Source organism: Xenorhabdus sp. PB30.3, assembly GCF_963895965.1.
GTDB lineage: Bacteria > Pseudomonadota > Gammaproteobacteria > Enterobacterales > Enterobacteriaceae > Xenorhabdus > Xenorhabdus stockiae.
Map to the genome: position 1 here is coordinate 1 of NZ_CAWQMW010000035.1, position 57,671 is coordinate 57,671.

The window sequence follows — 57,671 nt, forward strand, 5'->3', positions numbered from 1 at the left end:
TGTTAATCACATGAATATGTGAAATGTTTTTTTATCCAAATATTTAAAAATTGTTTAAATTCAATTGATTATAAATAAATTTTGTTGTTGGTGATAAACCTTGAGTGTGATAACCATCGTTTTTTTGTGAAATTATCTATGTGAAGATCAGAGAAGTAATAAAGAGTCAAAAAACACCAGGGAACCTCATGAATAATTTAATACAAAAAATAGGGGTTATAGGGCTGGGGGCGATGGGAATGGGGATCGCCCAGTCTTTAATAAAAGCAGGTATTTCAACCTATTGCTTTGATATAAATGATAAAGCCTGCGAGCAATTAAAACAAAAAGGAGCAATAGGTGTAGCTAATAGTCCAGCAAAGTGGGCATCAGAGTTTGATGTTCTCTTATTTGTTGTGGTTAATAGTACACAAATCGAAAATATCCTATTTGGTGGAGAATACCCATTAGTCAAGCAGCTTAAGGCTGGTACTTGTATTGTTATACATAGCACTATTTCTGCTGAGCAGGCGCAAAATTTTGCTATTCGTTTACAGGAGTATTATATCAATATGCTTGATGCCCCAATTTCAGGAGGTGCACTTAAAGCTGAACAGGGGAAATTAACTATTATGGCCTCTGGTTCTTCTGAGTTGTTTGAACACATAAAACCGATTTTTGATGTTATCTCAGAGCGTTTATATTACGTTGGTAACAAAATTGGCCAGAGTTCAATGATTAAAATGGTCCATCAATTATTGGCTGGGGTACATATTGCGGTTACAGCGGAGAGCATAGCTTTTGCCGCTAAAGCAGGTATTTCATTAGATTTGATGTATGAAATAGTAACCCATGCGGCAGGTAACTCATGGATGTTTGAAAATCGAGCTCCTCATATTTTGGCCGGAGATTATACGCCTAAATCTTCTGTGGATATTTTTGTTAAGGATTTGGGAATTGTACTTGAAGCTGCGGAGACGATGAAATTTCCGTTGCCAATGGCTGCAACTGCACATCAGATGTTTCTGGCGGCCAGTAATGAAGGGTTTGGTCAGTGGGATGATAGTGCCGTTATTAAGACATTTAAAGGTATAACTTTACCAGAGAAAAGTGATGACCATTAAGTTGGGTGTTATTGCTGATGACTTTACAGGAGCAACTGATATCGCCAGCTTTATGGTTCAAAATGGCTGGCGGGTTGTTTTATTATTTAGTATTCCTGATAACCGCACATTTATCCCACATGATGTAGATGCAATTGTTATTAGCTTAAAAATTCGTTCATGTCCTGTTGAGGAGGCTCTTGAGCAATCTCTTAAAGCTTGCGAATGGCTTCGGAAAATAGCCTGTTGTTCAAGATTTTTTTTCAAATATTGCTCTACTTTTGATTCCACAAAGGAAGGAAATATCGGTCCGGTTATAGATGTTTTGATGGATGAACTTCAAATAGATCTTTGTTTGATTTGCCCCGCGCTTCCTATTAATGGGCGGACAGTAGTCCATGGATATTTATTCGTTAATGGACAACTATTAAATGAAAGTGACATGCAATATCACCCAATCAATCCGATGAAAGATTCTAATCTGCTGCGATTGATAGAACAGCAATCAAAAGGTTTCGCAGGATTAGTTGATATTAATTGTGTACGCCAAGGCGAGTTATCTATTCGGGAGCATTTGCATAAATTGCGTTGTAAAGGTGCCCGTTACGCTGTGGTAGATACTTTGCTTATGGATGATTTACTACTCATAGCAAAAGCTATTCCTGATATGGCATTTGTTACTGGTGGTTCAGGATTAGGGGGAGCAATTGCTCGTTATTACACTGGACATAGTCCAAAAAAAACCTCGTCAATGAAAACGCTCCCATCTATCCGAAATAAAAAGGCAGTCATTCTTTCAGGAAGTTGTTCTACGATGACATATCAACAAGTCACCAAGTACCAAAAAGAAGCACCAACAATGGCACTAGATATCGATGAATGCATTAATAATTCTGATTATGTTCATCTTTTAGTTGACTGGGTTATTCAGCAGCCAATAAAAGGTTTGGCACCTATGTTGTATAGCACTCAGCCACCTGGAGTATTAAAACTGATTCAGGAGAAGCATAGGTTTTTGCAACTCAGTAAAATAATTGAACAAATTTTTGCTCAAATTGCTAATGAGTTGAGGAAGAGAGGTTTCAATACTTTTATCCTCACAGGAGGAGAAACTTCTGGCAGAGTTGTGCAAAGTTTAGGTATTCGTCAGGTAGAAGTTGGTGCGGTTATTGCCCTTGGAGTTCCTTGGGTATATGACTTGCACAGTGATTGTTGGTTAGCATTAAAATCAGGCAATTTTGGTGAGGTTGACTTTTTTTATCATTCTCAGAAGATATTTCATTAATTAAGAAAAGTGACCAACAATATCAGTGAGTCGAAAAATATAAGGTAGCATCGATGAATATTAAGTCGAAATATGGCTTATTGTGAGTACTCACGTGTATTTGAGCGTCTATCTGGGGATTAAATATAGTTACGATAGTTGGATTTTTTTACGCTAAATATGACAGGGATTAATTGTGTGCAAATTTTCTTCTAACCTGAGCATGATGTTTAACGAAGTTCCTTTTATTGAGCGCTTTGCCCGAGCATCAGGAACAGGTTTTAAAGGTGTAGAATATTTGTTTCCTTATTCTGAATCAGTTGAAAGGCTTACTGCATTATTACAAGAATACCAACTTACACAAGTATTGTTCAATATGCCTGCGGGAAATTGGGACAGTGGTGAGAGAGGTATTGCTTGTTTACCTGGACGCGAAACAGAGTTTGCCGATGGAGTGCATAAGGCTTTGGAGTATGCTTTGTCATTAGAGTGTAAACAACTTCATGTCATGTCTGGGAAATTAGACGAAAGATTTACACTAGAGCAGCAGAAGGAATGTTTTATTGCTAACATCCAGTATGCAGCGGATATTATAGCTAAATTTGATATAAAAATACTAATTGAACCAATTAATATTTTTGATATTCCAGATTATTTTCTCACTGGACAGAGACAGGCTGAGTCATTGTTGAAAGACATTAATCGTAAAAATGTTTTTATTCAGCTAGATCTCTATCATTGTCAGATTATGGAAGGTAATTTATTGCAAACTATAGAGCGTATGTGGGGGAAGTTTAATCATATTCAGATTGCTTCAGTCCCGGGTCGCAATGAACCAGATATTGGTGAAATTAATTATTTCTGGTTGTTCAAAAAACTAGATGAAATGGGTTATCAAGGGTGGGTTGGATGTGAGTATTATCCGGCAAGTAGTACAGAAGCAGGGCTTGGATGGTTAGCAAAAGCTCAATCGTGATTATATAGTAAATGTAGCAGGAGAGCTAATGAACCCTACAGAGCGCAGAGATTTTATTTATCGTCATTTACATGAACATCAGGAGGTTTTAATCAGTAATTTAGTTGAATTACTGAATGTTTCACATATGACAGTGAGGCGTGACATCCGCGTTTTGGAAGAAGAAGGAAAAGTTATTAGCGTTACGGGAGGAATTCAGTTAAATGATGCTATACGCCAAGAGTTACCTTGGAGTGAAAAGGTATTAATCAATCATAGAAGTAAGAGAGTTCTTGGTAAATACGCAGCGTCATTGGTGAAAGATGGGCAGGTAGTTTATTTGGATGCTGGAACGACAACATTTGAAATTGCTCAAATACTAGCAAAGCGTTTCAATTTGACTATTGTCACGAATGATTTTTCTATTACACAGTCTTTGATGGATAAGCCGCAGTTAAATCTCTTTCATACTGGAGGATTAGTCGATAAACGTAATTATTCTTGTGTTGGTAATAGTGCTGCGATGGTATTGCGTAATTTGAATATAGATATTGCATTTATTAGTACTAGCTCATGGGATCTTGAACATGGTGTTTCTACTCCTCACGAGGAAAAAGTTTTTGTAAAACAGACGTTATTGGAAATTTCACGTAGAAACATATTGATCTCAGATAGTAGCAAATATGGTAAGTATGGTATGTTTCGTGTTTGCTCACTTTCTAGTTTGAATGACATTATATGTGATGAAAAGTTACCATTGCTGATACAGCAGCAATTACATGAATTAAATGTAGAGTTACACATTGTCAATGTATAGACAATATAAAAAATAAATTATTAGAGTATTGTTTTAATTTGAATATATAATTGTACGTTATATTGATTAGTTCACATAACGTTAGTTTTTACACCTTGATGTTTTATTTATAATGTTGGGTTAAATTTATTCTGATATATATTTATGGTTATCCAGTTAGTTACAGGTTGATAATGGTTAATTACTATTTTAGATAAAATAATTAGTATGTTAGGGATGATTTAATATGAGTTTTTTTTGATGATTGAAATTTATACTGACAGATTGTTTAATAATAATTTTTTCCTTCGCGTATGTTTCAGGATGAGGTTTTATTGTGTCAACTTATGTTCCAGTAATTGGATTGGGAGTATCTGTCTTCACTTTGGTTTTTTTAGTCTTACGCACCCGCATTCATGTATTAATTGCGATGTTAATTTCCGCAATAATTGCAGGAATTACAGGTGGGTTAACTATAACCAGCATTGTTGCTGTGATTGGTAAAGGATTCGGTTCAACTTTAGGTAGTACAGGTATTGTAATTGGGTTGGGCATAATGATAGGTAAGATATTAGAGGTTTCTGGGGCGATGGAAAAAATTGCCTATAGTTTGATAAATGTGTTGGGGAAAAAACGTGAAGAGTGGGCACTGGCAATCACAGGTTATATTGTCAGTATACCTATATTTGTCAACTCAGCTTTTGTCATTCTCTATCCTTTAGCAAATGCTTTGGCAAAGAAAGGAAAGAGGAACATATTGACGATGGGAGTCGCGTTGGCTGGAGGATTAGTGGTAACTCATCATGTTGTTCCTCCTACACCGGGACCTCTTGGTGTTGCTGGTATTTTCGGTGTGGATATAGGTGCAATGATGCTGATAGGTATGGCATTATCTCTTCCATGTGTTATTGGGATTACTTTTTATGCTAAATGGTTGGCAACTAAATATCCTGAATCTAATTTATTAGATGAAGAAAGAAATCTACAAGATTTGAGAGAAATTCACAAAAGTTATATAGAAAATAAAATAAATAAATCATTACCAAGTTTATCTAATTCAATTTTCCCTATTATTTTTCCGCTTTTATTAATTTTCATTAAAGCTATTAATTCATTAATTTTTGGTGGTGGTTCAGTTTCTGATCGAGAATTATATTTATATCTTCAGGTTTTTGATTTTCTAGGAGAGCCAATCATTGCTCTGGCAATTAGTGTATTATTAGCAAGTTATACTCTGATACCTAAAGTTAGCAAAGATGAAGTAACCGAGCATTTGGAAAATGGTTTAAAAATGGCCGGTATGATTCTTCTTGTGACTGGGGTCGGTGGATCTCTGGGGGCTGTATTACATGAAAGTAGAACGGGGATAGTGTTGGCATCTTATATTGCTAACTTACCTATCACTCCAATTCTGATCCCATTCATTATTTCAACACTAATGCGTTTGGTTCAGGGATCTGGCACGGTAGCAATGATTACAGCAGCCTCTATTTCAGCACCTATAATTAGCCAGCTTCCTGATATTAATATGTTAGTTGCTGCCTTAGCTGCGACAATGGGGTCATTATTCTTCGGTTACTTCAATGACAGCCTGTTCTGGATGGTTAACCGGATGATGGGTATTAAAGATGCAAAACAACAGATGATTGTCTGGTCAATTCCTACCACCATTGCATGGGGGATCGGGCTGTGTGGTATATTACTTCTTAATCTTATCATGTAGGTTATCGTGATGGCGCTCAAAAGAAGCGCCCTTCTTTTTCTCAAACTATCTAAATATCCCTTTGTTAACCTATACCAAGACATCAATTTCTAATAAGCCCACTTCAACGCAACTTGTAACAAGTGCTTTGTCCAGCATACCATGCACCTTTCTCGCCAATAATACAGATTGAAACGGGGTTTTATGGTTGATTTTTACATTCCAGTTATTGGATTGGGAGTGGCGGTATTTTCGCTGATTTTTCTGGTTTTACGTACTCGTATTCATGTGCTTGTTGCTATGTTAATTGCTGCAGTTATTGCAGGAATATCGGGTGGCCTGAGTATGGGCCATGTTGTTGATGTTATTGCTAAAGGGTTTGGTACGACATTAGGTAACATTGGTATCGTGATTGGGCTGGGAAGCATGATGGGGCGGATATTGGAAGCTTCTGGTGCAACGGAGAAAATCGCCTATAGTCTGATTAAATGGCTGGGTAAAAGGCGCGAAGAGTGGGCACTCGCAATTACCGGCTATATTGTTAGTATTCCTATATTTGTTAATTCGGCTTTTATCATCCTTTATCCGCTGGTAAAAGCGTTAGCGAAGAAAGGTAAACGGAATGTATTAACGTTGGGTGTAGCACTGGCCGGTGGATTAGTGGTGACTCACCATATTGTTCCGCCAACGCCGGGGCCGCTTGGTGTGGCCGGAATATTTGGGGTAAGTGTCGGCAAGGTTATGCTGGTGGGGATGATACTGGCAATCCCGTGTGTTATTGGCATCACCTGTTATGCTAAATGGCTGGAGACTAAATACCCTGAATACCTGCTTGTGGAGGCAGAAGGAAATCTGCAAGAAATTCATCAGCAATATATGGAAGAAAAAGCCAGTAAGCCTTTACCGGACCTCTTCATTTCTCTTTTACCTATCGTTGTACCTATCGTTCTTATTTTTACCAGCGTTATCAATGGACTGTTGTTAAAGACAGCACTATTTGCAGGGAAGGATGATGATCTTTATTTTCAGGTTTTTAATTTCCTTGGATCACCGATTATTGCTCTGGCGATAAGTGTGTTACTGGCGATTTATAAACTTATGCCAAATGTCAGCAAACATGAGGTAATAGAACACTTAGAAACTGGTTTGCAGACGGTAGGGATCATTTTATTAGTATCGGGAGCCGGAGGAGCCCTAGGCGCTGTGTTAAATGAGGGTTCAACCGGGACAATCGTGGCGCAATATGTTGCCAGTCTGCCGATCACGCCTGTTCTGATCCCTTTTATCATCGCCACGTTAATTCGTATTATTCAGGGTTCAGGTACTGTCGCTATGATAACCGCAGCCTCTATTTCTGCACCGGTTATCAAACAGATACCAGATATTAATATGCTGGTCGCCGCTCAGGCTGCAATGGTGGGAACACTGTTTTTCAGCTATTTTAATGACTGTTTTTTCTGGGTCGTAAATAGGATGATGGGGATAAAGGATGTGAAAAAACAGATAATCATTTGGTCCATTCCGACCACCATTGCGTGGGGAATCGGGTTGTGTGGAATATTACTCCTTAATTTCATCATGTAAGTGTTCCAATGGTGCTCAAAAAGGGCGCTTTTTGTGACTACTCTTCGAATATTGTTTCTATTTCAGCTTTATACTCACAGTGTTACCTATATACATTAAATTGTGACTTTAATCACAATTTAATGTATGCGTTTCTTTTTAAATTCAATTAAATGTGACTTTAATCATTAAAAAGTGTCAGAGTATTTACTAGATTTAGGTATCTCCATTTTATTTGGATTTTGAATTATTTCCGTTGAGGGGCCAATATGTCTGATGTATTTCACTTAGGTATCACCAAAAATGACTTACAGGGTGCAACCCTGGCTATTGTTCCAGGCGATCCTGATCGTGTTGAGAAGATTGCAAGATTGATGGATAACCCGGTTCATCTGGCTTCCCATCGTGAATTTACAACATGGCGTGCTGAAATTGACGGTAAATCCGTTGTTGTTTGTTCGACGGGTATTGGTGGCCCATCAACGTCAATAGCGGTAGAAGAGCTGGCTCAACTAGGTGTGCGTACATTCTTGCGTATTGGTACAACCGGCGCAATTCAGGAAAATATTAACGTCGGTGATGTGCTGGTAACCACTGCGGCTGTTCGTTTAGATGGTGCCAGCCTGCATTTTGCTCCAATGGAGTTTCCGGCAGTGGCTGATTTTGAGTGTACTAATGCACTGTACGCTGCCGCGAAAGCATCAGGTACTACAACGCATGTTGGTGTGACAGCTTCTTCCGATACTTTCTATCCGGGACAGGAACGTTACGATACCTATTCTGGCCGCGTTGTTCGTCGTTTTCAGGGTTCAATGAAAGAGTGGCAGGAAATGGGCGTCATGAACTTTGAAATGGAATCAGCAACTCTATTAACAATGTGTGCAAGCCAGGGATTGCGTGCCGGAATGGTGGCTGGTGTGATCGTTAACCGTACCCAGCAGGAAATTCCCGATGTTGAATTGTTGAAGAAAACAGAAAGCAATGCCTTAAGCATTGTTGTTGATGCGGCTCGCCGTTTGTTGTAATTGTTGAAATTATGGGCCGGAATTCTCTGGCCCGATCACCTGAATTTTCCGTTTTCTTTACTTCCTTTCATTCTGAAATCTGATAATGTCATAACATTTTGTATTAAAGATGATTTGTCTCAGCCACAAACTGTCTCAATCGTGCATTAATTTCAATAAAAAAGAGTGATTATGACCACAACCACAACAGTTATATCTCATCCTTCATTACTCCCCTTAAATGGCGGTATTAACTTCCGCGATTTAGGTAACAGAACACTAAGTAACGGTTCTAAGATCAAATCAGGTCTGTTATTTCGTTCAGGCTCTCTGGATATGCTGACTGATAACGATCAGATTTTCTTGGCTGAACAGAACCTTTTCCAGATCATCGACTATCGTGATAGCAGTGAAATTATAGATAGGCCAGATCAGGTATGGAGTGGTGCGAGCTATCATCATGCTCCGGCTAACCCGCTTTCCAAAGAGGTTGATGCTAATTTCGACAAGCTAAGTCATGAGGCGCTGGAACAGTTTGACGCTAAAGATTTTATGTTGCGGTTATATCAATTGCTACCAATTAATAACCCGGCTTATAAGACATTAGCCAGTTTATTATTACAGCCGGAAAAAGGTGGAATTGTACAACATTGTGCTGTTGGTAAAGATAGAACAGGAATCGGTTCTGCTTTGGTATTGTTTGCTCTGGGGGCGGATCTGGATACCGTAATGGAAGACTATCTGGTAACTAATATTACTCTGACACCATTTCGGGAATATTTATTGAATAAATATGCACAAAGTATGAGTGATAGTTTGGTTGAAAAAATGTCTTATGTATTTTCGGTCAGGGAAGAATTTTTAATGACGGCTCTGAACAGTATCAATCAGCATTATGGCAGTGTAGATATCTGGTTGGAGAAAGACGTTGGGCTTGATATGGCTGCTCGGGAAAAATTGCAGAACTATTTTCTTGAATAAAAGTTTTCTCGAGTAAATACACTTTGTTAGCGTAAAGAAAAGCAAGGTTAGCACCAGTTTATTGATTTGCTGCTAACCTGAAGCTCAGTAAAGATTAACACAGGAAAGATGAATGTGAGCTTGCATGAAGTCGTTGAAGTAATTACTAATTTTGTAAAAAATCATGAAGCATGGGCAATCCCCATTATTTTTCTGCTCGCTTTTGGGGAATCCTTAGCATTTATATCTTTGTTATTGCCAGCCACGATCATTCTGCTAGGGTTAGGAGCGTTGATTGGTGAAAGCGGGTTAAATTTCTGGCCAATATGGATTGCAGCAGCAGTAGGCGCATTCTTTGGTGACTGGGTTTCTTATCTGTTTGGCTATCATTACAAAGAAAATGTCGGCCAGATGTGGCCTCTTTCACGTCATCCACAAACCTTAGTACGCGGGCATCAATTTTTTGAACGTTGGGGAATATGGGGGATTTTTATTGGTCGTTTTTTTGGCCCTTTAAGAGCCGCAGTTCCTTTGGTCGCAGGGATTTGCGCGATGCCACAACGTCATTTTCAACTGGCTAACTTTGCTTCTGCACTGATTTGGGCATTCGGTATTTTAGCGCCGGGTGCTTTCGGTATACGCTGGCTTGCAGAGTGGATGGGGTAATTGCGAGCCGCTTTGCAAACTGAAATAAATCCTGTAAACAATCTGGACATCTATACAGCCTCTATTTAACTTACATTAAGGTCAGTCATTGAGCACAGACGCTGGCGTAATGTGAGTGGGGTGTATAGATGGATATCCATTGGTTATATGTGTTAATTGGTGGTTTAAGTGGATTATTGTGCGGGGGGATCTTTGTTTGGTTTTCTGTTCACCAGCGTATTCAATACAAAGAAAGGGAGTTGCGTGAATTACACGGCCAGCTTGCTGTCAGCAATGAAAGGCTGGAACAGTCTCATTACTGGCGTACGGAGTGTGAACAACTCAATCAGGAGCTGCTTGCTCAGCGTGAAATCAACAGCATACAGGAAGCTGAATTACGTGAATTGAGTACCCGTCTTGAAGAGAGCAAGCTGGCAGCTGAAGAAAAACAGCGCCTTTTGATCAATAGTGAACAGCGCCTGAATGCCCAATTTGAAAATCTCGCCAATCGTATTTTTGAACAAAACCGCCGCCGTACAGATGAATATAGCCGCCAAAGTCTCAATGATCTGTTAATGCCTTTTCGTGAACAGCTGGAAGGGTTTCGTCGTCAGGTGCAGGATAGCTTTGGGCAGGAGGCTCGTGAACGCCATACGTTAGCTCATGAAATCCGTAACCTTCAGCAGCTTAATGCTCAAATGGCAAAAGAAGCGATCAATCTGACCAAAGCCCTGAAAGGAGATAATAAAATACAGGGTAACTGGGGTGAGATGATACTGACAAAGGTTCTCGAAGCATCAGGTTTACGTGAAGGGCATGAGTTTCATACACAGGTCAATATTAAAACTGACAACAGCGAACGCTTTCAACCTGACATTATTGTGCATCTACCGCAAAGAAAAGATGTCATTATTGATGCCAAAATGTCACTGCTCGCCTATGAGCGCTATTTCAATAGCGATGATGAAACAGAGCAGGTTCAGGCATTACAGGAACATATTAACTCTATAAGAGGGCATATTCGGGGGCTAGGGCGTAAAAATTACCAGCAGTTACCGGGATTACGTTCGTTGGATTATGTCCTGATGTTTATCCCGGTTGAGGCTGCTTATCTGGTTGCGCTCAATCAGGCTCCAGAAATACTCGATGAAGCGCTGAAACATAATATTATGCTGGTCAGCCCGTCAACACTATTAGTGGCTGTGCGCACGATCAATAATCTCTGGCGCTATGAATATCAAAGCCAGAATGCACGTTTGATTGCCGACAAAGCGGCCAGAATGTATGACAAAATGCGCTTATTCGTGGATGACATGCAGGGGTTAGGGCAAAGCCTCAGTAAAGCACAGGCAAGTTATCATCTTGCGATGAAAAAACTGGCGGAAGGAAAGGGGAATCTCATTAGCCAGGCAGAAGGTTTTCGCGATTTAGGAGTGGATATCAAACGCCCTATTGATTCACAGATTATTGATATACACAATGGATTTCAAGATGCGTCGCGGCGGCAAGGGAACTCATCCCCGGGAGCATAGATAACCTTATGTTTATAAAAACGGTGACTGGGGTGAGTGAGCGTAGCCAACAAAGAGGCAACTTGAAAGACGAAATGTATAAATCTGTCCAATCGTTACCGGTCAATGAACATACCCAATAGATTTTTCCGGATAGGGTTTTATCGGAAAGGCTGGTAAACTTGCTATAATTTTTTGAATGAAAAGCGGACAAAGAAAATGCCAGATCAATCTAAAGAAACCACACATTTTGGTTTCCGTACCGTAGCTAAAGACGAAAAAAAAGATATGGTGGCGGAAGTATTCCACTCCGTTGCAGCAAAATATGATTTGATGAATGATTTGATGTCATTTGGCATTCATCGTATTTGGAAGCGTTTCACTATTGATGCAAGTGGCGTCCGTCGTGGTCATAAAGTTCTCGATCTGGCTGGTGGAACAGGGGATCTGACAGCGAAATTCTCCCGTCTTGTTGGAGAGAAAGGCGAAGTTGTACTGGCAGATATTAATGATTCCATGCTGAAAGTTGGCCGGGAAAAATTGCGTGATAACGGTATTGTCGGTAATGTCAGCTATGTTCAGGCGAATGCGGAAGAATTGCCATTCCCGGATAACTATTTTGACTGCATTACTATTTCATTTGGCCTGCGTAATGTCACAGATAAAGATAAAGCCCTGCGCTCAATGTTCCGGGTTCTCAAACCGGGCGGGCGTTTACTGGTACTGGAATTCTCCAAACCCATACTGGCACCTCTGAGTAAGCTTTATGACACCTATTCGTTTCATATTCTGCCACGAATTGGTCAGGCGGTTGTTAAGGATGCAGACAGCTACCGTTATCTGACTGAATCTATTCGTATGCATCCTGATCAGGAAACATTAAAAGGTATGATGGAAACTGCCGGTTTTGATCTGGTTTCCTATTCCAATATGACCGGTGGAATCGTTGCACTGCATAAAGGGTTTAAATTCTGACATGGAAACTCCCTCATTAAGCCATAGCGTGAATTCTACGGTGCTGTTTCCGGTTTTAACTGCCTTTCTGGAAACAACGCTGAATCACCTGCTGTATCGAGAAACGGTATTGAAATCAGCCCGTATGAGATTAGCGGGCAAAGTGCTTTCCATCGAACTGAAAGAAATTGAAATACCGCTGATACTGGTTTTCAGTGAAAAACAGGTCGATGTTTTGAGTCAGTGGTCAGAGTCTGCTGATTGTTCAATGAAAACCACATTACCAGCCCTGCTTAAATTACGTGATCGCCAATGCCTCTCATCGTTAATCAACAGCGGTGAAATTATTATTGAGGGAGATATGCAGGTTATTCAGCAGTGGTCGGCTCTGCTGGATATGCTGGAATGGGATCCGGCTCATTACCTTTCACCTTATGTTGGCGATATTGTGGCAGAAGGGTTCAATCGGGTAGTGAAAAATAGTATCCGGTTTGCCTGTAATACTGTCTCAAGGCAGAAAAACTACCTGAGTGAATCACTGACTGAAGAGTGGAAAATGGCACCTGGCGCTTTGGAATTGGCTTATTTCAGCGAAGAAGTTAGTGCTGTAGCCAATGAACTGTCTGACATGGAAAAACGTCTGGCAGCGATGGAGAAAAAATATGACGCCCAGTGAAATAAAGCGCCTCTATTTGATCATTAAAGTTTTCCTGACTTATGGATTGGATGAACTGATCCCAAAGATCCGTCTGACATGGCCATTGCGTTTTGGGCGTTATTTCCTGTTCTGGCTGCCTAACCGACACAAGGATAAACCATTAGGAGAACGTTTACGCCTGGCATTACAGGAGCTTGGGCCAGTATGGATTAAGCTTGGCCAGATGCTGTCTACCCGCCGTGATCTCTTTTCTCCTGCAATTGCTGATCAACTTTCTCTCTTGCAGGATCGCGTCGTTTCCTTTGATGGTGCCATTGCGCGTAAATCCATCGAAACCGCATTCGGCGGTGCTCTGGAAACGTGGTTTGAAGATTTTGAACAGCAACCTCTGGCTTCTGCCTCAATTGCTCAGGTACATACTGCGCGTTTGAAAGAGAACGGAAAAAATATTGTCATTAAAGTGATCCGCCCCGATATTTTGCCCGTGATAAAGGCGGATGTCCGTTTAATGTATCGTTTAGCGAATCTGGTTCCTTTATTACCCGATGGCCGTCGTCTTCGCCCACTTGAAGTGGTTCGTGAATATGAAAAAACCTTGCTTGATGAATTGAACCTGTTGCGGGAAGCTGCAAATGCCATTCAACTACGGCGTAATTTTGAAAAGAGTCCGATGCTTTATGTGCCAGAGGTTTATCCTGATTATTGCCGGGAAAACGTACTGGTGATGGAGCGTATCTATGGTATTCCTGTCTCCGATGTTGCTGCATTAGAAGCACAGAATACCAATATGAAATTACTTGCTGAACGCGGTGTGCAAATCTTTTTTACCCAGGTATTCCGCGATAGCTTTTTTCATGCCGATATGCACCCGGGCAATATTTTTGTGAGCTATGAACGCCCGGAAGACCCTACTTATATCGGCATTGATTACGGTATTGTCGGCTCCCTGAATAAAGACGATAAGCGCTATCTGGCTGAAAACTTTATTGCTTTCTTTAATCGTGATTACCGTAAAGTTGCTGAGTTGCATGTGGATTCAGGCTGGGTTCCGGCAGACACTAATGTAGAAGATTTTGAGTTTGCCATCAGAACGGTATGTGAGCCTATTTTTGAAAAACCACTGGCAGATATTTCATTTGGTCATGTGTTGTTGAATCTTTTCAATACGGCCCGTCGTTTTAATATGGCAGTGCAACCACAGCTCGTTTTATTACAGAAAACACTATTGTATGTTGAAGGCTTGGGTCGGCAATTGTATCCACAGCTTGATTTATGGAAAACAGCAAAACCATTTCTGGAAGATTGGCTGCATGATCAGGTTGGTATTCCGGCTATCATGCGAGCGTTTAAAGAGAAAGCGCCCTATTGGGCGGAAAAATTGCCGGAACTTCCTGAATTGGTTTATGGCACACTGCAACAACATAAACGTTTGCAAACGAGCATTGATCAGATATCACTGCAGTTAAAACAACAACGACATAATCAGCAGAAACCCCTTTACTTACTCGGGATTGGTGCAACACTGTTTATCTGTGGCGGTTTGTTTTTTATTTCTAATTTAGTCCATCTAGCATCAGGGTTAATTGGAGCAGGAATAATATCGTGGCTACTGGGCTGGTTTAAACTGAAATAGCGGCTTCTTGACATGATTACATTCTGGGATGGTTGCGGTATTTTCGAACATAAGGTTCGTAGATTATAATAAAAGAATTAATGTTTCTCACGAGCATGAGGTAGATCAGTATGGGTGGTATAGGTATTTGGCAATTGCTTATTATTGCTGCCATTGTTGTCTTGGTGTTCGGCACTAATAAACTACGAACTTTGGGTTCAGATTTGGGTGAGTCGATAAAAGGCTTCAAAAAAGCGATGAGTGATGATGAAAAATCAGATCAGGCAGAAAAAAATAGCCATGATGCTGATTTTGAAACTAAAAACCTCACTGATAAGCCTACGGCTGATCAATCTGAAAAATCAGAGAGTAAAAACAAAGAAAAAGAGTAGGTATAAACCGTGTTTGACATTGGTTTTAGTGAACTGCTATTAGTGCTGGTGCTTGGTCTGATTGTTCTGGGGCCTGAGCGTTTACCTGTTGCGGTCAGAACAGTGGCTGGCTGGATTCGGGTATTACGCTCACTGGCGACAAATGTCCAGAATGAACTTACAAAAGAATTAAAATTACAGGAGCTTCAGGACAGCCTGAAAAAAATGGAAGAAAAGGCAGATTTACAATCTCTCTCTCCAGAATTACAGGCATCAATGGATAAACTGAGGGAAGCTGCTGAATCGCTGAAAGAGTCTTATCAGCTGACTCCCGAAGAAGCTAAAGAGCTGGAAGAAGATGAAACACACTTTCATCCTCCTGTATCTGATAAAAAATCCAATAGTGAACGCTAAAACATGTCGATGGACGATACTCAACCTCTTATCAGTCACCTGATTGAACTCCGTAAGCGGATTCTGAATAGCCTGATTACTGTGCTGGTTGTTTTTCTGGCGCTGGTTTATTTTTCTAACGATATTTATCGGCTCATTGCTGCGCCCTTAATGGATCAACTCCCTGTGGGAGCAAATATGATTGCGACAGATGTCGCATCGCCTTTTTTTACACCAATCAAATTGACCATTATGGTATCCGTTTTTGTTTCGGCTCCGATGATCTTATATCAGGTATGGGCATTTATTGCGCCGGCACTGTATAAGCATGAACGGCGTTTGATTGTGCCATTACTGTTTTCCAGTAGTGTCTTATTCTACTTGGGGATGATTTTTGCCTACTTTGTGGTATTTCCCCTCGTGTTTGGTTTTTTTACCAAAACTGTTCCCACTGGAGTCATGATTGCGACGGATATCAGTAATTATCTGAGTTTCGTTATGGCGCTTTTTATGGCATTTGGTGTTTCATTTGAAGTGCCGATAGCGATTATCCTGCTGTGCTGGAGTGGGGTAGTGACTCCTGAGTCATTAAAAAGAAAACGTCCTTATATTTTGGTCGGAGCATTTGTGGTAGGGATGTTACTGACACCACCTGACGTTTTTTCGCAAACTTTGTTGGCCGTTCCCATGTATTTGTTGTTTGAGCTGGGGGTATTTTTGTCACAGTTTTATGTGGGAAAGCGCAAATTACATGAAACTGAAAATGGCTCTGAACGTGAGACAGACGGTAACCCGAAAAAATAATCAGCCATCAGATAGTCGTGATTATTGCTACAAACTTAAGGGGTTAAGCTTAGTAGTATTAAAAACAATAGTTCGTAATGGCAAAATTAGCCCAGTGTAATCCTGCTGGGTTTTATATTAGGAGAGCAGTAATGAGCTATGCATTTCCAGGTACGTTTCCTGGCCGTCGTATGCGCCGTGTACGCCGCCATGATTTTTCCCGCCGTTTAGTCGCTGAAAATCAACTCACTGTTAATGACTTAATCTATCCGGTGTTCGTGATGGAAGGTACTAATCAGCGTCAGGAAGTGCCTTCCATGCCGGGAGTATATCGTTTGACAACCGATCTTCTGCTGAAAGAAGCCGAAGAGATTGCCCGATTGGGTATCCCTGTTTTGTCTCTGTTTCCGGTTATTGAATCCGATAAAAAATCACTGGACGCGAAAGAAGCTTATAATCCGGATGGTTTGATTCAACGCTCTATCCGTGCACTGAAAGATGCGGTTCCTGAATTGGGGTTACTGACCGATGTAGCGCTGGATCCTTTTACAACGCATGGGCAGGATGGCGTTATTGATCAGGATGGTTACGTTATCAACGATATTACCAAAGAGATTTTGGTCAAACAGGCGTTATCTCATGCAGAAGCAGGGGCTGAAATCGTTGCACCAAGCGATATGATGGATGGGCGTATCGGGGCGATTCGCGAACAACTTGAGAATGACGGGCATGTAAACACGCAGATTATGGCTTATTCTGCCAAATATGCTTCCTGCTATTACGGACCATTCCGTGATGCGATAGGCTCCAGCGCTAATCTGAAAGGTGGCAACAAGATGACCTATCAGATGGATCCGGCAAACAGTGATGAAGCATTGCAGGAAATTGCACAGGATCTACAGGAAGGGGCTGATAGCGTGATGGTAAAACCCGGGATGCCTTATCTGGATGTGATCCGCAGAGTAAAAGATACTTTCGGTGTACCGACATTTGCTTATCAGGTATCCGGTGAATATGCGATGCATATGGCTGCTATTCAGAACGGTTGGCTGAAAGAACAACCTGCAATTATGGAATCGTTACTCTGTTTTAAACGGGCAGGGGCTGATGGGATCCTGACTTACTTTGCCAAACGTGCGGCGCAATGGTTGCATGAGCAAAAGAGCTAATATTTTTTTAAACAAAAATAGCTAAGAAGTAAAACGGATGAATAATAGAAAATATTCATCCGTTGTGACAATTTATTGCTTAAGGTGTTTTTCGATAGCGTTTAAAATGCCCGCGGAATCTAACCCTAAATCAGAATGAAGTTCTTCCTGTGTTCCCTGAGGTATAAAGTAATCAGGTAACCCGAGGTTTAACACTGAAACTGAGTTCCCTGTTTGCATCAACAGTTCATTAACCCCACTGCCTGCACCACCCATGATGGCATTTTCTTCCAGCGTTACCAGTAAATCATGTCGGGAAGCCATCTCCAGAACCAGTTCTTTATCCAGTGGTTTGACAAAGCGCATATCAACAACGGTTGCATTCAGGGGTTCAGCAGCCTGTAGTGCGTTTGGCAGTAATGTACCAAAGTTCAGAATGGCAATTTTCTCTCCCTGACGGCGGATAATCCCTTTGCCAATGGGTAATATTTCCAGTGGCTGAAGCTCTGCGCCTGTGCCCGCGCCGCGAGGATAGCGAACAGCAGCTGGACCGTCTTGATACTGGTAGCCGGTATGCAACATTTGTCGACACTCATTTTCATCACTTGGTGCCATAATTACCATATTGGGAATACAGCGCAGGAATGAAAGGTCGAAAGCACCCTGATGAGTCTGCCCATCCGCACCGACAATTCCACCCCGATCGATGGCAAAAAGGACAGGTAAGTTCTGGATAGCCACATCATGGATGAGTTGATCATAAGCACGTTGCAGGAAAGTCGAGTAAATCGCGACAACAGGCTTATATCCTCCAATTGCCAGACCTGCTGCAAATGTCACAGCATGTTGTTCAGCAATGGCAACATCAAAGTATTGCTCTGGATATTCACGGGAGAAACACACCATGCCCGAGCCTTCTCTCATAGCGGGCGTGATCGCCATAAGTTTTTTGTCAGTGGCAGCTTCTTCGCATAACCATTCACCAAAAATTTTCGAGAATGTCGGGCGGGTATCTGAGCTTTTTGGCAGAGAACCTGTTGAAGGATCAAATTTAGGAACCGCGTGCCAACTGATAGGATCTTTTTCCGCAGGAGCATATCCACGGCCTTTTTTGGTCATGATATGCAGAAATTGTGGCCCTTTCAGATCACGCATGTTTTTCAGTGTCTGAGTCAGTGCCAGTACGTCATGACCATCAACAGGGCCGATATAGTTAAACCCAAGCTCTTCGAATAGCGTTCCGGGAACAACCATACCTTTGAGGTGTTCTTCAGTTTTTTTCAGCAGTTCTTTGATAGGAGGCAGACCGGAAAAGACTTTTTTGCCGCTTTCGCGCAGAGTCGTATACAACTTACCGGAAAGAAGCTGTGCCAGATGGTTGTTCAGTGCACCAACGTTCTCAGATATCGACATTTCATTGTCATTAAGAATGACGAGCATATCGGGATCGATATCTCCTGCATGGTTCATGGCCTCAAAAGCCATACCTGCGGTAATGGCGCCATCACCAATCACACAAACTGTTTTGCGGCCTTTATCTTCATGTTTTGCCGCAATTGCCATACCTAAACCGGCGCTGATTGAGGTTGATGAGTGTCCGACACAAAGCGTGTCATATTCACTCTCATTCCGCCACGGGAAAGGATGGAGGCCATTTTTCTGGCGGATAGTGTTGATACGGTCACGGCGCCCGGTCAGAATTTTATGTGGATAAGCCTGATGACCGACATCCCAGACTAAATTGTCGAAGGGTGTCTTATATACATAATGGAGTGCGACGGTTAATTCGATAGTTCCAAGGCCGGAAGCGAAGTGGCCGCTGGAGCGACTGACACTGTTTAGCAAAAATTGGCGCAGTTCATCGCATAACTTTGGCAACGTGTCTTTAGGTAGCAGGCGAAGCTCTTCAGGGTTTTCCGCCAATGCCAATGTTGGATATTTCGCTATATCAATGCTCATGCTATGCCTGTTAAAATGCTATGCACGTTATATCCTTCGTCTTTCAAGTTGCCTCTTTGTTGGCTAAGCTCATTCGCCCCGGTCACCGTTTTTATAAACATACGGTTATCTATGCTCCCGTGTCTCATTCTCTTGCCGCCGTGATGGCACTCGAAATCCCTTGGATATATAAATTGAAGATTAAGAACCCTGATATTATTAGCATGTAATTGCGGGGGTTCTCCCAAGAAGGCCATATTTTATTTTGAATTTATTTAACTGATAGCTCATCAATTAGCGGTTTTCATGGCCTGAGTTTTTAGCTGTTTCTCTCAATGATGAAGCCCGCCAGCTGTTTTAGAGTCACAGTATTATAGAATTGTTTTTCCAGTTCTGTGAGAGCGGTAATAGCATCTTCATGCAGATCTTTGGCTTTTTTCTGAGCCTGCTCTAATCCCAGTAAGGCGGGATAGGTACTTTTACCAAGCTGCTGATCGTTCCCCTGACGTTTTCCGATAATTTCTGTATTGCCAATGACATCCAGAATATCATCATGAACCTGAAACGCGAGGCCGATAGCTTGGGCATACTGATCGAGTAAAGGTAATACTTCCCGGCCACGTGCACCAGCGCCATATGCGCCAAGCCTGACTGCACAACGAATTAGCGCACCCGTCTTGTGTTGGTGAATTTTTTCCAGAGCTGCCAGATCAATTTGTTTTCCTTCAGCTTGCAAATCCAGTGACTGCCCGCCGCACATACCAGCAATACCACTGGATATTGCTAATTCAGCAACCATCTCAAGGCGATCAGATAGTGCGATATTTGGCATGTCGTGTTTTGCCAGGATCTCAAATGCTAACGACTGCAAAGCATCTCCGGCCAGAATGGCATGATTTTCACCAAATTTTATATGGCAGGTAGGCTGACCACGGCGTAAATCATCGTTGTCCATTGCGGGTAAATCGTCGTGGATCAGAGAGTAGGCGTGAATGCACTCTATAGCGAGGGCTGGCGCATCAAGGCTCTCTTTGGGCAGTCCAAGCATTTCACCTACTGAGTAAACCAGAAATGGCCGCAGCCGTTTTCCACCCAATACAGCACCGTGCTGCATAGCAGTTGCTAATGGGCTACCTAAAAAGGGGAGCGAAGAAAATGTTGCCATCAACTTCTCATTGATATGTTGCTGGCAATTGCTTAATTGCTCTTCAAAAGGAGCCTTACATTGTTCAGACATAAAGTTACTCAGCATCAGGCGAAAATTCATCAAGCGGTGATTGTGCATCATTACTTAATAGAATTTGAACTCGTTGTTCCGCTTGTTGGAGGGTTTTTTGCCCTTGTCTTGCAAGTTGAATTCCGCGTTCAAATTCATTTAATGCATCCTCTAAAGGAAGCTCCCCTGATTCCAGCCGAATGACAATTTCTTCCAGCTCTTTCAGGGATGTTTCAAAAGTCGGTGCCTGCTCGGTTGCTGATGTTCGGTTTGCCTTAGACATAATGATTTAATAGTATGATTATTTAACGAGTTACAGTGAAGTAAATCCGTTACAGAATTGCAGAGTACCCTACTACACTGAAAGAAATAAATCATTCGTTACTACTGTTTTTTTACAGACAAACTGTTTTTTTACAGGAGATATAGTGAGATAGTGTTATACTCTGCGCCCTATCCAACTGACTATTTAAGAACCATCATTGATCCTGCTTGTGATAGTTCAATACTGAATGACTACTATATCTTACTATGAAGTTTATCATTAAATTATTCCCAGAAATTACGATCAAGAGCCAGAGTGTCCGCTTACGTTTTATTAAAATCCTTGCCAGCAATATCCGTAATGTACTGAAAACATTCGGAGAGGGAACTGCTGTTGTTCGCCATTGGGATAATATAGAAGTTCGAACTAAAAATGATAACCTCGGCGCAGAAATTTGTGATGCACTTACACGTATTCCGGGTATTCACCATATCCTGCAAGTAGAAGAGAGAGAGTTTCGTGACTTGCATCATATCTTTGAACAAACCTACGAAACATATGGGCATTTATTGCACGGAAAAACGTTTTGTGTCCGTGTAAAACGCCGGGGTAAACACAGTTTTACTTCCAATGAAGCTGAACGATATATTGGTGGCGGCCTGAATCAGCATATTGAATCTGCCAAAGTGAAGCTGACCCATCCAGATGTGACAGTTAATCTGGAAATTAATCAGGATACACTGGTTCTGGTTAAAGCTCGCCACCCGGGGATTGGCGGATTTCCAATCGGAACACAGGAAGACGTTCTTTCACTGATTTCAGGCGGCTTTGATTCCGGTGTTTCCAGCTATATGCTGATGCGCCGTGGCTGCCGTGTCCACTACTGCTTCTTTAATCTTGGTGGCTCTGCCCATGAAATTGGGGTGAAACAGGTCGCTCACTATCTGTGGAACCGATTTGGCAGTTCCCACAAAGTCCGTTTTGTTGCGGTCGATTTTGAACCGGTTGTCGCAGAAATACTGGAAAAAGTGGATGACGGTCAAATGGGGGTTGTGCTTAAGAGAATGATGGTCAGAGCCGCCTCTAAAATTGCGGAGCGCTATGGTGTTCAGGCAATTGTGACAGGAGAAGCGCTGGGGCAGGTCTCCAGTCAGACGTTGACTAACCTGAGACTGATTGATAATGCTTCAGATACCCTGATCCTTCGCCCTCTGATTTCTCATGATAAAGAGCACATTATCAAGCTGGCTCGCGAGATAGGCACAGAAGATTTTGCCCGTACTATGCCTGAGTTCTGTGGCGTGATCTCTAAAAGCCCGACAGTGAAAGCAGTCAAAGCCAAAATTGAAGCAGAAGAAGATAAGTTTAATTTCGATATTCTGGATCATGTGGTAAGTGAAGCTCAGAATCTTGATATCCGTCAGATAGCTGAGCAGGCTGGTGAGCAGGTTGTAGAAGTGGAAATGGTGACTGAATTTTCTTCTGATGATGTCTTACTGGATATCCGCTCACCGGATGAACAGGATGACCGTCCTCTGAAAATGGAAGGCATCGATATCCATTCACTGCCTTTCTATAAGCTGAGTGCCCAGTTTGGCGATTTGCCAAAAGAGAAAAACTACCTGCTGTATTGTGAGCGTGGAGTAATGAGCCGTTTACAGGCGCTTTACCTGCGTGAACAGGGTTTCCAGAATGTGAAGGTTTATCGCCCTTAATCTGAAAACAGATAAGCTGCTGGCATTATATATTGTTTCCAGCAGCTTATTATTAACAGAATAATTTATTAATAGAACAATTACTGTAGATTTTGGTAATTGTTGATACCCGGTGGCAAAACTAACTGAGCAGCAACTTCTGCGGCAGTATCTTTCCCTTTCAAAAGCTCAATCAGTTTTAAAGCGAAGTCAAAAACAGTCGCAGGCCCCTGACTGGTGAGTAAATTGACCCTCTCATCAAAATAGACCCGCCGATCTATCCATTTTTCTGGCGCGATTTTATCTTTCATGCTGGGGTATCCCGTCATATTACCAATCGGAAAAAGTTGGTGATGTTCCAGGACAATAGCCGGTGATGCACAAATTGCCGCGATGATTTTTCCCTGACTTTGTGCCGTGCGAATTTTTTCCACGACTAGCAGGCTATCACGAAAACATTCCGCTCCTTTTATGCCGCCCGGCAGGATAATGGCATCAAAATCTTCGTCAACAACTTCTACCAGAGGGACATCTGCAACAACCTTAACACCACGTGAGCAGGTTAATATCAGTGCACCATCTGTTGCTGTACTGGCGACGGTGACGCTAATACCGGCTCTGACCAGTAAATCAATAGTTGTGACAGCTTCGGTTTCTTCACTACCGTGAGCGAGACAAATGAGAGCTGAGGCGTTCATATTCCTCCTCCTGTCGTTTGATATAACGATAAATTTGTGCGTTTTCTGTCAGTATCAGCCCATGTACACGGGCCCGAGTTAGTAGAAAACCAGTAATGTAGTCGATTTCCGTACGTCGCTGTGAACGGATATCCTGCCGCATAGATGATGAGTTTTCTGATGTCCGCGTGATGATGTCCATAATGTAATCTATCAGTGTCTGCCTGGAGATCTGAATACCATCATGTTTCATCACTTTATGAACCTCATCACATAAAGCATGGACTTTAGCAATATGATTTAGTAACCCGCCATTTTTGCAATCGTAAAGTACGGTGAGTGGGTTGATAATGCAGTTCGCAGCAAGTTTTAGCCAGCTGATAGCATAAATATCGTTGCTCCAGATTACCTCTGGCAGAGCATCGTTCAGAATATTTGCTAATACACTGAATTTATTCGCATCAGGTATTGTAGAACCAATTTGGGTTATTCCCGGTGATTTATGATAAACAATTCCATTCTCCTGATAGGCTCCATGAGTTGTTACTCCGGATAAAATAGGATTAGGCAGCGGTAAAAGTTCTTCCTGCGTTCCCATTCCGTTATGTAGTAGCAGTATCGGGCAATCGGGGGAAAGTTTGGGGGAGAGATTATTAATAGCATCGGGAACCTGCCAGGCTTTCAGACAAACAAGCAGTAGCTCGCTTTCAGCAAGATGCTTTTCATTATTGGCAAGGACTTGCTGTTCAAATGTTCTATTTTGTAATGTATTAATACGAACAGCTAACGAAGGTTGTGGGACTTTTAGCCATGCCTGAACATGATGCTGTTGTTCAGACAAGGCGGCAAGCCATAATTTTCCTATGGCACCACAACCCAGAACAGTTATTTTCATTGTTCTTCCTTGAGAGATACTTTCAGCGGAAACGTTAAAATTATGCAAGTCTTGCATAAATCTCAAATTACCTAAGGTCGCGGAAATCAGAAAGATCACTTAGCCTGAGAAGTATAGATCTTTTGCCAATAATGGAAAGCGGTTATCATGCCGGATTATTGATTAGCTGGAGGTGACTGGTAATGCCATCATTTGATATTGTTTCAGAAGTTGATATGCAGGAAGTGCGCAATGCAGTAGAAAATGCGCAGAGAGAATTAACCAATCGCTGGGATTTCCGCAATGTCAATGCGAGTTTTGAATTAAACGAGAAGAACGAATCCGTTAAGATCGCGAGCGAATCTGACTTTCAGGTTAACCAACTTATCGATATTCTGCGTGAAAAATTTGCCAAACGAGGAATTGATGGCTCGGTGCTGAATGTTCCTGAAAATATGGTTCATAGTGGTAAAACCTATAGTGTGGAAGCAACCATGCTACAGGGTATTGATACACCGCTAGCGAAGAAAATCGTTAAGCTGATTAAAGACAGTAAGCTGAAAGTTCAGGCCCAAATTCAGGGTGAACAAGTACGAGTTACTGGTAAAGCCCGTGATGATCTGCAAAGTGTGATTACATTAGTTCGCGGTGCAGAGTTGGGTCAGCCTTTTCAGTTTACTAACTTCAGAGATTAACCGTAATATAAGCGGATTATTCTTTTTGGCCTGAGCCAAATATTTAAGGGAAGCCCGTAATTATTTATTACTGTTGCTTCCCTTAATTCTGTACAGATATCGGCTATCCTGAACTTTATTATGAATGGGCAATTACAATCTGTTCTAATTGTTCACGGTTAGTCTGCTTAGTATCTACCTTTATATATGCGCTGAGTTCCTCTGGCACAATCACGACATCTTTCACACCCACCTGAGATCGTATTTCCTTTTCCAGAGCTTCAGGATCACTTAATTGAGCAGGCAAAACTAGCCTGATGCTACTGACATAAGGTGGCTGACGCATGGTAAGGCTGAGAATAAACCAGAATAGAGTAAGAATGATTCCAGCCATAAAGACTAAGGATGCACCTTGTATTTCGTATAGCATACCGCCAAGACTTCCGCCTAACGCCACGCCGATAAACTGGCTGGTGGAATAAATCCCCATCGCTGTACCTTTATACCCTGCCGGCGCTTCTTTACTAATTAATGAAGGTAAAATGGCTTCCATGATATTAAATGCAAGGAAGAAAATCTGAATACCGGCAAATATTCCCCAAAGATGTGAGCCTAAAGACCACAATACAAACTCAGCGATAAATAACATGCCGATGCAAAGCAGGAAAACCTGTTTCATTCGGCGTTTTGTTTCTGCATAAATAATGAATGGTAAAACAGCAACGAAGGAAATAAGCGTAGTAATTAAATAAACTTTCCAGTGTTGCTGGGGAGGAAAACCGACTTTTTCCATAATAAGGGGTAGGGCAACAAAACTCGACATCAATAATGTATGCAGGCTAAGTATACCAAAATTGAGTTTTAGTAGCTGGGGATCAGAAAGTACACGTCGGAAGCTGCCACGAACAATACCGGATTCCCGATTTAATAAGTGTTTATGTGTCGATGGTACTGCGAATAATGTTATTAAGATACCGCAACTGGCAAGGATTGCTATTGTACCAAATAAACCATTTAATCCAATCTGGTGAGTAACAATAGGACCGACGACAATGGCAAAGGCAAATGTGATACCAAAACTGATCCCAATAAACGCCATAGCTTTTGTGCGGTTTTGCTCACGGGTCAGATCCGATAGTAATGCCATAATCGCCGCAGAAATTGCTCCTGTACCTTGCAAAGCTCTTCCGACAATAACACCCCAGATGGAGTCACTAAAGGCGGCAATAATACTGCCTAAGACAAAAATAAGCAGTCCAATGATGATTAAAGGTTTTCTGCCAATTTTATCTGAAAGTAGTCCAAATGGGATTTGAAATATAGCCTGTGTTAAACCGTAGATGCCAATTGCAATGCCGATTAAAGCTTCGGAGGCGCCCCGTAACTCTAAACCGTAAGTTGTCAGGACTGGTAACACCATGAACATGCCTAACATGCGTAGAGAAAAAACGGAACCTAAACCCCATGTTGCTCTGAGTTCAAGGGGAGTCATTTTATTATCGTTCATGGGTACCTCATACCTTCAAAAATTCGATATGACATTTTAGCTAGACAGGAGTAAAGCAATGTTTGCAAGAGAAAAGGAAAGAAAAATGGCAGGTTTTCCCTGCCATTTGAATACTACCGGATGTAAGTTAGCGCTATTTCTGGAGATGCCGCAGAATCCACAGACATCATAATACTCAAAGACATGATGGCGACAATAGAGAATATAAATAACTTACGAGCCCAAGCTCGATCATTTGTGGTTTTATAACCGGATAAAGCCATCCCCAGCCACCAGATACTTACTACTGCAGCAACGATGAGGTATTTATAACCTGCATAGCCACTGATTGTCAGCATCAGCGTAGCAACCATAAATGCCAGGATATAGAGGGTAATGTGGTTTTTTGCCACAGAGATACCCTTAATAACAGGCAAAACTGGAATATTGGCGGCCTGATAATCTTTGAACCGAAAAATAGCAATGGCGTAAGAGTGGGGCATTTGCCATAAGCTGAAAATCAGCAATAGAATCAACGCACCCATGTCAAACTGCCCTGTTACGGCACAATAACCAATAACAGGAGGTGCTGCACCTGACAAGCTACCTACCAGCGTGCCATAAATAGACTTCCTTTTCATGTAGAGGCTATAAACCCCTACATAAATGACAAACCCGATGAGAGCTAACAGCATTGCTAAGGCATTGGCTGCTACATAGAGCAGCACCATGCCAGCAATACCTAACACTGAGGCGTAAATCAGGCTGATTTTCGGATTGATAAGCCCTTTAACAAGGACCCTTTCTTTTGTTCTTTCCATGATCCTGTCAATATCGCGGTCAATATAGTTGTTAAATACACAACCTGACGCTACTACCAACGATACTCCGACCATTGTTGCAAAGAACAAGGGGTAATCTATTACGCCCTTGGAAGCGAGTAGAAAACCACCAATCACAGAAATTAGATTTCCGAAAATAATTCCTGGTTTGGTCACTTGTAGGTATTGCTTAATCATTCAAATCAACTCTTAATCAACCATCATATTGATATTCAGGTTGTACATAATCCACAGTGAGCCAACGACAACGATGGCAATAACCAACAATGTGAATATTAAAGCAACAAGGTTCCAGCGTTCTTCAGATGATGTATTCATATGCAGGAAGCAGATGAAATGCACAAAAATCTGAATAACAGCCATGACAACCACGGTGACGAGGATTGTACTGTGTGAAGCAGTACCATCCATTACCATCCAGAATGGGATCACGGTCAATATGACTGACAGGATAAAGCCAATCATATAAGTTTTGAAGCTACCGTGGCTGGCGCCGGTATGAGAAGTATTTGGATGACTCATCACATAGCTCCCATCAGATAAACGACAGTAAATACACAGATCCAGACAACGTCAAGGAAGTGCCAGAACAGGCTCAGGCAGTTCAGGCGAGTCTGGTTCACGTCAGTCAGACCACGGCGTGCAACCTGAACCATCAGAACAATAATCCAGATCAGACCAAAGGTAACGTGCAGACCGTGAGTCGCAACCAGTGCGAAGAAGGATGACAGGAATGCACTGCGGTCAGGACCAAAACCTTCTGAGATCAGTTTATGGAATTCGTAAACTTCCATTGAAACGAAGCCCAGACCCAACAGGAAGGTAACGAACAGCCACAGGTTTACCTGACCAGCTTTACCTTTGTTCATGCCCAGCATGGCGAAACCGTAAGTGATACTACTGAACAACAGCAGGAAGGTTTCTACCAGCACAAATGGCAGTTCAAAAATTTCTTTACCTGACGGGCCGCCTGCTGTGCCGTTAGCAAGTACAACATAAGTTGCAAACAGGCTTGCAAACAGAACCAAGTCACTCATCAGGTAGATCCAGAAACCAAATACTTTGTTGGCTCCTGTATCGTGGTGCCCATGAGCGTCATGGGCGGCTGTGTTATTAAGGGTTTGAGTCGACATTATTTCGCACCTGCCTTTCTCAGTTCTTCGTAACGCTGATCTTCAATTTTTTCGACTTCAGCTACAGGAACGTAGTAATCAACGTCTTCGTCAAAGCTTTTCACGATGCAGCTGATGACAATACCTGCGAAACTTGCAATAGCCATCCACCAGATATGCCAGATAAACGCAAAGCCCAGCACCAGACAGAATGCACTGATAATCACGCCAGCACCTGTGTTTTTAGGCATATGAATTTCTTCATATTTAGCAGGGCGCTTATATTCAGTACCTTTTTCTTTCATATCCCACCACGCATCACGAGTCTGGATGTGTGGAACTTCCGCAAAGTTATAGAACGGAGGTGGAGATGAAGTTGACCATTCCAGAGTACGGGCACCCCATGGGTCACCAGTCAGATCACGGTTCTGTTCACGATCACGGATACTGACGTAGAACTGGATAACCTGACACAGAATACCAAGAGCAATCAGGACAACACCACCTGCTGCAACAACCAGCAAAGGATGGAATTCTGGGTTGATATCCTGGCTCAGACGACGGGTCATACCCATGAAGCCCAGCGCATACAGAGGCATAAAGGCAACGAAGAAGCCAGTGATCCAGAACCAGAATGCACGCACGCCCCATTTTTCATTTAGGGTGAAACCGAATGCTTTCGGGAACCAGTAAGTAGTACCAGCGAAACAGCCGAATACAACACCACCGATGATAACGTTATGGAAGTGCGCAATCAGGAACAGACTGTTATGCAGTACGAAGTTTGCACCCGGAACAGCTAACAGAACACCTGTCATACCACCAATGGAGAAGGTGACCAGGAAGCCAACAGTCCACAGCATCGGGGTTTTGAATTCGATGCGACCACGGTACATCGTGAACAGCCAGTTGAAGATCTTAACCCCGGTCGGGATAGAGATAATCATCGTGGCAATACCGAAGAAGGCGTTAACGTTCGCGCCGGAACCCATGGTAAAGAAGTGGTGCAACCATACGATGAACGACAGAATGGTAATAACAATTGTCGCCCATACCAGAGAGGTGTAACCAAACAGACGTTTTTTCGAGAAGGTTGCCGTAACTTCAGAGAAGATACCAAAGACAGGCAGAACCAGAATATAAACTTCAGGATGACCCCATGCCCAGATCAGGTTGATGTACATCATCATGTTGCCGCCCATATCGTTGGTAAAGAAATGGGTGCCCAGATAACGATCTAGGGTTAACAATGCGATTGTCACTGTCAGAATAGGGAATGCTGCAATAATCAGTACGTTGGTACACAGTGAAGCCCAAGTGAAAACAGGCAGTTTCATCATGGACATACCTGGCGCACGCATACGCAGGATGGTCACGAAGAAGTTAACACCTGTCAGCAACGTACCTACACCGGAGAGCTGAAGACTCCATATCCAGTAATCAACACCAACTCCCGGGTTGTATTCCAGACCGGATAGAGGTGGGTAGGCCAGCCAGCCAGTTTGTGCGAATTCGCCGACCCCCAGAGAGAGGTTGATCAGAACGACACCCACGACAAACAACCAGAAGCTCAGGGAGTTCAGGAATGGGAATGCGACGTCACGTGCCCCGATTTGTAGAGGAACCACGATATTCATCAGACCAACAACGAAAGGCATCGCCATGAAGAAAATCATGATTACGCCGTGCGCGGTAAAGATCTGATCATAATGGTGCGGGGGCAGGAAACCTGCTTCACCAGCGGAAGCCAGGGCTTGCTGTCCACGCATCATGATGGCGTCAGCAAAACCACGCAGCATCATTACCATGGCAACAACGATATACATGACACCGATTTTTTTATGGTCGACACTTGTCAACCATTCGCTCCAGAGCCATTTCCATTTGCCGAAATAAGTTATGGAACCAACTACTGCCAGTCCCCCGAGAAGGATCCCCAATAAAGTAACCACAATAATGGGTTCATGTAATGGGATCGCATCAAGTGTTAATTTTCCCCACATGTCTTTATTCCTCAACACCTGCATGAGCCGGTTGACTCATATTCATATTATGACCCGCAGCTTCACCATGTTCTGCTTTGTCATGGCCTGTTTTGCCGTGAGACATACCAAACATACCACCATGACCCATATCACCCATAAACTTGGCGATAGTTTCCTGGAACAGTTTTGGTTTCACGCTTGAGAAGTATTCAACTGGGTTGTTCTGGCTAGGTTTTGCCAATGCATTGAATGCCTGCACTGTGTCCAGAGTTTTAGGTGACGCTTTAACTTTTTGTACCCACTCTTCAAAACCAGCACGATCTTCAGTTGCAGTTGCGGTGAATTTCATGCCAGAGAAGCCATGTCCACTGTAACTGGCTGAGAAGCCATCGTATTTGCCTGCTGAGTTAGCAATCAAGTGCAGTTTTGTCTGCATACCTGCCATTGCATAAATCTGACCGCCTAACTGTGGAATGAAGAAAGAGTTCATCACAGAGTCAGAGGTGATTTTGAAGTTAATTGGCACATCTTTAGGGAATACAATTTCATTTACGGTTGCAATACCCTGCTCCGGATAGATAAACAGCCATTTCCAGTCGAGGGAAATAACTTCAATCGTTACCGGCTTCACATCACTGTCCAGTGGCTTATATGGATCGAGCTCATGAGTCGTTTTCCATGTAATCGTGGCCAATACGATGATAATCAGGATAGGCACGGTCCAGACAACAAGCTCAATTTTATTTGAGTGTGCCCAGTTTGGACGATAGGTTGCAGATTTGTTGGCTTCCCGGTAACGTAAAGCAAAGACGATTGCCATTACGATAGCCGGGATAACAACGATCAGCATCAGGCCAAACGCTGTCAGTATCAGCGTTTTTTGCTCAACGCCGATCGCCCCTTTGGGATTCATCAATACCATATCACAACCACTTAGCATTAAAGTGGCTGCGAGTAGTGACGATAACCCAATAGTTTTTTTGTATTTCATAAGTCTCATTAGAGCGACCCCAGATAACAAAAGCTTTATTGTCGTTTCATCAGTGCGGGCATTCTACGGTAAGGTTACCGGAGTGTAAACAATTGTAATAGAAGCAGGATGGCTTGTAGGCTTTTTATGCTAGAGGGATCACATGCAATATGAGATTTAACAAAAAGTTAACTTCGGGTGGTTATTGTATCCAATAAATCAAAATAGGCAATATTTTTTATATAACTATCTATTTTTAAATAAAGTTTTCTTAATGAAAATTACAGGTAACGTTTTTAAACAGACAAAGTTTCAGTAAATAAATCATGACTTTTAATCTTGGTGAACAGTTTTGAACTGTTCACCAGTTAAACTAATTATCAGAAGTTATATTTTACACTGTAAACAATACCATCCTGAAGGAAATCTTCCCCTAATTTATTGTCAGCATAACGGTATTGAATTCCGGCAGTAAAAGAATGGTGTGGATTCCACCATAACCCTACTGCGCCGTTGACTCCGTCAGGGCCACCGTTGCCGTAACGCTTATTGCGGTTTAATTCAATTTCATTCCAGTTTGTGACGCTGAATTTTTGTTCCCACAGGTTGAAATCGTATCCGGCAACCCAGCCTACAACATAACCGTTGTTTCCTGAGTAGAATTTGTTGTCGGTATAATTTAAAGCGACGAACGGTTTGAACCACAGACCTGCGAAGGTTGTATTATAACCTAATCCATAGAGTGTATTGACTTCATGGAAGTTTCCGCCATTTCCGGGAAGAGAGTAGCTTCCGTAAACATGTCCGTAAAGATTGAAACCTGTCTCTCCCAGATAATAACGACCTGTTGTTTTGAAAGCGTAGCGTAGATTATCACCGGGTTGTGCAGTCTTGCTGTTAAATGGATTTTCTAAATCAAAGAAACCATACAGCTCTCCCCAGCTGAAGCCTGCTCCACCTTCTAGTTCCATATAAGCGAAATCATCTTTGTGAGAAGACTGCCCGGTTTTGTGTGTTGTGTGTTTGCTCCAGTCAAGGTAGTTCATGCTGACATTGGCAAACCCCCACTGGTATTCCGCGCTGGCTGAAGCAGAAACCAAGGCGGCAGCAACTGCTGTGAGTGTCAAAATATGTCTTTTCATAAATTCCCTTTATATGGCTTTAGATAAATAAAGATATTTTGGATAGTTCGAAACAAAATAAATGTGAACGTGAGAATAATAATATTTATTAGTACAAATATAAATGTTCCCCCTCTAGAAAAGATGTTTCTTGGGTCACATAATTTTAGTTTTTTACTATTATTGTGATAATAATCACTAAATAAGAGCAACAAAAGACTGAACTTTGTCAGCCTTTTGTTGTAGCGGTGAGAATTTTAAGCAAATTTGCTTTTTTTCAATGCGATGTAGTCCAGAATACCACCTAGCAGTAATCCTATGACACCAATGACAACGCTCCAGGACAACATAGGGTATATAAAGTCACTTATGTTATTAAAAATCTCGATATATTTTGGAGAGATGAAAAGCACCAAAGTGACAATATGTGTTATTACAAACACCAGGCTATTTATAATCAGCCAGGCAACAAAAATAAGTGCAGCCAGAGTCATCGTCAGGAAGGCCAGCCGATAATAGCGGCTGAATAGTGTCCGGGGAATAAAACTATCCGTTTTTTGGGTATAAGCTAGTGTACTACGACAAACCAGCAGTAGAGCCAGGCCCGGAAATCCAAGCACAATGGAAAACAGATAAAACATTGGCCAGCCATGAGCCTCAGCAAACCAGCCTGCAACCGGGCCAACATACACTCGTCCTACCGCGGCCAACGCTGAAAGAAGAGCAAATTGTGTCGCTGAAAAAGACTTATTGCAAAGTGTCATGAGTAGGGCAACAAATGCTGCTGTGCCCATACCACCACAGATATTCTCCAGAAATATAGCACCCCCCATGACATAAATATCTTTGGGGGTGACGGCAAGTATCCAATAACCGAAATTTGAAATGGTTTGCAGGATCCCGAAGATCATCAATGCACGGAACAGACTCCACTTTTGCATTAAATAACCACCATATAGTGCTCCTATAATGGTAGCGGCCAGCCCAAGGGTTTTATTGATCATACCAACTTCGGCTGGATTAAAACCAACTCCTCGGATAAGAAAAGGTGTGCTGAGGGAGAGGGCGAAAGCATCAGCCAATTTATACATAACAATTAGTAGAAGAATAAGCCAGGCATTATTTCGACTAAAAAAATCAAATAAAGGTTCTACGACGGCTTGATGTAACGTTTTTGGTGGTGCTGTATCTATTTGGGGTTCTTTAGCCGTAAGAGTAGCATAAACACCAATCAGCATCAGACCGGCCATAAGCCAGTACATACTATTCCAGCCAATATAAGTTGTTACCCATAGGGCTAAACCGCCGGAAACCAGCATTGCCAACCTGTAGCCCAATACAGAAATCGCAGCTCCGGCACCGCGCTCTTCCTGTTGAAGCAGGTCGGTTTTATAGGCGTCGAAAATAATATCTTGAGAAGCAGAAAAGAAGGCGACAGCAACTGCTAATGCGGCTAACCACCATAAATGTTGTGAGGGATTCAGAAATCCCATCCCTGCTATGCTGATAATAAGAAAAAGCTGGGTAACAAGCATCCATCCACGTCGCCGTCCCAGAAATGAAGGAGAATAGCGATCCATGGCAGGTGCCCAGAGAAATTTAAAGACGTAGGCCTGACCAACTAAAGTGAAAAAGCCGATAGTTTTAATATCAACATCTTCCACTGTCATCCATGCCTGTAATGTTCCTGCTGTAAGAGCAAGAGGAAGGCCTGATGCGAAACCCAGTAAAAGAAGAATGCGATAGTTACGTATTGCTGATAAGTTAAGAGCATGATTTGCCATAAGCCCCTCCAATACTTTCTGCCTATAGTCTACCGAAAGTCACTTCAATAGAATCAGGCAGAAAGCATATTCATATTCTGTTAGCGAACGTTTTGTTTGATGAAGGTGCTGATTGACGAATCTTGGGCCATATCTGCGATAACATCCGATAATACAGTATTAACAGCATCAGCAATTTTTGCGTTAGTTGCACTTAATGGAGCCTGAACATTATAGCTGGTGCGATAGTTCTTGATTTGTTTACTGCCATCCTGAGCATAAACAATCACTGAAATTTCTGCTTTTGCTGAAATATCGTGACGTAAACTGCCTTCTTTAACATTGGCATAAAGCTGATTGACAACAACTTGCAAGTTGGCATTAGCCGGAGAGCCAATCATATAACCACGAGCGACCATTTGCTTTTCCAGTGCTTCTTGCAGTAAAAAGCGTAAATCGCGTGAAGGTAGCAGCGTGACTAATTTTGCATCCCGGTTTACTTGAGCCAGGGCTTGAGATTGCCGCTGGTCGACCCCACTAATACTGATTGTGATAGCTTTCATCGTCGGGTCTGCTGATGGCAGGGCGATTTTAGGCTGAATAGCGAGTGTATTGCTGGGAGTTGCACAGCCAGTCAGATTGGCTAAAAAGAGCAGTGCGGTAAGTGGAATAAGTATTTTCTTTAGCATGTAAATGGTCTCATTCTGGATACGGATACCCGGTATAGTAATACAGGTAGTACAAACCGTTGCAATCATAACACTGCGATAGGTAGTGGCATATCCCTAATGCTTACTAATTGAAAGATATAGGGAAATAAACAAAATGTATTTGGTTTAAGATAATTAGATGTTTGAATCCTATAAATCGCGGGAAATAAACTAAAATCAATATATGGTTGATTAATAACCTTTGGTGACTAAGGAGAATGAGATGGTTCGTCAGGAAATAGAAACAAAGTTACGGGCGGCATTTAAGCCTTCTCATCTGGAAGTTATTGATGAAAGTTATCGTCATAATGTACCAGCCGGTTCTGAAAGCCATTTTAAAATAATTGTAATCAGTAATGCATTTATTGATCAGAGGATGCTTAACCGTCATCGCTCAGTATACAGCACCCTGGTTAATGAAATGGCTGGAGGAGTACATGCTCTGGCACTTCACACATATACAGAAAAAGAGTGGATGGAATTGGAAGATACTGTTCTGAACTCGCCAGCATGCCGGGGAGGAACGGCGACGACTTCATGATTTTACAGAGTAGAGAGCTTGTACTTACTTTTTAATTAATTTGGTTTTCACGTTAAACTACAGCCTTCGGGCTGTATTTTTGTTTATACCCGTCATTTTAAGTTATAGCGTTGCTGGTTATGCATGCCCACCCGGTTACATCATGCATTATGTAACCAAGGAAATTTTCTTGCCATCGCGCTCTATCTTGAAGTTTATAGGGATATTCATACCGAATAACCAATGACATGATGTGGTTATTGAGCAATGCTTATCACATAAGTCAACGAATATTGCACGCTTTTGCCAGCAATTCTCGACTCATACTGTCTGCATCGCTATAATGCTGCGTCTAAATTTTTACAATAGTTTCGGGGCGCTTCTGATCACAGGGATTCTCGGTTTTTTAAATGCGACCACCCCGGTTCTTGAAGAGTGCTGCAATTTGCCCGTATCAGGCGTTGTACCATTCTGAAGTTGACCGAGCACTATGATTTTTTTGAGGTAACAAGATGCAAGTTTCTGTTGAAACAACTCAAGGCCTAGGGCGTCGTGTGTCAATCACCGTTCCTGCTGCCGACATTGAAAAAGCAGTTAGCAGTGAGCTGGTTAATGTAGCGAAAAAAGTACGTATTGACGGTTTCCGTAAAGGTAAAGTACCTATGAAAATCGTTCAGCAGCGTTATGGCGCCTCTGTCCTGCAGGATGTACTGGGTGATCTGATGCAGCGTAATTTCATCAATGCGATCATTGAGAATAAAATTAATCCGGCTGGTGCACCAAGCTACAAACCAGAACAGTTTAAAGATGGTGAAGACTTCATTTACGCAGTTGAATTCGAAGTATACCCAGAAATCGAACTGAAAGGTCTGGAAGAAATCGAAGTTGAAAAACCAGTTGTTGAAGTGAAAGATGCAGACGTTGACACTATGCTGGACACTCTGCGTAAACAACAGGCTGACTGGAAAGAAACCGATGAAGCAGCAGCTGCAGAAGATCGCGTAACTGTCGATTTCAATGGCTCTGTGGACGGGGAAGAGTTCGAAGGCGGTAAAGCAACAGACTTCGTTCTGGCAATGGGCCAAGGCCGCATGATCCCAGGTTTCGAAGAAGGTGTTGTTGGCCACAAAGCGGGCGACGAATTCACTATCGATGTGACTTTCCCTGAAGATTATCATGCTGAAAACCTGAAAGGTAAAGCGGCTAAGTTCGCAATTAACCTGAAGAAAGTTGAACAGCGTGAACTGCCAGAACTGACTGAAGAGTTTATCAAGCGTTTTGGTATTACCGAAGCGACAGTTGACGGTCTGCGTGCAGAAGTTCGTAAAAACATGGAACGTGAACTGAAAAATGCAGTACGTAACCGCATTAAAACTCAGGTTCTGGATGGTCTGGTTAAGGCTAACGAAATCGACGTTCCTGCTGCAGCTATTGATGGCGAAGTTGATGTACTGCGTCGTCAGGCGGCACAGCGTTTCGGTGGTAATGAAGCGCAGGCTCTGGAACTGCCTCGTGAGCTGTTCGAAGAGCAGGCAAAACGCCGTGTAGTTGTTGGTCTGCTGTTAGGTGAAGTTATCAGCAGCAATGAGCTGAAAGTTGATGATGAGCGTGTTAATGCGCTGATCGAAGAAATGGCTTCTGCATATGAAGATCCAAAAGAAGTCGTTGAATACTACAGCAAAAACAAAGAAATGATGAACAACATCCGCAACGTTGCTCTGGAAGAGCAAGCTGTTGAATTGGTTCTGAGCAAAGCAAAAGTTTCTGAAAAAGAAACTGGCTTTAATGATCTGATGAATCAGAATCAAATGGCATAAGTTTCATTTATTGATTACCTGAGATGATGAATTCTTCTCTCAGTAATGCAAACCCGCAGGCGTAGCTTGCGGGTTTTTTTTATTGTCCTTGAAAAAAACAGATTTAACCTCATATCCTTTCTTACTATTATGTAATGGCTTACTACTTTTTATAGAGGGAAGCCCTCTGTTAGTTAACTTTGGATCATGGTCATCATCGCTTATCTCAAGTAGAATCAGTTATGAATGGCACCAGCGTGAGTTCTATTAGGAGACGGAAATGTCATACAGTGGCAAGCAAGATCAATATGCACCTAACATGTCTTTGGTGCCGATGGTGGTTGAACAGACAGCACGTGGGGAACGTGCATTTGATATTTATTCCCGCTTATTAAAAGATCGAATTATTTTTCTGACTGGTCAGGTAGAAGACCATATGGCGAACTTAATTGTCGCTCAGATGCTCTTCCTGGAAGCAGAAAACCCAGAAAAAGACATTCACTTATATATCAACTCACCGGGTGGGGTTATCACAGCTGGTATGTCTATTTATGACACCATGCAATTTATTAAGCCAGATGTGAGTACTATTTGTATGGGGCAAGCCTGCTCAATGGGTGCGTTCCTGTTAACTGCTGGTGCTAAAGGGAAACGTTTCTGTTTGCCAAATTCCAGAGTGATGATCCATCAGCCATTAGGTGGGTTTCAGGGGCAGGCAACAGATATTGAAATCCATGCGCAGGAAATACTCAAAGTTAAAGCACGTATGAATGAGTTGATGGCAAAACATACGGGGCAATCGCTTGAGAAGATAGTCGAAGATACAGAACGTGATCGTTTCTTATCAGCCGGGGAAGCCGTAGAATACGGATTGGTTGATAGCATATTCACCCAGCGCAACTAATTTATTGATAATTAATTTATTACTCCAACACTATAATTTAAAGGTGAATTTTTGTACAATCACCTGATTATGCAGAGTAATGACAGCGTTTTTTCTGTTATGCCAGATAGACTGGGATAACAGCTCATAAAGTGAGGTTGACTGATGACAGATAAGCGCAAAGACGGTTCAGGAAAGCTGCTGTATTGCTCTTTCTGCGGGAAAAGCCAACATGAAGTCCGGAAATTAATAGCTGGCCCGTCAGTGTATATCTGCGATGAATGTGTCGATTTATGTAATGATATCATTCGCGAAGAAATTAAAGAGCTAGTACCACATCGTGAGCGTAGTACATTGCCTACCCCTCATGAAATTCGCCAACATCTGGATGATTATGTCATCGGTCAGGAAATGGCGAAAAAAGTACTAGCGGTAGCCGTTTATAACCATTATAAGCGCCTGCGTAATGGGGATACTAATAACGGTGTGGAATTAGGCAAAAGTAACATTCTGCTAATCGGGCCAACCGGTAGCGGTAAAACTTTGCTGGCAGAAACACTTGCCCGTTATTTAGATGTACCATTTACCATGGCTGATGCTACGACCCTGACTGAAGCAGGTTATGTTGGGGAAGACGTAGAAAACATTATTCAAAAGCTTTTGCAAAAATGTGACTACGATGTACAAAAAGCGCAGCGTGGTATCGTTTATATTGATGAAATAGATAAAATCTCCCGCAAATCTGATAATCCTTCAATAACACGTGATGTGTCAGGTGAAGGCGTTCAGCAGGCACTGTTGAAATTGATTGAAGGCACAGTAGCAGCTGTTCCTCCTCAGGGTGGTCGTAAGCATCCACAGCAAGAGTTCCTTCAGGTTGATACATCTAAAATTCTGTTCATCTGTGGCGGCGCATTTGCCGGGTTGAGCAAGGTTGTTAGCCAGCGTTTGAATGTCAGCTCCGGAATAGGTTTTAGTGCTACAGTTAAAGGTGAATCAGAGAAAGCAACTGAAGGTGACTTGCTTGCTCAGGTTGAACCGGAAGATTTAATCAAATTCGGCTTGATTCCTGAGTTCATTGGCCGTCTGCCGGTTGTGGCAACGCTGGGTGAACTTAATGAAGAAGCTTTAATCCAGATTCTGCAAGAGCCAAAAAACGCGTTGACAAAACAGTATCAGGCTTTATTTAATCTGGAAGGCGTTGAGCTGGAGTTCAGAAAAGAAGCTCTGACAGCGATTGCTAAAAAAGCAATGGTGCGTAAAACGGGTGCTCGTGGTCTTCGCTCAATTGTGGAAGGTGTTTTATTGGACACAATGTACGATCTCCCATCAATGGAACATGTAGAAAAAGTTGTCGTTGATGAGACGGTTGTTGAAGATAAATCCGCACCATTATTGATATATAGCAAACCGGATGCTCAAGTTTCTGGTGAGTGATGAAAATAGGGTAAGAAGTACCGGCCATCAATTCGCATTGAAAAAATAAAATGAGGGATTCTCCCTCATTTTGCTTTTTGCAGACTCAGGCTATTGAATGTCGGATTCCTGTCCCCATATATTTTATATTCTTTGAAGTGAAACTCGTGAAAACCGTGTTTCACGAGATTCCTAAAAACTGGCGAAAGCTAAACGAAGAGAGAGCTCTATGAATCCTGAGCGTTCCGAACGCATAGAAATCCCTGTATTGCCTTTGCGCGATGTAGTGGTTTACCCACATATGGTGATCCCTCTGTTTGTTGGGCGAGAGAAGTCGATTCATTGTCTGGAAGCAGCAATGGATCATGACAAACAGGTCATGTTGGTAGCGCAGAAAGAAGCATCCACTGATGAACCGGGAGTCAATGATCTATTCTCCGTAGGTACAGTGGCTTCTGTTCTACAGATGCTGAAATTACCAGATGGCACAGTGAAGGTTCTGGTTGAAGGCTTGCAGCGTGCCCGTATTACGACACTGACAGATAACGGTGAATACTTTTATGCGCAGGTTGAATATCAGGACTCCCCGATCGTTGATGAGCGCGAGCAGGAAGTTCTGGTAAGAACCGCGATTAATCAGTTTGAAGGCTATATCAAACTGAATAAAAAAATCCCGCCGGAAGTGCTGACATCACTACACAGTATTGAGGATGCCGCAAAACTGGCTGATACCATTGCTGCTCATATGCCATTAAAAATCAATGACAAACAGGCTGTTTTAGAAATGTCTGATGTTGTTGAGCGCATTGAATATCTGATTGCAATGATGGAATCAGAAATCGATCTGCTACAGGTAGAAAAACGAATTCGTAATCGCGTTAAAAAACAGATGGAAAAAAGCCAGCGCGAATACTACCTGAATGAGCAAATGAAGGCGATTCAGAAAGAATTAGGTGAGATGGATGATGCGCCTGACGAATATGAGACGCTGAAACGTAAGATCGAAAATGCCAAGATGCCTAAAGAGGCACGGGAAAAAGCAGAAGCTGAGCTGCAAAAATTAAAAATGATGTCCCCAATGTCAGCGGAAGCGACGGTTGTGCGCAGCTACATTGACTGGATGGTGCAGGTTCCATGGAACGCACGCAGCAAAGTGAAAAAAGATTTGGTAAAAGCTCAGGAAATACTGGATACCGATCACTACGGTCTGGAACGAGTCAAAGAGCGTATCCTTGAGTATCTGGCAGTACAAAGTCGAGTCAGTAAAATCAAGGGACCAATACTTTGTCTGGTTGGGCCTCCGGGTGTGGGTAAAACCTCACTGGGGCGTTCCATTGCTCGTGCAACTGGCCGTAAATACGTCCGCATGGCACTGGGTGGAGTACGTGATGAAGCAGAAATACGTGGTCATCGTCGTACTTACATCGGATCAATGCCGGGTAAGTTAATCCAGAAAATGTCTAAAATCGGGGTTAAAAACCCACTGTTCCTGTTAGATGAAATTGACAAAATGTCGTCTGACATGCGCGGTGATCCAGCATCGGCTTTGCTGGAGGTTCTTGATCCTGAACAGAACGTGACATTTAACGATCATTATCTTGAAGTGGATTATGATCTGTCTGATGTGATGTTTGTGGCGACATCCAATTCCATGAATATTCCGGCACCTTTGCTGGATCGTATGGAAGTGATCCGCTTGTCAGGTTATACCGAAGACGAAAAATTGAATATTGCCAAGCGCCATCTGTTACCTAAACAGATTGAACGCAATGCATTGAAAAAAAGTGAACTGACCATCGATGATGGTGCGATTCTCGGCATTATCCGTTATTACACCCGTGAAGCCGGTGTGCGTAGTCTGGAACGTGAAATTTCCAAACTGTGTCGTAAGGCGGTTAAAGCATTGTTGATGGATAAAGCGCTTAAGCATATCGAGATCAATGCTGAAAACCTGAAAAATTATCTGGGTGTTCAGAAAGTGGATTATGGTCGTGCTGACACCGAAAACCGTGTTGGTCAGGTAACAGGGCTTGCATGGACTGAAGTTGGTGGCGATCTACTGACCGTCGAAACAGCCAGTGTTCCGGGTAAAGGCAAATTGACTTACACCGGTTCATTGGGAGAAGTCATGCAGGAATCCATTCAGGCTGCATTGACTGTAGTCCGGGCTCGCGCGGATAAGCTGGGCATCAGTTCTGATTTCCACGAAAAGCGCGATATTCACGTTCATGTGCCTGAGGGCGCAACACCTAAAGATGGCCCGAGTGCAGGTATCGCAATGTGTACGGCGTTGGTTTCCTGCCTGACTGGTAATCCGGTTAATGCTAATGTGGCGATGACTGGTGAAATTACTCTGCGTGGGCTTGTTCTGCCTATTGGTGGTTTGAAAGAAAAATTGCTGGCAGCTCATCGTGGTGGAATTAAAACGGTTATTATCCCTGATGAGAATAAACGCGATCTGGAAGAAATTCCTCAGAACGTGATTCAGGATTTGGAAATCCACCCTGTTAAGCGTATAGAAGATGTTTTGACTATTGCTTTGCAGGAGCCTGCATTTGGTGCAGAGGTGGCATCACTAAAGTAGTACAAAAATAGTGAGCTGAATCAAGACCATGTATGAAAATAAGGCTGGTAAGCTAATTCAGGCTTGCCAGCCTTTTTTGTCTCATTAAGTTATCTTAATCTAAAGATCTGATTAAATATTTTGCTGTTCTATGATTTCTTGCTAATACTGGAATTGATTGATATAACGGCAAGACTGTCGTGTTAGCCGTTATAAATAGGCGTTTGTTACGATAGTAAAACTAAATGGGGATGATAAGCGTGAATAAGTCACAACTGATCGACAAAATTGCTGCTGATGTGAATATCTCTAAAGCAGCAGCCGGGCGTGTAGTAGATGCATTCATTTCTTCAGTTTCTGGAGCATTGAAAGGCGGTGATGATGTCGTTTTAGTAGGGTTTGGGACATTTACTGTACGTGAGCGGGCCGCTCGCATAGGACGTAACCCTCAGACAGGCAAAGAAATCAAAATCGCAGCAGCAAATGTACCTGCTTTCCGTGCCGGAAAAGGCTTAAAAGATGCTGTTAACGGGTAATTGTTACATAGCCACCTTATTTACCATTAAAGTTATACCCTATGGGTTCAAAATGTCGTCAAACAAAGCTGTCATTTGTAAGTACCGTGCAGATTAAACTGACTGGCTGGAATCGATAGGTTAAAATATAAGCGCGTCACTTGATTGATGCGCTTTTTTTCTCTTAGCGTTCGAATTAGCGTAATATGGCAGTTTCTTTTTCACTAAAGCGGAGTTTTACGTCTTTATGATGGACAACCTACGCACAGCGGCAAATGGCCCAGTGCTTAAAATCGTGTTGGCTCTAATTATCCTGACCTTTTTGGTGACGGGTTTAACAGGCTACCTGTCAAGTGAAGGCGGTAATTATGCTGCCAAAGTGAATGGTCAAACCATTAGTCGTGCTCAGTTAGAACAGGTATTTCAACAAGATAAAATGTCACTACAAGAAAGGCTGGGAGATCAATTCTCTGCCCTGCTAAGTAATGAGCAGGAAGTGAGAGCTTTGAAACGCCAGTCACTGGACAGTATTATCAATACCGTTTTACTTGAACAATATGCAAATAAGCTGGGATTATCAGCTAGTGACGAACAGGTAAAGGAAGAAATCCGTAAGCAGAGTTATTTCCAGACTGACGGTAAATTTGATAACGAAAAATATTTACAGGTGCTCACAAACGCCGGCCTGAATCCGGATAATTATGCGGAGCAGATTCGGCAGGATCTGATTTCCCGCCAGCTGCGTACAATATTAATGAGTACCGAAATTGCTTTACCAGCAGAAATTAAGCAGCTTGCTGAGTTATCGCTACAGGAAAGAACGGCTCGTCTGGCAACTCTTGAACTGAAATCAATCGAAGCACAGCAGTCTGTGACAAATCAAGAGCTGAAAAATTACTACAATATGAACAGTAAGCATTTTACTGTTCCTGAGAAAGTCAAAATCAGCTACATCAAGATGGATGCTGCGGATGAACTGAAAAATGTTACCGTGACTGACGCTGATATTGAAAAGTACTATAAAAACAATCTGTCAAAATATACGCAGCCAGAAAGAAAGAAATACAGCCTTATCCAGCTGGCATCTGAAGCTGACGCAAAATCGGCTCTGGATGAATTGAAAAAAGGAGCTAATTTCAGCAAATTAGCAGAAGAAAAATCAACAGATAAATATTCTGCTAAACAAGGAGGGGATCTTGGTTGGATGGAAGATAGCTCCTCACCTGACGAAATCAAATCAGCTCATTTAACAGAGAAAGGGCAACTTTCTGCTGTTATAAAATTGTCTAATGGTTATGCAGTTTTCCGTCTGGATGATATTAAGCCTCAGGTAGTGAAGCCACTTGCTGATGAGCGCTCAACCATAGAGAAAACGGTTAAGCAGGAAAAAGCGATTGATGCATTTTATGCATTACAGAGAAAAGTGAGTGAAGCTGCAGCCAATGATAATGAGTCTTTAGCAGCGGCAGAGCAGGCGGCAGGTTATAAAGCAGTCACTACAGACTGGTTTGATAGAGACCACGTTCCGGCAGATATCAATTTCAGTCAGGTCGTTCAGGCGATTTTCTTTGGTAATTTGGTTGATGATAAAAGCCCTTCAGGAACCAATTCTGACGTGATCTCTGTTGATGGTGACAGGGCCTTTATCATTCGCGTTGATGAGGTTAAACCTGAATCTATTTTGCCATTTGAAGAAGCCAAAACTGAGGTGACTGAGTTGGTTAAACGTCAGAAAGCTGAAAAACAGTTACAGGTTGATAGTGAAAACCTGCTTACAGCATTAAAAGCAGGCAAGGGCGATCAAGCACTGAAAACGGCAGGAATTCAGTTTGGTGAACCAACGGTAATGGCACGCAAAACCAGTCCGGTTACTGATGTATTATTTACGCTGCCTCACCCTAAAGACGGTAAACCTGTATATGGGTTAGCGTATGATGGAGTTGGTAATGCTGTTCTGATTCAATTAGATAAAGTCATTCCAGGCTCTATTTCGGAAGAGCAGATTAAACAGGCAATGATGATGGAGCAGTATCAGATTAGCAATACTATGTTTGAATCCCTGATCAATAATTTGCGTGATAATGCTGAGATTAAATTAGGGCAAATTGATTAAATTGCGATGCTATTCGCAATTTCTCTTGCAAAATAGTAATTGAAAAAGGCCACTTTCGTGGCCTTTCGCATATCTGGATCTTCCCTGTTGTGTTGAAATTTTGTTATGGCACTCTTTTATCCGTCAACAAAACATGGAGGAATTTTTATGAAGTATCTAAAGGGACTATTTAATTCATTTGTTCTTATTTTGGGTATCAGTATGCCATTGTCTTACGCTGTTGCAGCAGGAGAGCTTGTTAATAAAACAGCACAGGTTCAACCAACTGACCCTCATAAGATAACGGCTGAAAAAAGTGAATTAAATAACAAGGAAGAAAAAACGCTTTCAGGAAAAGTCAATATCAATACAGCGAGTGCTGAACAATTAGCGAAAGAACTTAATGGCGTTGGTGCCAAAAAAGCACAGGCAATTATTGAGTATCGTGAAAAATATGGCTCATTTACAGCCATTGAGCAGCTACAGGAAGTGCAAGGTATTGGTCCAGCATTTATAGAAAAAAATCGAGATAAATTAATTCACTGATTAAAAGCCTTCTTGGTAAATACGCAAATGATTTTATCAAGGGGGCTGTGATACTGATCAAGAATCATTGATTAAACATTATTGTAATTAAAATGTTCTGCTATTGTTAATCACTTTCTGGTCAGATGAGTTTAAGGAAAAGAGTCATGAGTACAATTATCAAAGTCAGAGGTTATCATATTGATGTTTTCCAACATGTAAATAATGGGCGTTACTTAGAGTTTATGGAGGCTGCTCGTTGGGATTTGTTTTCTGACAGTGACACGTTGCAGTGGTTAAATAATAATAAAGTTGCTTTTATTGTAGCCAATATTAATATTAACTATCGTCATCCAGCCGTGCTAGGAGATGAATTGGAAGTGCATTCATCCATGCAGGAATTACGTAACAAAAGTGGTACTTTTTTTCAGAAAATTATACGTAAAGGAGATAACAGGGTTATCGCTGATGCTTTGAGTACATTTGTTTGCGTTGATTTAAAGACACAACAAACGTTAGTGCTTGAAGGTGAATTACGCGAAAGATTAAATGAGTTTAAAAATGAAACAGTAAAGTGAGAGATTTTTGGTATCTCCCACTGATAGACTGAATTATTTGTATTAGTTCAGTTGAGTTTTGGATTTCATTTCTGCCATTGTCGACTCGGCATTATTTAAATAAACATTTAATCCGTTAGCACGAAGATGGCAGGCTGCGCACTCACCACAGCCATCGCCCTGTATACCGTTATAGCAAGTGAGAGTCTGGGAACGAACAAAGCCCAGTTTTTGGTAATAATCCGCTAACGCCCAGGTTTCTGCTTTGTTGAGCCACATTAGGGGAGTTTCAAAGCGTATGTTGCGAGCGATGCCGAGACAGACCGCATTGTTCAGGGATTTGACAAACTCATCACGGCAGTCAGGGTAACCGGAAAAATCAGTTTCACAAACGCCAGTAATAACGGCTTCAGCCTCAACCTGATATGCATAAATTGCAGCCAGAGTTAAGAACAGTATATTGCGGCCAGGAACAAACGTATTTGGTAGGCCATTTTTTTCGCTTTCACTAAAATCGGGTACAGGAATGTTATCTCTTGTCAGGCTGCTGACTGCAAGCTCATTCAATAAAGTAACATCAAGTACCTTATGGGCGGCTGCACCAAGCTCTTTACTGATGCGGCTGGCAACATCAATCTCAGCACGGTGGCGTTGACCATAGTCAAAAGTGACACAATGGACTTCATCATATTGGCGGAGTGCCTGAATTAAGCAAGTTGTGGAATCTTGTCCACCACTGAATACAACAACGGCTCGTTTCATGATACCTACCTTTTTAAATTGAAGAAGGTATGTTACTCATAACTATTTAATTTGGGTAGTTGTGTGAGATATTGCGTGAGGTCACCGATATTATTTTTTACCCAGTCAGGATTGTAATAGGTATCAAGGTAGCGTTCGCCGCTATCACATAACAAAGTCACGATGGAACCTTGCTGGTTGTTATCATGCATTCGCTTGGCTAACTGTAAAGCTCCCCAGACATTGGTTCCTGTTGAGGCGCCTGTTTTTCTGCCAATGAGTTTTTCCAGCCAGTGGATAGTGGCGATAGACGCACAATCAGGAACTTGCATCATGCCATTGATTACATCGGGTATAAAAGAAGGTTCAGCGCGAGGGCGTCCAATACCTTCGATTCTACTGCTGGCACTGCTACGGATTTGTCGACAATTCTGTTGGTAGCAATCATAGAAAACGGAGTTTTCAGGATCAACAACAATAAGCTTGGTAGCGTGTCCCTGATAGCGCATATAACGGCCCAGTGTTGCGGAGGTTCCGCCAGTTCCTGCTCCCATCACAATATAAGTCGGTTCAGGAAAGGGCTCTAATTCCATCTGGCGGAAAATGCTTTCGGCAATGTTATTGTTACCTCGCCAGTCAGTTGCGCGTTCAGCATAAGTGAATTGATCCATATAATGGCCATTCAATTCTTTTGCCAGACGTTCTGACTCTTCATAAATTAGGGCTGAATGTTCTACAAAGTGACATTTTCCACCGTAAAATTCTATTTCCTGAATTTTGCGTTTAGCTGTACAGGTAGGCATTACTGCAATAAAAGGCAGGCCAAGTAAACGGGCAAAGTAAGCTTCAGAAACAGCGGTGCTGCCGGATGAGGCTTCAATAATGGGTGTTCCTTCATCTATCCAGCCATTACTGAGTGCATAAAGGAAAAGTGAGCGAGCCAGTCGGTGTTTAAGGCTACCGGTAGGATGAGTACTTTCATCTTTAAGATACAGATCAATCTCTGGAAACATAGGTAGATTGAGTTTAATTAGATGGGTATCAGCACTACGTTGATAATCAGCTTGAATAGATTTTATGGCATTAGCAGCCCATAAAGATGACATAAATTGACCCTGGGTAAAATATATTTTCAATGTATAGAATACTCTTACATTTGGAGAAATAGGTTGTTATCTTTTTGAAGCTGTTCTTTATTTTTAGGAAAATTTTCTACAGGATATAGGTATGTTAGATAAAACAGACCGCAAGTTATTAAAGCTGCTCCAACAGGACTGTAGTCTGTCCTTGAATACATTGGCAGAAGCCGTTAATTTGACTTCTACACCTTGCTGGAAACGTCTTAAACGGCTTGAAGATGAAGGATATATCGTTGGAAAAGTTGCGTTGCTTAATGGAGAGAAGCTTGGATTAGGCCTGACTGTGATTGTCATGATAAAAACTCAGCAACACAGTAGTGAGTGGTATGAACAGTTTGTTACTTTTGTTAAAGAGATGCCGGAGGTTTTGACGTTCTATCGTATGGCTGGAGAATATGATTATTTAATGCATGTAGAAGTTGTTGATATGAAAAGTTATGATCGGTTCTACAAACGCATGGTTAATGGGATACCTGGCTTGATAGATGTAACCTCAAACTTTGCAATGGAAAAAATAAAATATACAACGGCGTTACCTATACCAGATTAGACAATGACTAAAATCTCTTTGGTGAAGTGGGCGCTGATCCTTTCATTTTTTACCTCGGGAATAGTTTTGTGAGATTATTTTCTCAATTACGTTGGTATTTTCTTAGTGAATGGCGCCGCTATTTAGGAGCCATTATTTTTTTGGTGATGGTTGCGATATTGCAATTAATTCCCCCACGTCTGGTTGGAATTATTGTTGATGGCGTCAGTACCAAAACAATGTCATCCAATCAGTTATTGATGTGGATAGGCATCATGCTCGTTATAGCCGTAGCTATATATGGCCTGCGATACGTTTGGCGGGTATGGTTATTTGGAGCTTCTTATCGTTTGGCTGTTAAGCTGCGTAGTGATTTTTACCAGAGATTGAGCCGTCAGGATCCTGAATTTTATTTACGTCACAGAACGGGGGATTTAATTGCCCGGTCAACAAATGACGTTGATAGAGTTGTTTTTGCAGCAGGTGAGGGAGTACTTACTTTCGTTGATGCCTTAGTCATGGGATGCGCTGTACTTATTGTGATGAGCGTAGAGATAAGCTGGCAATTGACTCTATTATCATTGCTACCTATGCCTATTATGGCATTAGTAATTAAACGGTACGGTCAACAGCTTCACCATCGTTTTAAATTAGCCCAAGGTGCTTTTTCTGCACTGAATAACCATGCTCAGGAAAGTTTAACCAGTATTCGAATGATCAAAGCTTTTGGATTGGAAGACCTACAATCCAGTCAGTTTGAAGAAGTAGCCACCGAAGCTGGCCGCAAAAATATGCGTGTTGCACGAGTCGATGCTCGTTTTGATCCCACTATCTTTATTGCCATCGGTTTTTCTAACTTACTGGCAGTCGGTGGAGGAAGCTGGATGGTAGTAAATGGTTCTCTGACACTGGGGGAGCTGACAAGCTTTGTCATGTACTTAGGATTGATGATTTGGCCTATGTTAGCGCTGGCATGGATGTTCAACATTGTTGAGCGTGGTAGTGCGGCCTATACGCGTATTCTCAGTCTGTTACAGGAGCCTTTGGTGATCGAAGACGGTTCACACTCCTTATCTGCGGTGCGTGGCACATTAACTGCTGATATCAACACCTTTATTTATCCCGGTTATAGTGAACCTGTTTTGCAGAATATCTATTTTCAGTTATTGCCGGGGCAGTTATTAGGCATTTGTGGGCCGACTGGGTCAGGAAAAAGTACATTACTCGCTGTATTGCAACGTCAGTTTGATATTACTGATGGTGAAATTCTATTCCAGTCCCAAAATGTTTCTACATTGAGGATGGATGAATGGCGCTCACGGCTGGCTGTTGTGAACCAGACACCTTTTTTGTTTTCAGATACGGTTTCAGGGAATATTGCTTTAGGGCGCCCAGATGCTACTCAAGAACAAATTGAGGAAGTTGCCCGTTTAGCAAATGTTCATGATGATATTCTGCGATTACCACAAGGTTATCAAACAGAAGTTGGAGAGCGGGGTGTGATGCTTTCTGGCGGTCAAAAGCAACGCATCTCTATCGCAAGAGCACTTCTATTAGATGCAGAAATTTTGATTTTGGATGATGCCCTTTCTGCTGTAGATGGCCAGACTGAGCATCAGATCATGAAAAACCTCAGTCAATGGCGGCAGCAGCGTACTGTTATTATTAGTGCGCACCGATTATCCGCGTTAGTAGAAGCTGATAATATTCTGGTTATGCAAAATGGCATGACTTCTCAACAGGGGCAGCATAAAAAGCTCATTGCACAATCTGGTTGGTATTCAGAAATGTACCAATACCAACAACTTGAAGCTGCATTGGATGGTGAATATGAGTAACACTGGTATGGAAAAGCCTAATACACGAAAACTCTGGCCGTCTTTAAAGCGCCTGCTGTCTTACAGTAAACATCATCGCAAGCCCATTGTTCTGGCTGTAATTATGTTATGGGTAGCTGCTCTGGCAGAAGTCAGTGGTCCAATGCTCATCAGTTATTTTATCGATAATATGGTTTCAACCGGCCACATCCCGCTTGGTATTGCCAGTGGCCTTGCGGCTGTATTTTTGATATTGCAGGTGGTGGCTGCTGCATTACATTATTTCCAATCTCTACTGTTTAATCAGGCATCTGTAGGAGTAGTGCAGCAAATTCGAACAGATGTTATGGATTCAGCTCTGCGTCAGCCGCTAAGTACTTTTGATAGCCAACCTGTCGGGCAATTAATTTCCCGTGTGACAAATGATACGGAAGTTATCAAAGATCTGTTTGTGAATGTCATTCCTACGGTTTTTCGTAGTGTTGCACTGATTGGCGCAATGCTAATGGCAATGTTCTTTTTAGACTGGCGTATGGCGAGTGTTGCGCTGACTATCTTCCCTGCTGTTTTTCTGGTCATGATACTTTATCAGCGTTTCAGTACGCCTATTATTCGGCGGGTAAGAGGGTACCTTGCTGACATTAATAATGTTTTTAATGAAGCCATTAATGGTATGACTGTCATCCAGCAGTTTCGTCAGCAGGCGCGCTTTGGTGAGAAACTGTTTGCTACTAACCGGGCTCACTATCAGGCGCGAATGCAAGCGTTGCGCTTGGATGGCGTTCTGTTAAGGCCTTTGTTGAGCCTGTTTTCTGCTGCAGTATTGTGTGGTTTATTACTGTTGTTTGGTTTTCAGGGAACAGACTTTATTGGGGTAGGGGTATTGTATGCATTTATCAGTTACCTTGGACGCTTGAATGAGCCACTGATTGAACTGACAGCGCAGCAGTCGCTATTACAGCAGGCGGTGGTTTCAGGTGAGCGCGTTTTTGAATTAATGGATAGCCCTCAGCAGCAGTATGGTGTTGATAAACAGATTCTAACGAGTGGCAGAATTGATGTTGAAAATTTAAGCTTTGCTTATCGTAATGACAAAGTTGTGTTAGATAATATCAATCTGCATGTACCATCACGGGGTTTTATTGCTTTAGTTGGGCATACTGGCAGTGGTAAAAGTACACTGGCTAATTTGTTGATGGGGTATTACCCATGGCAAAGTGGTGAAATTTATCTTGATGGGCGGTCGGTATCTTCTCTTTCTCATACCACCTTGCGCAATGGTGTGGCAATGGTTCAGCAGGATCCTGTTATTCTGGCTACCTCATTTTTCGATAATATCACTTTAGGACGAGATATTTGTGAGGAAAAAGTCTGGCAGGTACTGGAGGTTGTGCAACTGGCTGGGTTTGTACGAAAATTACCTGAAGGTATTTATTCAAGACTGGGAGAGCAGGGGAATACGCTTTCTGCCGGGCAAAAACAACTTTTAGCAATGGCCCGGGTCTTGGTGCAAACACCACAAATTCTGATTCTGGATGAAGCGACAGCAAATATTGATTCAGGAACAGAACAATCCGTTCAACAGGCATTACGGATGATCCGCAAACAGACAACCTTGGTAGTTATAGCGCATCGTCTTTCAACGATTGTTGAGGCTGATTCCATATTTGTGCTGCATCGTGGTGCAATTGTAGAGCAGGGGCAGCATCAACAGCTACTGGAAAGGCGTGGTCGTTATTACCAGATGTATCAGCTGCAACAAGTAGGCGAAACATTAAACGAACCTCTGCACATTTAGTGTGCATATCGGGAGTGGCTGAACAAGTTACTCCCGTTCTCACATCTTCTTTCAGTACAATTCATTTATAACTCTTTGGCTAAAAATAACTTTTAATTTTTGGCATTCCCTTTGCAACTATCTCCTGTAATTCATTCTTGTAAATACTATTTGGTAAGTACAGATAAAAAGCGGGGGAGATATGAAGTTGATCACTACCATCATTAAGCCTTTTAAATTAGAAGAGGTAAGGGAAGCCCTTTCAGATATAGGCATACAGGGCATGACTATCACTGAAGTAAAGGGTTTTGGTCGTCAAAAAGGCCATTCAGAGCTTTATCGGGGAGCTGAGTACAGTGTCAACTTCCTACCAAAAGTAAAACTTGATATTGCCACTCATGATGAACGAGTAGAAGAAATTATTCATGTGATAAAGCAGGCTGCTTTCACGGGAAAAATGGGTGATGGCAAGATCTTTGTTTTTGAATTACAGCATGCCGTCAGGATTAGGACAGGTGAAGTTAATGATGCGGCATTGTGAATGGGGGAAGAGAAATGAGAAAACTGCAATTAATGATGGCCAGCATTGTGGCTGGAGTTTCTTCTTGTGCTTTTGCGGCGGGAAATTCGGTAGATAAAGCTGATACTGTATTTATGTTGATAAATACAATCCTTGTGATTTTTATGACTATACCCGGTATTGCTTTATTCTATGGTGGATTGTTGCGCCGTAAGAATGTTTTGTCATTGATGTCACAAGTGATTGTCAGTTTTTCACTCGTGTGGGTTCTTTGGATTATTTATGGTTATAGTCTTTCTTTTGAAGCTGGGAACCCTTTTTTCGGTGGGTTTAAGCAAGTTATGCTGAAAGATATATCCATCACTGATTTAAGTGGTAGTTTCTATCAATTAATTTATGTCGTTTTTCAGGGGGCATTTGGCTGTATAACTGTGGCTTTAATTGTTGGAGCTTTGTGTGAAAGAGTCCGTTTTTCTGCGTTACTGATTTTCATAGTATTGTGGTTTACTGCTTCTTATATTCCTATGGTTCATATGGTGTGGGGTGGTGGTTGGCTGGCTCAGGATGGAGCTCTGGATTTTGCTGGTGGAACAGTTGTGCACATTAATGCAGCTGTTGCAGGTTTAGTTGGTGCTTACTTACTAGGGAAACGCTCTGGGTTTGGCAAGGAATCCTTTAAACCGCATAACCTGCCAATGACTTTTATTGGCACGGCGATCCTTTATATTGGCTGGTTTGGATTCAATGTCGGCTCGGCTGGAGCGGTAAATGCTATTGCAGCATTGGCACTTGTGAATACAATGGTAGCAACGGCAGGAGCCGTGTTGTCATGGGTTTTTTCAGAATGGGTATTCCGCAATAAACCCTCTCTTTTAGGCGCATGCTCTGGCTGTATTGCCGGGCTTGTTGCCATAACCCCCGCAGCTGCGACTGTTGGCATTGGGGGGGCTCTGGTGATTGGAATAATCGCTGGTATCACTGGTTTATGGGGTGTTGTTGTATTAAAACGCTGGTTGCGTGTCGATGATGTCTGTGATGTTTTTGGTGTTCATGGCGTATGCGGCATTATTGGTTGTTTATTAACGAGTATTTTTACTGCGTCTACTTTGGGCGGAACCGGGTTTTCGGAAGGTATGACGATGCTAAAGCAGGTTGGTGTACAGGCGGTTAGCATTTTGGTGTGTGTTATCTGGTCAGCTCTAGCCGCTTATCTCTCATTCAAGATTGCTGATAAGGCAATCGGGTTACGCATCAGTATTGAATCAGAAAGAGAAGGGTTAGATATTACTGCACATGGAGAAAGTGCCTACAATTGATGTGTTGCTTTCCCACTACCGTTTTTTAACATACAGCTGTCTACGACGTTTCCAGAGACTAATTAGAGGATTAAGCCTCTCACCGGAGGCCAGCCTCTGGTTGGTTCCGGTTAGCTCTTCTTTCCCTTGCTACCGAAACACTGATGAAATCCATTGATATACATAATTTTAAATTGATATTTTATGTTATCGAATTTATTTATTGATTGTTACACTTATAATCGTATTAGTCATTTTTATTGGTTGGTTATTTAGTTTAATGATTGTTTTACTGTGCCTGAGCAATAATTTTTTAAGTGTAATTCTTTAAATATCATTTTTTTAATATGGTGTTGATTAAATCTATTTAAATAGAAAGCCGCTAGTGAGTAATCTTATTAAACTATTTTATTTGTTATTTTAATTAAGAGCATGATTATAATTTTCATGAATTATACTCTCCACCTTTCCTGGTTGCCTCTTTTGTTGGTGGCATTTACTCTGGTATCAACATACGGTTCGGTTATTTATGTTGTAGGGGGATTCTTTGGTCACCATTGATGAACTTTAAAATTCATTGTGTATAGAAAAGATACATAACCGCTCTGGCTCTTGTGAGAGTCTGCAATTAGCACTGTGGTAATGCGATTCAGTAAAATAAATGAGTTGTCACTGGGGCTGTGTTATGTCTAATAAATAGACATTTAGACTAGAGTGGCTTGCTATTTTTAATAGTATGCTAGATAATGAGCGCCGCTTTGAAGTTAAAAGCAAACGTCAATGAGGGCTCTATTGGTTCTCCCGCAATGCTAACTTGTTAACTTGGTCAGATCTGGAAAGAAGCAGCCATAGCAGGGGATGTGTGTGCTGGGATGTCGCTGATAGAGCCCTCACCCATTTTTTCGGTCCGCTATTCTCATCCCATATTCAGTTTAATCAAGAAATAACCAGTATATGGGGAGCCGATAATAGTTACCGGCCTTCACTACTTCCTATCTGATCACGACAACGTATTATCGAACAAATTTCCAGACAGACGATGGGATTTTGTCATAGAGTTTATTCATGGTCAGTTCAGCCAGACGGTGGTCAGCTGCGGAATAGAACAATTCCAGTTCATCGTCCGAAAGCTCATATTTGTTTTTTTCAATTACACGTTCCAGCGTTTCAATAGAAGTGCATTTTCTCAAACGCATCAGATAGTCAGTTTTAGTCATGGTCGCCTTATCTTATTTGGTATAAAAATGGTTAAGAATATATTTATCAGATTTTGCTTAAAGAAGCGTTCAAATCATGTAGTAGAATACTCGTTAAGTGTTCGTTTGTTCTTTGCCAGTTTGTTAGTTCAACAAAGCTTATCTTATCACTACCAAACAAATTATATGTTTCATCCAGATATTTATCAATTAAGGTACTGAGATTGTAGTTATCAGTATATTTAATTTTAAAACTCCAGACAAACGCCGTAATGTGCTCAATCAATTCGTTTAGTCTTAAGTTTTTTTCGGAAGTCAGATCATTGATCCAATGATTATCAGTGCGATTCAACACTGAAAATGCTTCGTGAATTAAATTTTCACATAAGTACTTTAATTCAGCAATATCATGTCTTCTTGGTGAATATTCATCCATAAACACCCTCCCGTAAACAACGCACGGCTTATTTGAACTAAGGCTTATACATATCAATTATTATAGTCGTTCTTTTAAAATTGAGCCTATCAAAACATGATTATTATTTATTAATAATAAAACTCTGTTTTTCTGTTCACCACCAGTTCATTTAAACGATTGCCAATTTACTTCAGGCTTCGGCCAAAGGCTAGCTATCAGCTAAAAGGTGGGTGTAAACGCATGTGTCATTGAATATATTGAATTATACTAATATAGTGATTGTTATAGCAATAGGTACGCAAATCATTATATACCTACCCTCTTTCAAATTGCTACTTTTTTGCTGGCTGCGCTGTTAGCATTACTCACTTACATAAGCATCTTACACGTAGTTATCGATCATAGTGTTTATAAGTCGGCTTTATGCTTGCAACTTGGGTTTGGCCTATATATGAATTGTATTGCAGCGTTAAAAATGAAAGTGATGCCATTATTGCATATGTCATCAGTGTGGGGGAACATTTTTTATCATTAAATGGCTAATCAGAAGAAAAAGATGCTAAATTCCCGACTTATCTTCCCTTTATTATAAAAAACGTAAAGGTATCACTTTTAAATGTAAGGTATTTTTTATAAATATTTATTTTGCTTACTGTAAGAGTGTTTGTCTTTTGTTGAAATATCAGTGAAAAAATTTTTCATCTAATGCCATTTGTCCAATATTAAAGGCCACCGGAGTGGCCTTTAAAGTTATTTATTGAATTTAATGAGGAGATGAAATGTGTTCAGTATCCTCATTTTTTTTGCTAAAACGGCGTTTAATCACAACGAAGAATACAGGGACGAAGTAAATAGCCAGAGATGTCGCAGCAATCATTCCACCCAGTACGCCAGTTCCTACGGCATTTTGAGCACCGGAGCCTGCACCGTTGCTCAGTACTAGAGGCATGACACCTAACATGAACGCCAGAGATGTCATCAGAATAGGGCGTAAGCGCATTCTGACTGCTTCCATCGTTGATTCAATAAGTCCTTTGCCGTCTTTTTCCATCAAGTCCTTGGCGAATTCAACAATAAGGATGGCATTTTTTGCAGACAGGCCGATTGTTGTCAGCAAACCAACTTTAAAGTAGACGTCATTATCCATACCACGCATAAAGGTTGCCAGTAATGCACCAATAACACCTAATGGAACAACCAACATTACAGAGAATGGTATGGACCAGCTTTCATACAGGGCTGCCAGACAGAGGAATACCACAAGCAGAGACAGGGCATATAAAGCCGGAGCCTGATTACCTGAAAGTCGTTCCTGATAAGACATTCCCGTCCAGTCATAGCCAATACCCGCCGGCAATTGTGACGCAAGTTTTTCCATCAAAGCCATTGCTTCACCAGTACTTTTTCCAAGTACGGCTTCACCAACAATTTCCATGGATGGTAATCCGTTATAGCGTTCAAGGCGCGGAGGACCGTAGATCCAAGGTTCTTTGGTAGTATCCATGAATGTAGAAAATGGCACCATTTCACCGTAGAGGTTCCGGACATATAATTTGGCAATATCTTTTGGCAGCATACGGAAACGGGCATCAGCCTGAACGTAGACCTGCTTAATACGGCCACGATCAATAAAATCATTCACATAAGTACCACCAAACATTGTACTGAGCGTGATATTAATGTCATTGATGGAGACACCCTGTGCTTCTGCTTTTTCCTGATCAATGTAGAAGCGATATTGAGGCGTATCATTCTGACCATTAGGACGCACACCGGTCAGTATATCTGAATTTTGAGCCGCCATGCCCAGTAACTGATTACGGGCATTTGTTAGTGCTTCATGCCCAAGGTTTCCTTTATCAATTAACTGGAAGTCAAAACCACTGGCAGAGCCTAATTCCACGATAGACGGAATGTTAAATGCGAATACCATTCCTTCTTTTATTTGTGAAAAACGAATATTAGCTCGGTTTACAATTGCCGGAACCTTATCTTTGTCTTTCTTACGTTCATCCCAGTCTTTTAAGCTGACAAACGCCAGCCCCATATTTTGCCCCTGACCGGCGAAACCAAAGCCGTTTAAGGTAAATACAGACTGAACAACGTCTTTTTCATTGGTATGGAAGTAATCATTAATTTCATTCAGTACCTTCTGTGTTTGCTCCTGAGTCGAGCCGGGAGGTAACTGAACCATTGCCAGCAATACACCCTGATCTTCTTCTGGAAGGAAAGATGCCGGGATACGAATGAATAACAAAGCCGTTCCTGCGATGAGCACGACATAAATCAACAGATAACGCCTTGTACCGCGCAGCATACGCCCGACACTGTCAGTATAATGATGAGTGCTTTTTTCGAATAAACGGTTAAACCAGCCAAAGAAACCTGTCTGAATACCGTGGCTGCCTTTGGCAATCGGCTTAAGCATCGTTGCACAAAGTGCTGGCGTCAGGATTAGGGCAACAAATACAGACAAGATCATTGCCGAGACGATGGTGATGGAGAACTGGCGATAGATTGCCCCTGTTGCGCCACCAAAGAATGCCATCGGAACAAATACTGCGGAAAGAACCAGCGCGATACCGACCAGAGCACTTTGGATCTGTCCCATTGATCTTTTTGTTGCTTCTTTTGGTGAAAGCCC

The 57,671-nt window shown here is 42.0% G+C and carries 52 protein-coding genes and 1 other RNA gene (1 of these 53 running past the window's edge); 34 read left to right on the forward strand and 19 right to left on the reverse strand.

Annotation, left to right across the window (positions count from 1 at the left end):
• Positions 1-188: 188 nt before the first annotated feature.
• The 17 genes from ltnD to hemB all read left to right on the forward strand — a co-directional run bounded on the left by ltnD (position 189) and on the right by hemB (position 17,422).
• Positions 189-1,103: an L-threonate dehydrogenase gene (ltnD, locus tag AACX38_RS03170; RefSeq protein ID WP_228863517.1), complete on the forward strand. Its 915-nt coding sequence runs from the start codon at positions 189-191 to the stop codon at positions 1,101-1,103.
• Positions 1,093-2,367 carry a 3-oxo-tetronate kinase gene (gene otnK, locus AACX38_RS03175; protein WP_228863518.1) on the forward strand — a complete coding sequence of 425 codons (1,275 nt, stop codon included), beginning with the start codon at positions 1,093-1,095 and terminating at the stop codon, positions 2,365-2,367. Before ltnD ends, otnK begins: the two co-directional genes overlap by 11 nt.
• A 175-nt stretch (positions 2,368-2,542) precedes the next feature.
• Positions 2,543-3,322, forward strand: coding sequence for a 2-oxo-tetronate isomerase (gene otnI / locus AACX38_RS03180; RefSeq protein WP_228863519.1), 780 nt, complete (start codon positions 2,543-2,545; stop codon positions 3,320-3,322).
• Between the two features lie 28 nt (positions 3,323-3,350).
• On the forward strand, positions 3,351-4,118 hold the full coding sequence (locus AACX38_RS03185; RefSeq protein ID WP_228863520.1) for a DeoR/GlpR family DNA-binding transcription regulator: 768 nt from the start codon (positions 3,351-3,353) through the stop codon (positions 4,116-4,118).
• Between the two features lie 313 nt (positions 4,119-4,431).
• On the forward strand, positions 4,432-5,820 hold the full coding sequence (locus AACX38_RS03190; RefSeq protein WP_370630601.1) for a GntP family permease: 1,389 nt from the start codon (positions 4,432-4,434) through the stop codon (positions 5,818-5,820).
• Positions 5,821-6,003: 183 nt separating this feature from the next.
• Positions 6,004-7,383 carry a GntP family permease gene (locus tag AACX38_RS03195; RefSeq protein ID WP_228863522.1) on the forward strand — a complete coding sequence of 460 codons (1,380 nt, stop codon included), beginning with the start codon at positions 6,004-6,006 and terminating at the stop codon, positions 7,381-7,383.
• Positions 7,384-7,631: 248 nt separating this feature from the next.
• On the forward strand, positions 7,632-8,387 hold the full coding sequence (udp, locus tag AACX38_RS03200) for a uridine phosphorylase (RefSeq protein WP_099122196.1): 756 nt from the start codon (positions 7,632-7,634) through the stop codon (positions 8,385-8,387).
• Positions 8,388-8,558: 171 nt separating this feature from the next.
• Entirely contained in the window at positions 8,559-9,347 is a 789-nt protein-coding gene (locus AACX38_RS03205; protein WP_228863523.1) for a tyrosine-protein phosphatase, read from the forward strand.
• A gap of 108 nt (positions 9,348-9,455) precedes the next feature.
• Positions 9,456-9,992, forward strand: coding sequence for a DedA family protein (locus AACX38_RS03210; RefSeq protein ID WP_255712006.1), 537 nt, complete (start codon positions 9,456-9,458; stop codon positions 9,990-9,992).
• 128 nt (positions 9,993-10,120) lie between these two features.
• The gene (gene rmuC / locus AACX38_RS03215; RefSeq protein WP_228863524.1) at positions 10,121-11,503 is read left to right on the forward strand and encodes a DNA recombination protein RmuC; all 1,383 of its coding nucleotides are present in this window, start codon (positions 10,121-10,123) and stop codon (positions 11,501-11,503) included.
• A 198-nt stretch (positions 11,504-11,701) separates the two neighbouring features.
• Positions 11,702-12,457 carry a bifunctional demethylmenaquinone methyltransferase/2-methoxy-6-polyprenyl-1,4-benzoquinol methylase UbiE gene (gene ubiE, locus AACX38_RS03220; protein ID WP_228863525.1) on the forward strand — a complete coding sequence of 252 codons (756 nt, stop codon included), beginning with the start codon at positions 11,702-11,704 and terminating at the stop codon, positions 12,455-12,457.
• Between the two features lies 1 nt (position 12,458).
• Entirely contained in the window at positions 12,459-13,112 is a 654-nt protein-coding gene (ubiJ, locus tag AACX38_RS03225) for a ubiquinone biosynthesis protein UbiJ (RefSeq protein ID WP_099122199.1), read from the forward strand.
• Positions 13,099-14,727: a ubiquinone biosynthesis regulatory protein kinase UbiB gene (ubiB, locus tag AACX38_RS03230; RefSeq protein ID WP_228863526.1), complete on the forward strand. Its 1,629-nt coding sequence runs from the start codon at positions 13,099-13,101 to the stop codon at positions 14,725-14,727. The genes ubiJ and ubiB overlap by 14 nt, the downstream gene beginning before the upstream one ends.
• Before the next feature lie 110 nt (positions 14,728-14,837).
• Positions 14,838-15,098, forward strand: a complete 261-nt coding sequence (gene tatA / locus AACX38_RS03235; RefSeq protein WP_228863527.1) for a twin-arginine translocase TatA/TatE family subunit — start codon at positions 14,838-14,840, stop codon at positions 15,096-15,098.
• A 9-nt stretch (positions 15,099-15,107) separates the two neighbouring features.
• On the forward strand, positions 15,108-15,491 hold the full coding sequence (gene tatB / locus AACX38_RS03240; RefSeq protein WP_228863528.1) for a Sec-independent protein translocase protein TatB: 384 nt from the start codon (positions 15,108-15,110) through the stop codon (positions 15,489-15,491).
• A gap of 3 nt (positions 15,492-15,494) precedes the next feature.
• Positions 15,495-16,274: a Sec-independent protein translocase subunit TatC gene (gene tatC, locus AACX38_RS03245; RefSeq protein ID WP_228863529.1), complete on the forward strand. Its 780-nt coding sequence runs from the start codon at positions 15,495-15,497 to the stop codon at positions 16,272-16,274.
• 131 nt (positions 16,275-16,405) lie between these two features.
• Complete coding sequence (hemB, locus tag AACX38_RS03250; protein ID WP_099122204.1) at positions 16,406-17,422, forward strand: porphobilinogen synthase; 1,017 nt, start codon at positions 16,406-16,408, stop codon at positions 17,420-17,422.
• Positions 17,423-17,494: 72 nt separating this feature from the next.
• On the opposite strand, the gene dxs is transcribed toward hemB, so the two are convergent.
• The 3 genes from dxs to xseB all read right to left on the reverse strand — a co-directional run bounded on the left by dxs (position 17,495) and on the right by xseB (position 20,838).
• Positions 17,495-19,360 carry a 1-deoxy-D-xylulose-5-phosphate synthase gene (gene dxs / locus AACX38_RS03255; protein WP_228863530.1) on the reverse strand — a complete coding sequence of 622 codons (1,866 nt, stop codon included), beginning with the start codon at positions 19,358-19,360 and terminating at the stop codon, positions 17,495-17,497.
• A gap of 298 nt (positions 19,361-19,658) precedes the next feature.
• Positions 19,659-20,576, reverse strand: a complete 918-nt coding sequence (gene ispA, locus AACX38_RS03260) for a (2E,6E)-farnesyl diphosphate synthase (protein WP_099122265.1) — start codon at positions 20,574-20,576, stop codon at positions 19,659-19,661.
• A gap of 4 nt (positions 20,577-20,580) precedes the next feature.
• On the reverse strand, positions 20,581-20,838 hold the full coding sequence (xseB, locus tag AACX38_RS03265) for an exodeoxyribonuclease VII small subunit (RefSeq protein ID WP_086955388.1): 258 nt from the start codon (positions 20,836-20,838) through the stop codon (positions 20,581-20,583).
• 248 nt (positions 20,839-21,086) lie between these two features.
• Between xseB and thiI the strand changes: the two genes are divergently transcribed.
• Positions 21,087-22,535 carry a tRNA uracil 4-sulfurtransferase ThiI gene (gene thiI / locus AACX38_RS03270; RefSeq protein WP_228863531.1) on the forward strand — a complete coding sequence of 483 codons (1,449 nt, stop codon included), beginning with the start codon at positions 21,087-21,089 and terminating at the stop codon, positions 22,533-22,535.
• Positions 22,536-22,615: 80 nt separating this feature from the next.
• Here thiI and yajL read toward each other — a convergent pair whose 3' ends face one another.
• The gene (yajL, locus tag AACX38_RS03275) at positions 22,616-23,212 is read right to left on the reverse strand and encodes a protein deglycase YajL (RefSeq protein WP_228863532.1); all 597 of its coding nucleotides are present in this window, start codon (positions 23,210-23,212) and stop codon (positions 22,616-22,618) included.
• Positions 23,175-24,086 (reverse strand): 2-dehydropantoate 2-reductase, encoded by a 912-nt coding sequence (gene panE, locus AACX38_RS03280; RefSeq protein WP_228863533.1) that lies wholly within the window; start codon positions 24,084-24,086, stop codon positions 23,175-23,177. The genes yajL and panE overlap by 38 nt, the downstream gene beginning before the upstream one ends.
• Positions 24,087-24,268: 182 nt before the next feature.
• Here panE and AACX38_RS03285 point away from each other — a divergent pair, with 182 nt between their 5' ends.
• A complete protein-coding gene (locus AACX38_RS03285) occupies positions 24,269-24,760 on the forward strand; it encodes a YajQ family cyclic di-GMP-binding protein (protein WP_099111550.1) in 492 nt (163 codons plus the stop codon).
• A 118-nt stretch (positions 24,761-24,878) separates the two neighbouring features.
• Here AACX38_RS03285 and AACX38_RS03290 read toward each other — a convergent pair whose 3' ends face one another.
• The 9 genes from AACX38_RS03290 to AACX38_RS03330 all read right to left on the reverse strand — a co-directional run bounded on the left by AACX38_RS03290 (position 24,879) and on the right by AACX38_RS03330 (position 34,707).
• The gene (locus AACX38_RS03290) at positions 24,879-26,246 is read right to left on the reverse strand and encodes an MFS transporter (RefSeq protein WP_228863534.1); all 1,368 of its coding nucleotides are present in this window, start codon (positions 26,244-26,246) and stop codon (positions 24,879-24,881) included.
• 113 nt (positions 26,247-26,359) lie between these two features.
• Positions 26,360-27,244: a heme o synthase gene (cyoE, locus tag AACX38_RS03295; protein ID WP_228857829.1), complete on the reverse strand. Its 885-nt coding sequence runs from the start codon at positions 27,242-27,244 to the stop codon at positions 26,360-26,362.
• Between the two features lie 12 nt (positions 27,245-27,256).
• Positions 27,257-27,589: a cytochrome o ubiquinol oxidase subunit IV gene (locus AACX38_RS03300; RefSeq protein WP_086955395.1), complete on the reverse strand. Its 333-nt coding sequence runs from the start codon at positions 27,587-27,589 to the stop codon at positions 27,257-27,259.
• Entirely contained in the window at positions 27,589-28,200 is a 612-nt protein-coding gene (locus AACX38_RS03305) for a cytochrome o ubiquinol oxidase subunit III (RefSeq protein WP_099111553.1), read from the reverse strand. Before AACX38_RS03305 ends, AACX38_RS03300 begins: the two co-directional genes overlap by 1 nt.
• Positions 28,200-30,182, reverse strand: a complete 1,983-nt coding sequence (gene cyoB, locus AACX38_RS03310) for a cytochrome o ubiquinol oxidase subunit I (protein ID WP_099111554.1) — start codon at positions 30,180-30,182, stop codon at positions 28,200-28,202. The genes AACX38_RS03305 and cyoB overlap by 1 nt, the downstream gene beginning before the upstream one ends.
• Before the next feature lie 4 nt (positions 30,183-30,186).
• Positions 30,187-31,164 carry a cytochrome o ubiquinol oxidase subunit II gene (cyoA, locus tag AACX38_RS03315; protein ID WP_099111555.1) on the reverse strand — a complete coding sequence of 326 codons (978 nt, stop codon included), beginning with the start codon at positions 31,162-31,164 and terminating at the stop codon, positions 30,187-30,189.
• 350 nt (positions 31,165-31,514) lie between these two features.
• On the reverse strand, positions 31,515-32,276 hold the full coding sequence (locus AACX38_RS03320) for a nucleoside-specific channel-forming Tsx family protein (protein WP_228863535.1): 762 nt from the start codon (positions 32,274-32,276) through the stop codon (positions 31,515-31,517).
• Between the two features lie 236 nt (positions 32,277-32,512).
• Entirely contained in the window at positions 32,513-34,039 is a 1,527-nt protein-coding gene (gene ampG / locus AACX38_RS03325) for a muropeptide MFS transporter AmpG (protein ID WP_228863536.1), read from the reverse strand.
• Positions 34,040-34,119: 80 nt separating this feature from the next.
• Positions 34,120-34,707: a lipoprotein gene (locus tag AACX38_RS03330; protein WP_099122266.1), complete on the reverse strand. Its 588-nt coding sequence runs from the start codon at positions 34,705-34,707 to the stop codon at positions 34,120-34,122.
• Between the two features lie 244 nt (positions 34,708-34,951).
• On the opposite strand from AACX38_RS03330, the gene bolA reads away from it, so the two are divergent.
• The 9 genes from bolA (at position 34,952) to AACX38_RS03375 (ending at position 45,616) form a co-directional block, all read left to right on the forward strand.
• On the forward strand, positions 34,952-35,269 hold the full coding sequence (bolA, locus tag AACX38_RS03335; protein WP_099122213.1) for a transcriptional regulator BolA: 318 nt from the start codon (positions 34,952-34,954) through the stop codon (positions 35,267-35,269).
• Between the two features lie 491 nt (positions 35,270-35,760).
• Entirely contained in the window at positions 35,761-37,065 is a 1,305-nt protein-coding gene (tig, locus tag AACX38_RS03340) for a trigger factor (RefSeq protein ID WP_228863537.1), read from the forward strand.
• Positions 37,066-37,324: 259 nt separating this feature from the next.
• Entirely contained in the window at positions 37,325-37,948 is a 624-nt protein-coding gene (clpP, locus tag AACX38_RS03345) for an ATP-dependent Clp endopeptidase proteolytic subunit ClpP (RefSeq protein ID WP_086955403.1), read from the forward strand.
• Positions 37,949-38,092: 144 nt separating this feature from the next.
• Complete coding sequence (gene clpX, locus AACX38_RS03350) at positions 38,093-39,364, forward strand: ATP-dependent protease ATP-binding subunit ClpX (protein WP_099111560.1); 1,272 nt, start codon at positions 38,093-38,095, stop codon at positions 39,362-39,364.
• A 208-nt stretch (positions 39,365-39,572) separates the two neighbouring features.
• Positions 39,573-41,927 (forward strand): endopeptidase La, encoded by a 2,355-nt coding sequence (lon, locus tag AACX38_RS03355; protein WP_228863538.1) that lies wholly within the window; start codon positions 39,573-39,575, stop codon positions 41,925-41,927.
• 239 nt (positions 41,928-42,166) lie between these two features.
• Complete coding sequence (hupB, locus tag AACX38_RS03360) at positions 42,167-42,442, forward strand: nucleoid-associated protein HU-beta (RefSeq protein WP_153043670.1); 276 nt, start codon at positions 42,167-42,169, stop codon at positions 42,440-42,442.
• A gap of 226 nt (positions 42,443-42,668) precedes the next feature.
• Positions 42,669-44,534, forward strand: a complete 1,866-nt coding sequence (gene ppiD / locus AACX38_RS03365) for a peptidylprolyl isomerase (RefSeq protein WP_228863539.1) — start codon at positions 42,669-42,671, stop codon at positions 44,532-44,534.
• A gap of 147 nt (positions 44,535-44,681) precedes the next feature.
• Positions 44,682-45,059, forward strand: a complete 378-nt coding sequence (locus AACX38_RS03370; RefSeq protein ID WP_228863540.1) for a ComEA family DNA-binding protein — start codon at positions 44,682-44,684, stop codon at positions 45,057-45,059.
• Between the two features lie 146 nt (positions 45,060-45,205).
• Positions 45,206-45,616: an acyl-CoA thioesterase gene (locus AACX38_RS03375; RefSeq protein ID WP_099122218.1), complete on the forward strand. Its 411-nt coding sequence runs from the start codon at positions 45,206-45,208 to the stop codon at positions 45,614-45,616.
• A gap of 42 nt (positions 45,617-45,658) precedes the next feature.
• Here the strand turns inward: AACX38_RS03375 and queC are convergent, their stop codons facing one another.
• A complete protein-coding gene (gene queC, locus AACX38_RS03380; RefSeq protein ID WP_228863541.1) occupies positions 45,659-46,357 on the reverse strand; it encodes a 7-cyano-7-deazaguanine synthase QueC in 699 nt (232 codons plus the stop codon).
• Positions 46,358-46,389: 32 nt separating this feature from the next.
• A complete protein-coding gene (locus AACX38_RS03385; RefSeq protein WP_228863542.1) occupies positions 46,390-47,442 on the reverse strand; it encodes a PLP-dependent cysteine synthase family protein in 1,053 nt (350 codons plus the stop codon).
• A gap of 121 nt (positions 47,443-47,563) precedes the next feature.
• Between AACX38_RS03385 and AACX38_RS03390 the strand changes: the two genes are divergently transcribed.
• The 6 genes from AACX38_RS03390 to ffs all read left to right on the forward strand — a co-directional run bounded on the left by AACX38_RS03390 (position 47,564) and on the right by ffs (position 54,300).
• On the forward strand, positions 47,564-48,025 hold the full coding sequence (locus AACX38_RS03390) for an Lrp/AsnC family transcriptional regulator (protein WP_099122221.1): 462 nt from the start codon (positions 47,564-47,566) through the stop codon (positions 48,023-48,025).
• A 68-nt stretch (positions 48,026-48,093) separates the two neighbouring features.
• The gene (locus AACX38_RS03395) at positions 48,094-49,842 is read left to right on the forward strand and encodes a SmdA family multidrug ABC transporter permease/ATP-binding protein (protein ID WP_228863543.1); all 1,749 of its coding nucleotides are present in this window, start codon (positions 48,094-48,096) and stop codon (positions 49,840-49,842) included.
• Positions 49,826-51,619: a SmdB family multidrug efflux ABC transporter permease/ATP-binding protein gene (locus AACX38_RS03400; RefSeq protein ID WP_304957140.1), complete on the forward strand. Its 1,794-nt coding sequence runs from the start codon at positions 49,826-49,828 to the stop codon at positions 51,617-51,619. The genes AACX38_RS03395 and AACX38_RS03400 overlap by 17 nt, the downstream gene beginning before the upstream one ends.
• Positions 51,620-51,800: 181 nt before the next feature.
• Positions 51,801-52,139: a P-II family nitrogen regulator gene (gene glnK / locus AACX38_RS03405; RefSeq protein WP_099123909.1), complete on the forward strand. Its 339-nt coding sequence runs from the start codon at positions 51,801-51,803 to the stop codon at positions 52,137-52,139.
• Between the two features lie 14 nt (positions 52,140-52,153).
• Positions 52,154-53,434, forward strand: coding sequence for an ammonium transporter AmtB (amtB, locus tag AACX38_RS03410; protein ID WP_228863544.1), 1,281 nt, complete (start codon positions 52,154-52,156; stop codon positions 53,432-53,434).
• 769 nt (positions 53,435-54,203) lie between these two features.
• An RNA gene (ffs, locus tag AACX38_RS03415) (signal recognition particle sRNA small type) lies at positions 54,204-54,300 on the forward strand.
• Positions 54,301-54,426: 126 nt separating this feature from the next.
• Here ffs and AACX38_RS03420 read toward each other — a convergent pair.
• From AACX38_RS03420 to AACX38_RS03430, 3 genes are all read right to left on the reverse strand, one after another.
• Positions 54,427-54,630: an HHA domain-containing protein gene (locus AACX38_RS03420; RefSeq protein ID WP_010845060.1), complete on the reverse strand. Its 204-nt coding sequence runs from the start codon at positions 54,628-54,630 to the stop codon at positions 54,427-54,429.
• A gap of 46 nt (positions 54,631-54,676) precedes the next feature.
• Positions 54,677-55,045 carry an Hha toxicity modulator TomB gene (tomB, locus tag AACX38_RS03425; protein ID WP_099111573.1) on the reverse strand — a complete coding sequence of 123 codons (369 nt, stop codon included), beginning with the start codon at positions 55,043-55,045 and terminating at the stop codon, positions 54,677-54,679.
• Positions 55,046-55,790: 745 nt separating this feature from the next.
• Positions 55,791-57,671, reverse strand: the 3' portion of a protein-coding gene (locus tag AACX38_RS03430; RefSeq protein WP_228863545.1) for an efflux RND transporter permease subunit. 1,269 nt of this gene lie beyond the right edge of the window; only the last 1,881 of its 3,150 coding nucleotides appear in the window; its start codon lies beyond the right edge, outside the window; the stop codon is at positions 55,791-55,793.

Coding starts and splice junctions, on each gene's coding strand:
- ltnD (WP_228863517.1), top strand. CDS start 189: ATGAATAATTTAATACAAAAAATAGGGGTTATAGGGCTGGGGGCGATG.
- otnK (WP_228863518.1), top strand. CDS start 1,093: ATGACCATTAAGTTGGGTGTTATTGCTGATGACTTTACAGGAGCAACT.
- AACX38_RS03185 (WP_228863520.1), top strand. CDS start 3,351: ATGAACCCTACAGAGCGCAGAGATTTTATTTATCGTCATTTACATGAA.
- AACX38_RS03195 (WP_228863522.1), top strand. CDS start 6,004: ATGGTTGATTTTTACATTCCAGTTATTGGATTGGGAGTGGCGGTATTT.
- udp (WP_099122196.1), top strand. CDS start 7,632: ATGTCTGATGTATTTCACTTAGGTATCACCAAAAATGACTTACAGGGT.
- AACX38_RS03205 (WP_228863523.1), top strand. CDS start 8,559: ATGACCACAACCACAACAGTTATATCTCATCCTTCATTACTCCCCTTA.
- AACX38_RS03210 (WP_255712006.1), top strand. CDS start 9,456: ATGAATGTGAGCTTGCATGAAGTCGTTGAAGTAATTACTAATTTTGTA.
- rmuC (WP_228863524.1), top strand. CDS start 10,121: ATGGATATCCATTGGTTATATGTGTTAATTGGTGGTTTAAGTGGATTA.
- ubiE (WP_228863525.1), top strand. CDS start 11,702: ATGCCAGATCAATCTAAAGAAACCACACATTTTGGTTTCCGTACCGTA.
- ubiJ (WP_099122199.1), top strand. CDS start 12,459: ATGGAAACTCCCTCATTAAGCCATAGCGTGAATTCTACGGTGCTGTTT.
- ubiB (WP_228863526.1), top strand. CDS start 13,099: ATGACGCCCAGTGAAATAAAGCGCCTCTATTTGATCATTAAAGTTTTC.
- tatA (WP_228863527.1), top strand. CDS start 14,838: ATGGGTGGTATAGGTATTTGGCAATTGCTTATTATTGCTGCCATTGTT.
- tatC (WP_228863529.1), top strand. CDS start 15,495: ATGTCGATGGACGATACTCAACCTCTTATCAGTCACCTGATTGAACTC.
- hemB (WP_099122204.1), top strand. CDS start 16,406: ATGAGCTATGCATTTCCAGGTACGTTTCCTGGCCGTCGTATGCGCCGT.
- dxs (WP_228863530.1), bottom strand. CDS start 19,360: ATGAGCATTGATATAGCGAAATATCCAACATTGGCATTGGCGGAAAAC.
- ispA (WP_099122265.1), bottom strand. CDS start 20,576: ATGTCTGAACAATGTAAGGCTCCTTTTGAAGAGCAATTAAGCAATTGC.
- xseB (WP_086955388.1), bottom strand. CDS start 20,838: ATGTCTAAGGCAAACCGAACATCAGCAACCGAGCAGGCACCGACTTTT.
- thiI (WP_228863531.1), top strand. CDS start 21,087: ATGAAGTTTATCATTAAATTATTCCCAGAAATTACGATCAAGAGCCAG.
- yajL (WP_228863532.1), bottom strand. CDS start 23,212: ATGAACGCCTCAGCTCTCATTTGTCTCGCTCACGGTAGTGAAGAAACC.
- panE (WP_228863533.1), bottom strand. CDS start 24,086: ATGAAAATAACTGTTCTGGGTTGTGGTGCCATAGGAAAATTATGGCTT.
- AACX38_RS03285 (WP_099111550.1), top strand. CDS start 24,269: ATGCCATCATTTGATATTGTTTCAGAAGTTGATATGCAGGAAGTGCGC.
- AACX38_RS03290 (WP_228863534.1), bottom strand. CDS start 26,246: ATGAACGATAATAAAATGACTCCCCTTGAACTCAGAGCAACATGGGGT.
- cyoE (WP_228857829.1), bottom strand. CDS start 27,244: ATGATTAAGCAATACCTACAAGTGACCAAACCAGGAATTATTTTCGGA.
- AACX38_RS03300 (WP_086955395.1), bottom strand. CDS start 27,589: ATGAGTCATCCAAATACTTCTCATACCGGCGCCAGCCACGGTAGCTTC.
- AACX38_RS03305 (WP_099111553.1), bottom strand. CDS start 28,200: ATGTCGACTCAAACCCTTAATAACACAGCCGCCCATGACGCTCATGGG.
- cyoB (WP_099111554.1), bottom strand. CDS start 30,182: ATGTGGGGAAAATTAACACTTGATGCGATCCCATTACATGAACCCATT.
- cyoA (WP_099111555.1), bottom strand. CDS start 31,164: ATGAGACTTATGAAATACAAAAAAACTATTGGGTTATCGTCACTACTC.
- AACX38_RS03320 (WP_228863535.1), bottom strand. CDS start 32,276: ATGAAAAGACATATTTTGACACTCACAGCAGTTGCTGCCGCCTTGGTT.
- ampG (WP_228863536.1), bottom strand. CDS start 34,039: ATGGCAAATCATGCTCTTAACTTATCAGCAATACGTAACTATCGCATT.
- AACX38_RS03330 (WP_099122266.1), bottom strand. CDS start 34,707: ATGCTAAAGAAAATACTTATTCCACTTACCGCACTGCTCTTTTTAGCC.
- bolA (WP_099122213.1), top strand. CDS start 34,952: ATGGTTCGTCAGGAAATAGAAACAAAGTTACGGGCGGCATTTAAGCCT.
- tig (WP_228863537.1), top strand. CDS start 35,761: ATGCAAGTTTCTGTTGAAACAACTCAAGGCCTAGGGCGTCGTGTGTCA.
- clpP (WP_086955403.1), top strand. CDS start 37,325: ATGTCATACAGTGGCAAGCAAGATCAATATGCACCTAACATGTCTTTG.
- clpX (WP_099111560.1), top strand. CDS start 38,093: ATGACAGATAAGCGCAAAGACGGTTCAGGAAAGCTGCTGTATTGCTCT.
- lon (WP_228863538.1), top strand. CDS start 39,573: ATGAATCCTGAGCGTTCCGAACGCATAGAAATCCCTGTATTGCCTTTG.
- ppiD (WP_228863539.1), top strand. CDS start 42,669: ATGATGGACAACCTACGCACAGCGGCAAATGGCCCAGTGCTTAAAATC.
- AACX38_RS03370 (WP_228863540.1), top strand. CDS start 44,682: ATGAAGTATCTAAAGGGACTATTTAATTCATTTGTTCTTATTTTGGGT.
- AACX38_RS03375 (WP_099122218.1), top strand. CDS start 45,206: ATGAGTACAATTATCAAAGTCAGAGGTTATCATATTGATGTTTTCCAA.
- queC (WP_228863541.1), bottom strand. CDS start 46,357: ATGAAACGAGCCGTTGTTGTATTCAGTGGTGGACAAGATTCCACAACT.
- AACX38_RS03385 (WP_228863542.1), bottom strand. CDS start 47,442: ATGTCATCTTTATGGGCTGCTAATGCCATAAAATCTATTCAAGCTGAT.
- AACX38_RS03390 (WP_099122221.1), top strand. CDS start 47,564: ATGTTAGATAAAACAGACCGCAAGTTATTAAAGCTGCTCCAACAGGAC.
- AACX38_RS03400 (WP_304957140.1), top strand. CDS start 49,826: ATGGTGAATATGAGTAACACTGGTATGGAAAAGCCTAATACACGAAAA.
- glnK (WP_099123909.1), top strand. CDS start 51,801: ATGAAGTTGATCACTACCATCATTAAGCCTTTTAAATTAGAAGAGGTA.
- amtB (WP_228863544.1), top strand. CDS start 52,154: ATGAGAAAACTGCAATTAATGATGGCCAGCATTGTGGCTGGAGTTTCT.
- AACX38_RS03420 (WP_010845060.1), bottom strand. CDS start 54,630: ATGACTAAAACTGACTATCTGATGCGTTTGAGAAAATGCACTTCTATT.
- tomB (WP_099111573.1), bottom strand. CDS start 55,045: ATGGATGAATATTCACCAAGAAGACATGATATTGCTGAATTAAAGTAC.